General features: G+C 68.8%; 52 protein-coding genes (2 of these 52 cut by a window edge). 22 read left to right on the forward strand and 30 right to left on the reverse strand.

All coding sequences use genetic code 11. From position 1 onward, the window contains the following. From JI745_RS24775 to JI745_RS24785, 3 genes are all read right to left on the reverse strand, one after another. On the reverse strand, positions 1-114 hold the 5' portion of the coding sequence (locus JI745_RS24775) for an amino acid ABC transporter permease (RefSeq protein WP_201813154.1). It extends 639 nt beyond the left edge of the window; the window shows 114 of its 753 coding nt (coding positions 1-114); its start codon is at positions 112-114; its stop codon lies off the left edge, out of view. 24 nt (positions 115-138) lie between these two features. Next, on the reverse strand, positions 139-1008 hold the full coding sequence (locus JI745_RS24780; RefSeq protein WP_201813156.1) for a basic amino acid ABC transporter substrate-binding protein: 870 nt from the start codon (positions 1006-1008) through the stop codon (positions 139-141). A 115-nt stretch (positions 1009-1123) separates the two neighbouring features. After that, positions 1124-1912 carry a ferritin-like domain-containing protein gene (locus JI745_RS24785; RefSeq protein ID WP_201813158.1) on the reverse strand — a complete coding sequence of 263 codons (789 nt, stop codon included), beginning with the start codon at positions 1910-1912 and terminating at the stop codon, positions 1124-1126. Positions 1913-1947: 35 nt separating this feature from the next. Between JI745_RS24785 and JI745_RS24790 the strand changes: the two genes are divergently transcribed. Genes JI745_RS24790 through JI745_RS24800 form a run of 3 tightly spaced genes read left to right on the forward strand, consistent with a single transcriptional unit; the run spans position 1948 to position 3926 of the window. Beyond that, positions 1948-2472, forward strand: coding sequence for a gamma carbonic anhydrase family protein (locus tag JI745_RS24790; protein WP_201813160.1), 525 nt, complete (start codon positions 1948-1950; stop codon positions 2470-2472). Further along, positions 2472-3428, forward strand: a complete 957-nt coding sequence (locus JI745_RS24795) for an Hsp33 family molecular chaperone HslO (RefSeq protein ID WP_201813162.1) — start codon at positions 2472-2474, stop codon at positions 3426-3428. Before JI745_RS24790 ends, JI745_RS24795 begins: the two co-directional genes overlap by 1 nt. Before the next feature lie 21 nt (positions 3429-3449). Continuing rightward, on the forward strand, positions 3450-3926 hold the full coding sequence (locus JI745_RS24800) for a CopD family protein (protein ID WP_201813164.1): 477 nt from the start codon (positions 3450-3452) through the stop codon (positions 3924-3926). On the opposite strand, the gene JI745_RS24805 is transcribed toward JI745_RS24800, so the two are convergent. The 10 genes from JI745_RS24805 to mutS form a co-directional block, all read right to left on the reverse strand. Next, on the reverse strand, positions 3923-4543 hold the full coding sequence (locus JI745_RS24805) for an AAA family ATPase (protein WP_201813166.1): 621 nt from the start codon (positions 4541-4543) through the stop codon (positions 3923-3925). The genes JI745_RS24800 and JI745_RS24805 overlap by 4 nt on opposite strands. Next, entirely contained in the window at positions 4540-5169 is a 630-nt protein-coding gene (pnuC, locus tag JI745_RS24810) for a nicotinamide riboside transporter PnuC (protein ID WP_201813168.1), read from the reverse strand. Before pnuC ends, JI745_RS24805 begins: the two co-directional genes overlap by 4 nt. A gap of 5 nt (positions 5170-5174) precedes the next feature. Next, positions 5175-5450, reverse strand: a complete 276-nt coding sequence (ftsB, locus tag JI745_RS24815; RefSeq protein WP_201813170.1) for a cell division protein FtsB — start codon at positions 5448-5450, stop codon at positions 5175-5177. 9 nt (positions 5451-5459) lie between these two features. After that, on the reverse strand, positions 5460-6743 hold the full coding sequence (gene eno / locus JI745_RS24820) for a phosphopyruvate hydratase (protein WP_201813172.1): 1284 nt from the start codon (positions 6741-6743) through the stop codon (positions 5460-5462). A gap of 62 nt (positions 6744-6805) precedes the next feature. Next, on the reverse strand, positions 6806-7093 hold the full coding sequence (locus tag JI745_RS24825) for a DUF1330 domain-containing protein (protein ID WP_201813174.1): 288 nt from the start codon (positions 7091-7093) through the stop codon (positions 6806-6808). A gap of 12 nt (positions 7094-7105) precedes the next feature. Then, positions 7106-7963, reverse strand: coding sequence for a 3-deoxy-8-phosphooctulonate synthase (gene kdsA / locus JI745_RS24830; RefSeq protein ID WP_201813175.1), 858 nt, complete (start codon positions 7961-7963; stop codon positions 7106-7108). Beyond that, on the reverse strand, positions 7960-9627 hold the full coding sequence (locus JI745_RS24835) for a CTP synthase (protein WP_201813176.1): 1668 nt from the start codon (positions 9625-9627) through the stop codon (positions 7960-7962). The genes kdsA and JI745_RS24835 overlap by 4 nt, the downstream gene beginning before the upstream one ends. Positions 9628-9731: 104 nt before the next feature. Then, a complete protein-coding gene (locus JI745_RS24840; RefSeq protein ID WP_201813177.1) occupies positions 9732-10574 on the reverse strand; it encodes an alpha/beta fold hydrolase in 843 nt (280 codons plus the stop codon). A 1-nt stretch (position 10575) separates the two neighbouring features. Then, on the reverse strand, positions 10576-11406 hold the full coding sequence (locus tag JI745_RS24845) for a proteasome-type protease (RefSeq protein ID WP_201813178.1): 831 nt from the start codon (positions 11404-11406) through the stop codon (positions 10576-10578). Next, positions 11403-14009, reverse strand: coding sequence for a DNA mismatch repair protein MutS (gene mutS / locus JI745_RS24850; RefSeq protein ID WP_236675437.1), 2607 nt, complete (start codon positions 14007-14009; stop codon positions 11403-11405). Before mutS ends, JI745_RS24845 begins: the two co-directional genes overlap by 4 nt. A 78-nt stretch (positions 14010-14087) precedes the next feature. Between mutS and JI745_RS24855 the strand changes: the two genes are divergently transcribed. Beyond that, positions 14088-14855 carry a VOC family protein gene (locus JI745_RS24855; RefSeq protein ID WP_201813179.1) on the forward strand — a complete coding sequence of 256 codons (768 nt, stop codon included), beginning with the start codon at positions 14088-14090 and terminating at the stop codon, positions 14853-14855. On the opposite strand, the gene JI745_RS24860 is transcribed toward JI745_RS24855, so the two are convergent. The 8 genes from JI745_RS24860 to JI745_RS24895 all read right to left on the reverse strand — a co-directional run bounded on the left by JI745_RS24860 (position 14846) and on the right by JI745_RS24895 (position 22523). Continuing rightward, positions 14846-15589, reverse strand: a complete 744-nt coding sequence (locus JI745_RS24860; RefSeq protein ID WP_201813180.1) for an arginyltransferase — start codon at positions 15587-15589, stop codon at positions 14846-14848. The two genes, JI745_RS24855 and JI745_RS24860, sit on opposite strands and share 10 nt — an antisense overlap. Beyond that, the gene (aat, locus tag JI745_RS24865; RefSeq protein WP_201813182.1) at positions 15586-16353 is read right to left on the reverse strand and encodes a leucyl/phenylalanyl-tRNA--protein transferase; all 768 of its coding nucleotides are present in this window, start codon (positions 16351-16353) and stop codon (positions 15586-15588) included. Before aat ends, JI745_RS24860 begins: the two co-directional genes overlap by 4 nt. Before the next feature lie 12 nt (positions 16354-16365). After that, positions 16366-17361, reverse strand: coding sequence for an XdhC family protein (locus JI745_RS24870; protein WP_201813184.1), 996 nt, complete (start codon positions 17359-17361; stop codon positions 16366-16368). 96 nt (positions 17362-17457) lie between these two features. Beyond that, positions 17458-18216, reverse strand: coding sequence for an SDR family oxidoreductase (locus tag JI745_RS24875; RefSeq protein ID WP_201813185.1), 759 nt, complete (start codon positions 18214-18216; stop codon positions 17458-17460). Further along, entirely contained in the window at positions 18213-19334 is a 1122-nt protein-coding gene (locus JI745_RS24880) for an alkene reductase (protein WP_201813186.1), read from the reverse strand. The genes JI745_RS24875 and JI745_RS24880 overlap by 4 nt, the downstream gene beginning before the upstream one ends. Beyond that, positions 19331-19939, reverse strand: a complete 609-nt coding sequence (locus tag JI745_RS24885) for a TetR/AcrR family transcriptional regulator (protein WP_201813187.1) — start codon at positions 19937-19939, stop codon at positions 19331-19333. The genes JI745_RS24880 and JI745_RS24885 overlap by 4 nt, the downstream gene beginning before the upstream one ends. Before the next feature lie 123 nt (positions 19940-20062). Beyond that, positions 20063-21658: a DUF3455 domain-containing protein gene (locus JI745_RS24890; RefSeq protein WP_201813188.1), complete on the reverse strand. Its 1596-nt coding sequence runs from the start codon at positions 21656-21658 to the stop codon at positions 20063-20065. Positions 21659-21689: 31 nt separating this feature from the next. Next, complete coding sequence (locus JI745_RS24895) at positions 21690-22523, reverse strand: class I SAM-dependent methyltransferase (RefSeq protein ID WP_201813189.1); 834 nt, start codon at positions 22521-22523, stop codon at positions 21690-21692. Positions 22524-22647: 124 nt separating this feature from the next. Between JI745_RS24895 and JI745_RS24900 the strand changes: the two genes are divergently transcribed. After that, positions 22648-24672: a transcriptional regulator gene (locus JI745_RS24900; protein WP_310738766.1), complete on the forward strand. Its 2025-nt coding sequence runs from the start codon at positions 22648-22650 to the stop codon at positions 24670-24672. Positions 24673-24675: 3 nt separating this feature from the next. On the opposite strand, the gene JI745_RS24905 is transcribed toward JI745_RS24900, so the two are convergent. Together JI745_RS24905 and JI745_RS24910 are read right to left on the reverse strand one after the other, a co-directional pair. Next, positions 24676-24921 carry a DUF3297 family protein gene (locus tag JI745_RS24905; protein ID WP_201813190.1) on the reverse strand — a complete coding sequence of 82 codons (246 nt, stop codon included), beginning with the start codon at positions 24919-24921 and terminating at the stop codon, positions 24676-24678. Between the two features lie 54 nt (positions 24922-24975). Then, positions 24976-25800 carry a DUF1161 domain-containing protein gene (locus JI745_RS24910; protein WP_201813191.1) on the reverse strand — a complete coding sequence of 275 codons (825 nt, stop codon included), beginning with the start codon at positions 25798-25800 and terminating at the stop codon, positions 24976-24978. 256 nt (positions 25801-26056) lie between these two features. Here JI745_RS24910 and JI745_RS24915 point away from each other — a divergent pair, with 256 nt between their 5' ends. Genes JI745_RS24915 through JI745_RS24940 form a run of 6 tightly spaced genes read left to right on the forward strand, consistent with a single transcriptional unit; the run spans position 26057 to position 37975 of the window. Then, positions 26057-27628 carry a ShlB/FhaC/HecB family hemolysin secretion/activation protein gene (locus JI745_RS24915; protein ID WP_201813198.1) on the forward strand — a complete coding sequence of 524 codons (1572 nt, stop codon included), beginning with the start codon at positions 26057-26059 and terminating at the stop codon, positions 27626-27628. 10 nt (positions 27629-27638) lie between these two features. Beyond that, positions 27639-32909 carry an S-layer family protein gene (locus JI745_RS24920; protein WP_201813200.1) on the forward strand — a complete coding sequence of 1757 codons (5271 nt, stop codon included), beginning with the start codon at positions 27639-27641 and terminating at the stop codon, positions 32907-32909. Then, positions 32906-35956 (forward strand): caspase family protein, encoded by a 3051-nt coding sequence (locus JI745_RS24925; protein ID WP_201813201.1) that lies wholly within the window; start codon positions 32906-32908, stop codon positions 35954-35956. The genes JI745_RS24920 and JI745_RS24925 overlap by 4 nt, the downstream gene beginning before the upstream one ends. A 48-nt stretch (positions 35957-36004) precedes the next feature. Continuing rightward, positions 36005-36217: a hypothetical protein gene (locus JI745_RS24930; RefSeq protein WP_236675438.1), complete on the forward strand. Its 213-nt coding sequence runs from the start codon at positions 36005-36007 to the stop codon at positions 36215-36217. Positions 36218-36248: 31 nt separating this feature from the next. Further along, complete coding sequence (locus tag JI745_RS24935; protein WP_201813202.1) at positions 36249-37178, forward strand: PHB depolymerase family esterase; 930 nt, start codon at positions 36249-36251, stop codon at positions 37176-37178. Next, a complete protein-coding gene (locus JI745_RS24940) occupies positions 37175-37975 on the forward strand; it encodes a serine aminopeptidase domain-containing protein (protein ID WP_236675439.1) in 801 nt (266 codons plus the stop codon). Before JI745_RS24935 ends, JI745_RS24940 begins: the two co-directional genes overlap by 4 nt. Here the strand turns inward: JI745_RS24940 and JI745_RS24945 are convergent. The 7 genes from JI745_RS24945 to ccmE form a co-directional block, all read right to left on the reverse strand. Further along, positions 37950-38756: a class I SAM-dependent methyltransferase gene (locus tag JI745_RS24945; protein ID WP_201813204.1), complete on the reverse strand. Its 807-nt coding sequence runs from the start codon at positions 38754-38756 to the stop codon at positions 37950-37952. The genes JI745_RS24940 and JI745_RS24945 overlap by 26 nt on opposite strands. 66 nt (positions 38757-38822) lie before the next feature. Continuing rightward, entirely contained in the window at positions 38823-39653 is an 831-nt protein-coding gene (locus JI745_RS24950) for an AraC family transcriptional regulator (RefSeq protein ID WP_201813207.1), read from the reverse strand. Positions 39654-39675: 22 nt separating this feature from the next. Further along, complete coding sequence (ccmI, locus tag JI745_RS24955; protein ID WP_201813213.1) at positions 39676-40917, reverse strand: c-type cytochrome biogenesis protein CcmI; 1242 nt, start codon at positions 40915-40917, stop codon at positions 39676-39678. After that, positions 40917-41417 carry a cytochrome c-type biogenesis protein gene (locus JI745_RS24960; protein WP_201813215.1) on the reverse strand — a complete coding sequence of 167 codons (501 nt, stop codon included), beginning with the start codon at positions 41415-41417 and terminating at the stop codon, positions 40917-40919. Before JI745_RS24960 ends, ccmI begins: the two co-directional genes overlap by 1 nt. Next, entirely contained in the window at positions 41414-41941 is a 528-nt protein-coding gene (locus JI745_RS24965) for a DsbE family thiol:disulfide interchange protein (RefSeq protein ID WP_201813216.1), read from the reverse strand. The genes JI745_RS24960 and JI745_RS24965 overlap by 4 nt, the downstream gene beginning before the upstream one ends. Beyond that, a complete protein-coding gene (locus JI745_RS24970) occupies positions 41938-43884 on the reverse strand; it encodes a heme lyase CcmF/NrfE family subunit (protein ID WP_201813218.1) in 1947 nt (648 codons plus the stop codon). Before JI745_RS24970 ends, JI745_RS24965 begins: the two co-directional genes overlap by 4 nt. Beyond that, complete coding sequence (ccmE, locus tag JI745_RS24975; protein WP_201813219.1) at positions 43881-44351, reverse strand: cytochrome c maturation protein CcmE; 471 nt, start codon at positions 44349-44351, stop codon at positions 43881-43883. Before ccmE ends, JI745_RS24970 begins: the two co-directional genes overlap by 4 nt. 338 nt (positions 44352-44689) lie before the next feature. Between ccmE and JI745_RS24980 the strand changes: the two genes are divergently transcribed. The 11 genes in view from JI745_RS24980 to JI745_RS25025 are tightly spaced (at most 43 nt apart) and all read left to right on the forward strand, a layout consistent with a single transcriptional unit that may run on beyond the window. After that, the gene (locus JI745_RS24980) at positions 44690-45706 is read left to right on the forward strand and encodes an FAD:protein FMN transferase (RefSeq protein ID WP_201813220.1); all 1017 of its coding nucleotides are present in this window, start codon (positions 44690-44692) and stop codon (positions 45704-45706) included. Between the two features lie 43 nt (positions 45707-45749). Beyond that, entirely contained in the window at positions 45750-48767 is a 3018-nt protein-coding gene (locus JI745_RS24985) for a hypothetical protein (RefSeq protein ID WP_201813221.1), read from the forward strand. Beyond that, the gene (locus tag JI745_RS24990; RefSeq protein ID WP_201813222.1) at positions 48761-49402 is read left to right on the forward strand and encodes a hypothetical protein; all 642 of its coding nucleotides are present in this window, start codon (positions 48761-48763) and stop codon (positions 49400-49402) included. The genes JI745_RS24985 and JI745_RS24990 overlap by 7 nt, the downstream gene beginning before the upstream one ends. Continuing rightward, positions 49399-50163, forward strand: a complete 765-nt coding sequence (locus tag JI745_RS24995; RefSeq protein WP_201813223.1) for an SH3 domain-containing protein — start codon at positions 49399-49401, stop codon at positions 50161-50163. The genes JI745_RS24990 and JI745_RS24995 overlap by 4 nt, the downstream gene beginning before the upstream one ends. A gap of 23 nt (positions 50164-50186) precedes the next feature. Beyond that, a complete protein-coding gene (locus tag JI745_RS25000; RefSeq protein WP_201813225.1) occupies positions 50187-50852 on the forward strand; it encodes an outer membrane beta-barrel domain-containing protein in 666 nt (221 codons plus the stop codon). A 12-nt stretch (positions 50853-50864) separates the two neighbouring features. Continuing rightward, positions 50865-51377, forward strand: coding sequence for a TlpA disulfide reductase family protein (locus JI745_RS25005; RefSeq protein ID WP_201813227.1), 513 nt, complete (start codon positions 50865-50867; stop codon positions 51375-51377). Next, entirely contained in the window at positions 51377-51619 is a 243-nt protein-coding gene (locus JI745_RS26585) for a DUF4266 domain-containing protein (RefSeq protein ID WP_236675440.1), read from the forward strand. Before JI745_RS25005 ends, JI745_RS26585 begins: the two co-directional genes overlap by 1 nt. After that, a complete protein-coding gene (locus tag JI745_RS25010) occupies positions 51606-52781 on the forward strand; it encodes a DUF3570 domain-containing protein (RefSeq protein ID WP_310738767.1) in 1176 nt (391 codons plus the stop codon). Before JI745_RS26585 ends, JI745_RS25010 begins: the two co-directional genes overlap by 14 nt. 14 nt (positions 52782-52795) lie before the next feature. Continuing rightward, positions 52796-53407 carry an AraC family transcriptional regulator gene (locus tag JI745_RS25015; RefSeq protein WP_236675442.1) on the forward strand — a complete coding sequence of 204 codons (612 nt, stop codon included), beginning with the start codon at positions 52796-52798 and terminating at the stop codon, positions 53405-53407. A 33-nt stretch (positions 53408-53440) separates the two neighbouring features. Next, the gene (locus tag JI745_RS25020) at positions 53441-55366 is read left to right on the forward strand and encodes a lipopolysaccharide assembly protein LapB (RefSeq protein ID WP_201813230.1); all 1926 of its coding nucleotides are present in this window, start codon (positions 53441-53443) and stop codon (positions 55364-55366) included. After that, on the forward strand, positions 55353-57227 hold the 5' portion of the coding sequence (locus JI745_RS25025; protein WP_201813231.1) for a tetratricopeptide repeat protein. Its footprint extends 924 nt past the window's final position; the window shows 1875 of its 2799 coding nt (coding positions 1-1875); its start codon is at positions 55353-55355; its stop codon lies off the right edge, out of view. The genes JI745_RS25020 and JI745_RS25025 overlap by 14 nt, the downstream gene beginning before the upstream one ends.

The following is a 57227-nucleotide window of genomic DNA, read 5'->3' on the forward strand; positions in this document are numbered from 1 at the left end:
CACGCCCAGCACCAGCCCGCAGACGATGGCGACGAGGGTGAGCTGCACCGTCATCCACAGGCCGGTCACGAACAGCGGCCCGTAGTCGGTGAGGATCTCCCAGCGCAAGTCCATCGCCGAGCGGGCGCGTGGCGAGGCTTACTTCGAGGCGGCCGAAGCCGGCGCGGCGGCAGCGCCCGGCGCAGCACCGAAGTACTGCGCGTAGATCTTGTCGTAGGTGCCGTCGGCCTTGATGTCGGCCAGGCCCTTGTTGATCTTGCCCAACAGGTCGGTGTTGCCCTTCTTCACGGCGATGCCGTACTGCTCGGGCTGGAAGGACTTGTCGGACACGGTCTTGAACTTGCTGCCGGCGTTGTTGGCGACGTAGTTGATGACCACGCCGTTGTCGGCCACGACAGCATCGACGCCGCCGGCCTCGAGCTCCTTCAGTGCGAGCGGGGTCGACTCGAAGCGCTTGATGTTGGTGCTGTTCTTGCCTTGCAGCTTGGTCACGACCTCGTCGCCGGTGGTGCCGGTCTGCACGCCGACCTTGAGCTTCTTCAGGTCGTCGAACTTGGTGACCTTCGAGGTGCCCTTCACTGCGATGAGCTGGTGCGCATCGAAGTAGGGGCTGCTGAAGTCCATGGTCTGCTTGCGCTCGTCATTGATCGTGATGGCCGAGACGAGCAGGTCGCGGTCGCCGGAGCCGAGGGTGTTGAAGATGCCTTCCCACGGCGTGTTGACGAACTTCACCTCGATGCCGGCCTTCTGGGCCACGGCCTTCACCACGTCGATGTCGAAGCCGACGATTTCCTTCTGCGGGTTCTCCGACTCGAACGGGGCATAGGCGGCATCGGTGCCGACGACGTAGACCTTGGCGGGCGCCGGGGCCGGCGCGGAGGCTGCTGCGACGGGCGCCGACGCGGCGGGCGCCGGCGTCTCGGCCTTCTTGCCGCAGGCGGAGAGCAGGAAACCGGTGATCAGCAGGGCGCTGGCTTGGAGGAAGCGGCGTGTGGAAAGCGTATTCATGGACGTCCTTCGAATGGGGCCTGGAAGGCAGCCGCTCGTGGCGGCCGCAAGGGGGCCCCAGTGTAATGTCGGTCCACGCCGGGGCGGCTCGGCCGATTGCAAGTAGTGAGCCAGCTCAACTCGCGTTCAGCTGGGCCAGTTCCTCCTCGGTGAACCCGGCCGCCAAGCGGGCGCTTTCGTTGAACGGGGGCCGCAGGCGTGGTGCTTCATGGCGGCGGGTGAGCTCGCGGTAGTGGGCGACCGGGTCCAGCCCTTGGCGCTCGCACAGCCAGCGGTACCAGCGGTTGCCGATGGCCACGTGGCCCACTTCGTCGCGCAGGATGATGCCGAGGATCTCGACCGTGCGTGTGTCGCCTGCCTTGGCGAACTTGGCCTGCAGCGGTGGCGTGGCGTCGAGCCCGCGCGCTTCGAGCGTGCGTGGCACGAGGGCCATGCGCGCCGTCGCGTCGCCCGCCGTGCGCTGGGTCATCAGCCACAGCCCGTCGTGGGCGTCGAAGTCGCCGTAGTCGTGGCCGAGGCTCTGCAGGTGCTCGCGTAGCAGGCTGAAGTGCAGGGCCTCTTCGCTCGCCACCCTGAGCCAGTCGACGTAGAAGAGGGTGGGCATGCCCTCGAAGCGGAAGGCTGCGTCGAGTGCGAGGTTGATCGCGTTGAACTCGATGTGCGCGATCGCGTGCAGCAGCGCGGCGCGGCCTTCGGGCGTGTACGGCGTGCGCGATGGCACTTCCTTGGGCGGCACGAGGCGCGGCCGTGGCGGTCGGCCAGGCAGGTCGAGAGGCGGCTCGATGCGCTCCGTAGGATCGATGAGGGTGCGGTCCAGACTGGCGAAAAGCGCGCGGGCTTCGGTGGCCTTGGTGGCGGGATCTTGCAGGCACAAGACCTCGAGGGCGCGGCGTCGGGGGTTCATCTCTAAAATTATCGGCTTCACCTCGAGGATGCTCCATGGCCCTTTATCGACTCGGCGACGACTCGCCCGACATTGCCGACTCCGCCTGGGTCGCCGAGAGCGCCCAGGTGATCGGCATGGTGACTCTCGAGGACAACGCGAGCGTGTGGTTCGGCGCGGTGCTCCGTGGTGACAACGCCCGCATCACCGTCGGGCGCAACGCCAACGTGCAGGACGGCACCGTGATCCATTGCGACTCGGGCTACCCCTGCACCCTCGGAGAGAACGTGACGGTCGGCCACCAGGTGATGCTGCACGGCTGCACCATCGGCGAAGGCTCGCTGGTGGGCATCCAGTCGGTGATCCTGAACGGCGCCAAGATCGGCAAGCACTGCATCGTGGGTGCGGGCGCGCTGGTCACCGAAGGCAAGGAGTTCCCCGACGGCTCGATGATCCTCGGCTCGCCCGCCAAGGTGGTGAAGACGCTCACGCCCGAGCAGATCGAGCGGCTGAAGCTGAGCGCGCTGCACTATGTTGAAAACGCCAAGCGCTACAAGGCGGGACTGAAGAAGATCGGTTGATGAGCGAACTCCACAAGTTTCTGTTCGACGGGCTGCCCGTGCGCGGCCTGCTGGTGCGTTTGACCGGTGACTGGCGCGAGGTGCTGGAGCGCCGCGAGTCGGCGCAAGACGCCTTTCCCGCGCCCGTGCGCGAGCTGCTCGGCGAGATGGCTGCGGCCGGTGTGCTGATGCAGTCGAACATCAAGTTCGATGGCGCCGTGGTGATGCAGATCCACGGTGAGGGGCCGGTGAAGCTGACGGTGGCCGAGGTGAAGTCCGACCTGACGTTCCGGGTCACCGCCAAGGTGACGGGCGAGATGCCTGCGGTGCCTCGGCTCGACACGCTGGTCAACGTGAACGGCAAGGGCCGCTGTGCCATCACGCTCGACCCGCGCCAGAAGCTGCCCGGCCAACAGCCCTACCAGGGCGTGGTGGCGCTGCATGGCGACCAAGGCGAACCGCTGCACAAGCTGAGCGAGGTGCTGGAGCACTACATGCTGCAGTCGGAGCAGCTCGACACCAAGCTCGTGCTCGCCGCCAACGACAAGGTGGCCGCCGGCCTTTTGATCCAGCGGCTGCCGGTGGAAGGCGCCGGCAACATCGGTGCCCGCAACGAAGACGACATCGGCCGCGATGAAGACTACCGCCGCATCTCCATGTTGGCCGCCACGCTCACGAGCGAAGAGCTGCTCACGCTCGATGCCGACACCATCCTGCGCCGCCTGTTCTGGGAAGAGAAGGTCGTGCGTTACGAGCCGCTGCACCCGCAGTTCGCCTGCAGCTGTTCACGCGAGCGGGTGGGCAACATGCTCAAGTCGCTGGGGCGCGAAGAGATCGACGGCATCGTCGCCGAGCAGGGCCGCGTCGAGATCGGCTGCGATTTCTGCGGCGTGAAGTACCACTTCGACGTGGTGGACGTGGGCGAGCTGTTCACGCCGCAGGGCCGGCAACAGCCGGGCACGACGACGCTGAACTGACCCATCACAGGACATCCGCCCATGCTCTACGCCTTGCTCAAACTCTTGCACTGGGCTGCGATCACCATCTGGCTGGGCGGCATGGTGTTTGCGCATTTCTGCCTGCGGCCTGCCGCCATGACGCTGCCTCCGCCACAGCGGGTGCCGCTGATGGCCGATGCGTTGGGCCGCTTCCTGAACATCGTGGCGGGTGTCGTGCTGGTCACCCTGGGGACGGGCGCTGGCATGTGGACCTGGGCGGTGCGCAGCACCCACCAGACGGGTACTGCGTTCAACGCCCCGGCCGACTGGTACGTGATGGCCGGGCTGGGCGTCTTGATGGCCCTGGTGTACGGCCACATCCGCTTTGCGCTTTACCGACGGTTGCAGCGCGCCGTGGCCGCTCAGGACTGGCCGGCGGGTGGCGCGGCCTTGCAGGAGATCCGCTTCTGGGTCAGTGCCAACATGGTGTTCGGCGCGATCATCCTGGCGGTGGTGACGCTGGGGCAGGCGAGCTAACGATCCCCACGGGCGAGCAGGTGACGCTCGCAGTCGGCGTCGCCACAGCGCTCGCAGATCCACTGCCAGGGGCGTTGCGGTGAGTCGTCGGGCAGTCCATGGCCGACCGCGGCCAGCGCAGACCGCAGCCGCTGCGGCCCTTCGCCGCTGACGACCGCATACGGAACATTCGCCCGCAGGAGGCTGGATCGCACCAGGGCGGTCACCGGCTCGCGCACATGCGCGCCGTCCCGCATGTGCCCGTCGGCTTTCCAGGGCAGGTCGAGTGCGGTCAACAGCGTGTGGCGATACCGCCGCTGTTCGGCTTCGGCCATGACGTAGAGACTGGCGTCGCCGAAGATCAGGTCGCTGTAGACCGCGATCATCAGCGCCGAGGTGTCGGCGACCACGATGTCGTGCGTGGCCATGGCCGCTTCGATGCGGCGCGCCTGTTCCCGTGCGATGCCGGCCTGCTCGTGCACCTGAGGCGTGCGCCCCCGTGCCATGCAGAACTCGCGCAGGTATTCGTCGACGCGTGCAACGCGCAGGCCTTCTTGCGCGAGCGCTTCGGCCAGATCCGCCGCCAAGGTCGTCTTGCCCGTGCTTTCGGCGCCGACGATCGTGATGACGTCGCTCATGCCGCGACGGCCAGGCGCTTCCAGGCACGCAGGCCGGCGATCGACATCACGATGAAGATCGCATAAAGCACCACGGTGAGCCACAAGCCCTTGTAGGCGAAGAGCGCGACGCTGACGGCGTTGACAACCAGCCAGGCCGTCCAGTTCTCGACGTACTTGCGGCCCAGCAGCCATTGGCCGAGCAGGCTGGCGGCGGTGGGGAAGGCGTCCCACCAGGGCACGTCGGTGTCGGTGGTGCGGGCCAGGAAAAGGCCGGTCAGCGGCCAGGCAACGGCGAGCGCCGCGAGCAGGCCCCAGCGGGCGGTGGGCGCGAGCGAGCGCACCTGCAAGGGCTTGCCGTCATCTTGTGTGCCCCGCAGCCATTGCCACCAGCCCCAGCTCGCCACCACCACGAAGAAGATCTGCAAACCCGCTTCGCCATAGAGCTTGCTGTTCCAGAACAGCAGGAAGTACAGCAGCGAGCTCGCGATGGCCAGCGGCCATGCGATCGGGTTGACGCGCATGTTGCACACCACCATCAGGATCGCGAGCACGAAGGCCACGATCTCGAGCCAGGTGACGGGTGAGCCGAGCAGAGTGAAGGGCGCGACGAAGATCGGCTGCAAGGCCTGCAGCAGGGCATCCATGGCGACTAGCGCTTCGGTGTGACCTGGACGTAGATCTCGTCCGGCTTCACCATGCCGAGCTCGAAGCGGGCCTTCTCCTCGACCATTTCCAGGCCTTCCTTGAGGTCGCTGACTTCGGCCAGCAACTGCTCGTTGCGCTCATGCGCCGCTTCGTTCTGCGCCTTCTGGTCGAGCAGTTTGGACTCCAGCTCCATCACGCGTGGCACCCCTGAGCTGCCGAGCCAGAGCTCGGCATGCACCAGCGCGATGAGCGCCAGCAGGGCGAGGGTGACGAGGCGCACTGGGTGGATTTACCGCAGGTTGTAGAACGCGCCGCGGCCCGGGTACGACGCCACATCACCGAGGTCTTCTTCGATGCGCAGCAGCTGGTTGTACTTGGCGATGCGGTCCGAGCGGCTCATCGAGCCGGTCTTGATCTGGCCGGCGTTGGTGCCGACGGCGATGTCGGCAATGGTGCTGTCTTCCGTCTCGCCCGAGCGGTGCGAGATCACGGCCGTGTAGTTCGCGCGCTTGGCCATCTCGATGGCGGCGAAAGTTTCGGTCAGCGTGCCGATCTGGTTGATCTTGATGAGGATCGAGTTGGCGATGCGCTTCTCGATGCCTTCACGCAGGATCTTGGTGTTGGTGACGAAGAGGTCGTCGCCCACCAGTTGCACCTTGTTGGCGAGCTTCTCGGTGAGGTGTTTCCAGCCGTCCCAGTCACCTTCGTGCATGCCGTCTTCGATGCTGATGATCGGGTACTTGTCGCACCAGGTGGCGAGGATGTCGGTCCACTCGGGGGCGGTGAGCTGCAGGCCTTCACCTTCGAGGTGGTACTTGCCGTCCTTGTAGAACTCGCTGGCGGCGCAGTCGAGGCCGATGGCGATGTGTTCGCCCGGGGTGTAGCCGGCCTTGTCGATGGCTTCCAGGATCATCTGGATCGCCGCCTCGTGGCTGGCCACGCTGGGCGCGAAGCCGCCTTCGTCGCCGACGGCGGTGCTCATGCCCTTGGCGTCGATGATCTTCTTCAGCGCATGGAACACCTCGGCGCCGTAGCGCACCGCCTCGCGGAAGCTCGGCGCCCCCACGGGGATGATCATCAGCTCCTGCAGGTCGAGGTTGTTGTTGGCGTGTGCGCCGCCGTTGATGACGTTCATCATCGGCACCGGCATCTGCATCGCGCCCGAGCCGCCGAAGTAGCGGTAGAGCGGCAGGCCGGACTCTTCGGCCGCAGCGCGGGCCACGGCCATCGAGACGGCGAGCGTGGCGTTGGCGCCCAGGCGGCTCTTGTTCTCGGTGCCGTCGAGGTCGATCAGCGTGCGGTCGAGGAAAGCCTGCTCCGAGGCATCGAGCCCGAGCACGGCTTCGCTGATCTCGGTGTTGATGTGCTCCACGGCCTTGAGCACGCCCTTGCCGAGATAACGGCCCTTGTCGCCGTCACGCAGCTCGATGGCTTCGCGCGAGCCGGTGGAGGCACCCGAGGGCACGGCAGCGCGGCCCATGGTGCCGCTTTCCAGCAGCACGTCGCATTCGACGGTCGGGTTGCCGCGGCTGTCGAGAATCTCGCGGCCGACGATGTCAACGATGGCACTCATCTATCTTCCTCTTGGCAGTTTTGGTGGATTCTGTGGAATCGGCGATTGTCGTCCGAGGCCGGTTACACGCCGTCGACAACGATCATGCGCATGATCCCGGCGCCTTCGCGCAGGGTCCGGGCGTGGGTGTAGGTTTCGCTGGCGTAGAAGGCCTTGGCTTTCGCACGGTCGGCGAAGCGCAGCACGATGATGCGGCTGGGCGTCCACGGGCCTTCGAGCACTTCGAATTCACCGCCGCGCACGAGGATCTCGGCGCCGTGCTCCTGCATGGCTTTGGTCGACCACTCCCGGTACTTCGCCATCTTCTCGGCGTCGGTCACGGTCACGTCGGCAATGATGTAGGCGCTCATCGGTTGGGGTGCTCAGCAGGAGAAGTCGTTCTCGAGCAGCGGCTGCTGCTTGATCACGTGGTCGAGGGCGACCAGTTGTTCGAGCAGCGCTTTCATGTGCTGCAGCGGCACGGCGTTCGGGCCGTCGCTCATCGCATTCTTCGGGTCGGGGTGCGTTTCCATGAACACGCCGGCCACGCCGACCGCGATGGCGGCACGCGAGAGCACCGGCACGAATTCACGCTGCCCGCCCGAGCTCGTGCCCTGGCCGCCGGGGAGCTGCACCGAGTGCGTGGCGTCGAACACGACCGGCGCGCCCGTCTCGCGCATGATCGCGAGCGAGCGCATGTCGGAGACGAGGTTGTTGTAGCCGAAGCTCGCGCCCCGCTCACAGGCCATGAAGTTGTCTTCGTTCAAGCCCTTGGCCTTGGCCGCCGCACGTGCCTTGTCGATCACGTTCTTCATGTCGTGCGGCGCGAGGAACTGGCCCTTCTTGATGTTGACCGGCTTGCCCGACTGCGCCACGGCGTGGATGAAGTCGGTCTGGCGGCACAGGAAGGCGGGCGTCTGCAGCACGTCGACCACGCTCGCGACGAGCGGGATCTCGGCTTCGCTGTGCACGTCGGTCAGGATCGGCACGTTCAGCTCGCGCTTCACCTTGGCGAGGATCTCCAGGCCCTTTTCCATGCCCGGGCCGCGGAACGAGGTGCCCGACGAACGGTTCGCCTTGTCGTAGCTGCTCTTGAAGATGAAGGGGATGCCCAGCGCGCCAGTGATCTCCTTCAGCCGGCCGGCCACGTCCATCTGCAGCTGCTCCGACTCGACCACGCAGGGGCCGGAGATCAGGAAAAACGGCTTGTTCAGCCCGACATCGAATCCACAGAGCTTCATGCCGCCTCCTTCTGCTTGCTGCGCGCCGACTGGTGCGCCAGCGCTGCCTCGATGTACGACTTGAAGAGCGGATGGCCACCCCACGGGGTCGACTTGAATTCAGGGTGGAACTGCACCCCCATGAACCACGGGTGCACGCTCTGCGGCAGCTCGACGATCTCCGTCAGTTTCTCGCGCTGGGTGATGGCCGAGATGACGAGGCCGGCTTCGGTGAGCTTGTCGAGGTAGTTGACGTTGGCCTCGTAGCGGTGGCGGTGCCGCTCGGTCACCACGTCGCCGTAGATCTGGTGGGCCAGCGTGCCAGGCTTCACGTCGGAGCTCTGGGCCCCCAGGCGCATGGTGCCGCCGAGGTCGGACTGGGCCGTGCGTTTCTGGATGGAGCCGTCGGCGTCTTGCCACTCTTCGATGAGCGCGATCACCGGGTGCGGCGTGTCAGGCTCGAACTCGGTGCTGTTCGCGTTGGCCAGGCCAGCCTTGTGGCGCGCGTATTCGATGGTTGCAACCTGCATGCCCAGGCAGATGCCGAGGTAGGGGACCTTCTGCTCGCGGGCGAACTGGGCCGTGAGGATCTTGCCTTCCACGCCGCGCTTGCCAAAGCCGCCCGGCACCAGGATCGCGTCGAAGCGCGACAGCTGGCCGACGTTGGCGTCGGTCAGCGTCTCCGAGTCGACGTACTCGATGTTGACCTTCGCGTGGTTGTGGATGCCGGCGTGGCGCAGCGCCTCGTTGAGCGACTTGTAGGAGTCCGACAGGTCGGTGTACTTGCCGCACATGCCGATGGTGACGGTGCGCTGCGGCTGCTCGACTTCTCGCACCAGGTCGTCCCAGCGCTTGAGGTTTGCGGGCGGCGTGTTGATGCGCAGCTTGTCGCAGATGAGCCCGTCGAGGCCTTGTTCATGCAGCATGCGCGGCACCTTGTAGATGGTGTCGGCGTCCCACACGGAGATCACGCCCCACTCGGGCACGTTGGTGAAGAGCGAGATCTTGGAGCGCTCTTCGTCCGGGATGGCGCGGTCGGCACGGCACAGCAGCGCATCGGGCTGGATGCCGATCTCGCGCATCTTCTGCACGGTGTGCTGCGTGGGCTTGGTCTTGAGCTCGCCGGCCGCGGCGATCCAGGGCACGTAGGTCAGGTGCACGAAGGCCGCGCTGTTGGGGCCCATGCGAAGGCTCATCTGGCGCACGGCTTCGAGGAAGGGCAGCGATTCGATGTCGCCCACCGTGCCGCCGATCTCGACGATGGCGACGTCGACGGCGTGGTCGGTGCCGATGCCGGCGCCGCGCTTCACGAATTCCTGGATCTCGTTGGTGACGTGCGGGATGACCTGCACCGTCTTGCCGAGGTAGTCGCCGCGGCGTTCCTTCTCGAGCACGCTCTTGTAGATCTGGCCGGTCGTGAAGTTGTTCGACTTCTTCATCTTGGTGGTGATGAAGCGCTCATAGTGGCCGAGGTCGAGGTCGGTTTCAGCGCCGTCGTCGGTGACGAACACCTCGCCGTGCTGGAAGGGCGACATGGTGCCCGGGTCGACGTTGAGGTAAGGGTCCAGCTTGATGAGCGTGACCTTGAGGCCGCGCGATTCGAGGATCGCTGCAAGTGACGCTGCCGCGATGCCCTTGCCCAGCGAGGACACCACACCGCCGGTGACAAAGACGAACTTGGTCATTGCTGTGGCACTTGCGTGCTGCAAATGCTCTGGTGGTAAAGCGCGATTATAGGCGTGGCCCCGAAGCGCACATCCCTGCGCGGATGGGGGTCAACGCGCGGTGCTCAGGCTTCGATGGGCGAGCGCAGTTCGGCCAGCACCTTGAGCCAGCGCAGCACCTCGGCCGAGGTTTCCTCGGGCCGCTCGAATGGGAAAAGGTGCTCCCCCTCGATCCACGACACACGCCCGTTGGCCAGGCGCTCGGTGGCGTGCATGCCCACACGCCGCACGTCGGTCGATTGCGTGCCGCCGATGAAGGCCAGCGGGTGCTGCAGCGGGTGGCGGCGCAGGAAGCCGGGAATGTCGTGGGCCAGGGTGTTGTAGATGTCGGTCTCGACCTCGCGCCGGAAGGCCAGCGTCACGCCGGGTTCCATCGGTGGCTGGGCCTCTTCGATGCCGCAGGCGATGTAGTCGGCGAGCACGCGCGGGTCCCAGCGGGCAAATGAGTCCTTGCTGGCGAAATGCTCATGCGCGGCTTCGCGGCTCGGCCAGTGGTCGCGGCGGCGGCGCGAGATGGCGCCTGGCGAGAACTGCATGCCGAAGCCGGTCATCTTGGCGAACTGGATGGTGGGCGACAGCAGGCCGCCGATCACCGGCGAATCGAGCATGACCACGCCGCGGGCGAGCTCGGGGCGCTTGGCCGCAGCCAGCAGACTCAGGAAGCCGCCCAGCGAATGACCGACGAAGAAGGCCGGCTCCTTGGCGTTGGCTTCCGTGAAGTGCACCAGCTGGTCGCGCAGACGCGGCCAGTGGTTGGTCACCGGGTACCTGGGGTCGTGGCCGTACTTCTCGACGGCCATCACCGTGTAGCCCGCCTTCTTCCACGCCTCGAACAGCAGCCGGTAGGTGCCGGCCGGGAAGCTGTTGGCGTGTGAGAAGACGATGGTGCCGGCGTGCTTCTTCGCCATCTCAGATGATCTTCTCGCTGGCGTTGGTGATCTTGCGCATGGGCTCGAATCGGCCCGAGCGCACGACCAGCGGGTACGCGGTGGTGCCGCCGGACTCCCAGTGCGGGTCCTCGATCGACTCGAACACCTGGCGCAGCTTCTGGCCCCAGGTGTTGCGGATCATGTGGAAATAGGGGTTGTGCTCGTCGATGCAGACCATCTGGTCGCTCTGCAGGCGATCCGCTTCGTAGACCAGCAGGTCGAGCGGCAGGCCCACCGAGAGGTTGGACTTGAGCGTGGAGTCCATCGACACCAGCGCGCACTTGGCCGCCTCGTCCAGCGGCGTGTGCGGCGTGATCATGCGGTCGAGCACCGGCTTGCCGTATTTCGATTCACCCACCTGGAAGAAGCAGGTTTCGCGCGTGGCCTCGATGAAGTTGCCGGCGGAATAGACGAGGAAGAGCCGCATCGCCTCGCCGGCGATCTGGCCGCCGAAGATCATCGAGGCGTTGAAGTCGATGCCTGCGGCACGCAGCGACGGGCCGTCCTGGTCGTAGACGCGGCGCACGGCGCTGCCCAGCACGCGCACCGCGTCGAACATGCTCTTGGCATTCCAGATGGTGAGCGGCGGCTCGTCGGGGCCGTTGTCGAGCTTCTCGACCTGCAGGATCTCGCGCACCGATTGCGAGATCGACAGATTGCCGGCCGACAGCAGCACCATGAAGCGATCGCCCGGCTTCTCGTAGACCATCATCTTGCGGAAGGTGCTGATCGCGTCCAGGCCCGCGTTGGTGCGCGAGTCCGAGAGGAAGACGAGGCCGGCATCGAGCTTGATGCCCACGCAGTACGTCATGTCTTGCTGCTTTCTTGGAGTGTCTTCAGTCGGTAGAGCGCGTCCAGCGCTTCCTTCGGCGACAGCATATCGGGATTGATCGCGGCCAGTGCCTTGTCCACGGCGGAAGCCTCGATTTCTACCGGGGCGGCGGGTGCTGCGAAGAGGTCGATCTGCGCGTCGTGCGCCTTCTGCTGCGCTTCGAGGGCTTCCAGCGCCGCACGGGCTTGCCGCACCAGCACCGCCGGCATGCCGGCGAGGCGCGCCACCTGCACGCCGTAGCTGCGGCTCGCGGGGCCGGGCTGGATGTCGTGCAGGAAGACGATGTCGTCTCCGCTCTCGGCAGCCGACACATGCACGTTCAACGCGCGCTCGTGCTTGACGGGGAACTCGGTCAGCTCGAAGTAGTGCGTGGCGAAGAGCGTGAACGAGCGGTTGCGATCGTGCAGCTGGCTCGCGATCGCGCCGGCCAGCGCGAGGCCGTCGAAGGTCGACGTGCCGCGGCCGATCTCGTCCATCAGCACCAGCGACTGCTCGGTCGCGCTGTGCACGATGGCCGCGGCTTCCGTCATCTCCAGCATGAAGGTCGACTGTGCGTTGGCCAGGTCGTCGGCCGCGCCGATGCGGGTGTGGATGGCATCGATCGGCCCGAGCCGGCATTCGGTGGCCGGCACGAAGGAGCCAATCGCGGCCAGCAGCACGATCAGCGCCACCTGGCGCATGAAGGTGCTCTTGCCGCCCATGTTGGGGCCGGTGATGACGAGCATCTTGCGCGCCGCGTCGAGCCGACAGTCGTTGGCCATGAAGTTGCCGCCGCCGGTCTCGGCCAGGCGCGCCTCGACCACTGGGTGGCGGCCGGCGGTGATGTCGATGCAGGGCTCGCGCACGAACTGCGGACGGCACCAGTTGAGCGTGTTGGCGCGTTCGGCCAGCGCCGCCAGCGCGTCGAGGCTCGCCAGCGCACGGGCCAGGCCGCCAAGCTCGTCGAGATGCGTCTGCAACTGGTCGATCACCGCCTCGTACAGCATCTTCTCGCGCGCCAACGAGCGGTCTTGTGCCGACAGGGCCTTGTCCTCGAAGGCCTTCAGCTCGGGCGTGATGAAGCGCTCCGCGTTCTTCAGCGTCTGCCGGCGCTGGTAGTCCATCGGCACCTTGCTCGCCTGGCCCTGCGTCACCTCGATGTAGAAGCCGTGGACCTTGTTGTATTGCACGCGCAGGTTGGCGATGCCGGTGCGCGCGCGTTCGCGCGCTTCCAGGTCGAGCAGATAGGCGTCGCAGTTCTGGCTGATGCCGCGCAGCTCGTCGAGGTCCTGGTCATAGCCGGGGGCGATGACGCCTCCGTCGCGCAGCAGGACCGAAGGCTCCTCGGCGATGGCGCTGCGAAGCAGCTGCTCGATCGCGGGTGCCGGGCTGAGTAGTTCGGCCAGCATGTTGAGCAGCAGCGCCTGGCCGGTGGGCACCAGGGCGCGCAGCGCCGGCAGGCCCTGCAGCGTGGCGCGCAGGCCGGTCAGCTCGCGCGGGCGCACCTGGCGCAAGGCGATGCGGGCGGTGATGCGCTCGACGTCGCTCACATGGCGCAGGGCTTCGCGCATGGGGTCGGCTGCTCTCGCCATGAGCACCTCGATGGCATCGTGCCGCTGCATCGCGACCTGGCGCTCGCGCAACGGGTGCGTGAGCCAGTGGCGCAGTGCGCGGCTGCCCATGCCGGTGCGGCAGGTGTCGAGCAGCGAGAGCAGGGTGGGCGCATTGTCGCCGCGCAGCGTCTGCGTGAGCTCGAGGTTGCGGTGGGTGGTGGGCGGCAGGTCGAGCAGGTCGCTCGCACGCTCGACGGTGAGCGTGCGCACGTGCGCGAGCGCCTGTCCCTGCGTGTGCTCGGCGTAGCTCAGCAGCGCCGCGGCGGCGGCGTGCGCACAGGCGAGGTCCTGCGCGTTGTAGCCGGCGAGGCTGGCCACCCTCAGCTGCTCGCAGAGCTTGCGCATGCCGAGCGTGGCGTCGAACTGCCAGTCGGGCCGGTGGGTGATGGCGATGCGCGAGGCGGTCAGGGCCGCGGGCACCTGGTCGCGCGCCACGAGCACTTCGGCCGCATTCAGCCGCGACAGCCAGCCCGCGAGCTCGCGCTCGTTGCACTCGGTGATGCCGAGCTGGCCGTTGGAAACGCCCAGCCACGCGAGGCCATAGCTCACCACGCCGCGCTTGGTCTGTTGCGACAGGGCCATCAGCAACGCATCGCGCTTGTCGGCGAGCAGCTCCGTATCGGTGACGGTGCCCGGCGTCACCACGCGCACCACCTTGCGCTCGACAGGCCCCTTGGCGGTGGCCACGTCGCCCACCTGTTCGGCGATGGCCACCGCTTCGCCGAGCTTGATGAGCTTCGCAAGGTAGCTCTCGACCGAATGCACCGGCACGCCGGCCATCACCACCGGCTCGCCGCCGCTCTGGCCGCGTTGGGTCAGCGTGATGTCGAGCAGCTTGTTGGCCCGACGGGCGTCGTCGTAGAAGAGCTCGTAGAAATCGCCCATCCGGTAGAACACCAGCGTGTCGGGGTGCTCGGCCTTGATGCGCAGGTACTGCTGCATCATCGGCGTGTGGTGGGCGAGGTCCGGGGCCAGGGTGGCGGTGTTCATGCGGAAGGTCGGCGAGGTCAGCCGCGTATTGTCCACACCGCGCTCGCCTCGGCCGATCCGCCCCTATGCTTGGTGGCCATGCTGCGCCTTCGCCAAATCTGCCTCCTCGCCCCCGAACTCGAGCCCGCCGTGGAGCAGGTGAGGCGCATCTTCGGTGTCGACGTGTGCCACCGCGACGAAGCGGTGGCGAAATACGGCCTCGTCAACGCGCTCTTCGTCTTCGGCCACCAGTTCCTCGAGATCGTCGCGCCGACGCGCGACGGCGCGGCCGCCGGCCGCTTTCTCGAGCGCACTGGCGCCCAAGGGGGCGGCTACATGGCCATCTTCGACACACACGACCCCGAGCGCCGGCAGGCGCTGGTCGAGTCGCTCAACGTGCGCATCGCCCACGTGATGGATGCGCCGGGTTTCCACGGCATCCAGCTGCACCCGCGCGATGCCCGCGCCACGATGCTCGAGTTCGACCGCAGCGACGGCAACGAGCGCCTCGACGGTGCCTACTGGCCCGCCGGCCCGCATTGGCTGGCCCACCAGCGGCTCGACCGGGTGTCCGGCATCCCGTGGATCGAGGTGGAGACACCCGACGTGAACGGCCTCGCCGTGCACTGGGCGCGCATCGTCGACGTGCCCATCGCCGTGGACGACGACGATGCGACCGTGCTGCATTTCGACCTGGGCGGCGTTCGATTCCTGCCGGGCACGCCGGAGCGGCTGGCGGCGCTGCATGTGGAAGTGGCCGACCCAGCGGCCGTGCTCGCCGCAGCACGCGCCGAAGGCGTCGCGGTAGAAGGGGATCGGTTCGTCTTCTGCGGCGTGCGGATGCTGCCGCGCCGCGCTCAGCCCTGAGCGGGCACCCAGCGCTCGTTCACCAGCACCTCGTGCGGCCTGAACTGGGCCTTGTACGACATCTTGTCGCTGTCGTGGATCCAGTAGCCGAGGTACACATGCTTGAGCTTGAGCAGGCGGGTCTGCTCGATCTGCCACATCACGTTGTAGGTGCCGTAGCTGGTGCGCGGCTCGGGTTCGTAGAAGGTGTAGACCGCCGACAGCCCGTCGTTGAGGATGTCGAGGATGGAGACCATCTTCAGCGCGCCCAGCGCGCCATCGGGCCCCGGCGGCTCGCGGAACTCGACCAGCCGCGAGTTGACCCGGCTTTGCAGCAGGAACTGGGTGTACTGGTCGACGGAATCGTTGTCCATGCCGCCGCCGCTGTGGCGGCCGGCCTGGTAGCGCAGGTAGAGCTGGTAGTGCTCGGGCACGAAGCACAGGCGCAGCACGCGGGCCTGCAGGTTGCCGTGCTGCTTCCAGGCGCGGCGCTGGCTGCGGGTGGCTTCGAACTGCTTGACCGGTATGCGCAGCGGAACGCAGGCGCGGCAGCCGTCACAGAACGGCCGGTAGGTGAACATGCCGCTGCGGCGGAAGCCGTTGGCGACGAGGCCCGAGTAGGCGTCGGCGTGGATGAGGTGGCTGGGGGTGGCGACCTGCGAGCGCGCCATGCGGCCCGCGATGTAGCTGCACGGGTAGGGCGCGGTGGCGTAGAACTGGATCGACGAGAGCGGGAGCTCTTTCGGGTGGGTCACGGGCCGTTTTCCTCAGAGGCCTCGCCGTGAAGATTCAGCTCGGCCCACGTCGCAGGATGATAGGTCCAGTCCTTTATAGCCGGTTCCCTTACCCGTGGGGTGATCGCGGCCTCGAATTCGGCGCGCGAAATCTCACGTGCGCCCAGTGAGGCCAGGTGCCGGGTGCGTTGCTGGCAGTCGATGAGGTCGATGCCGTGGGCGCGGCAGAAGGCCACCATCGCCGCGGTGGCGATCTTCGACGCATCGGTGCGGTGCGAGAACATCGACTCGCCGTAGAACATCGTCCCGAGGTTGATGCCGTAAAGCCCACCCACAAGCTGCCCGTCGACCCAGGTCTCGAAGCTGTGCACCGCGCCCTCGGCATGCCAGTCGCAGTAGGCGTCGATCATCTCCGGCAGGATCCAGGTGCCGGCCTGGCCGTCGCGCGGCGTCGAGGCGCAGGCGGTGATGACGCGGCGGAAGGCGCTGTCGATGCGCACCTCGCAACGCGGATGGTCGAGGATGAAATGGCGCAGCGTCTTGCGCAGCGAGCGCGAGACCTTGAACTCGTCGGTGAAGAGCACCATGCGCGGGTCCGGTGACCACCACAGGATCGGCTGGCCCTCGCTGTACCAGGGGAACACGCCCTTGCTGTAGGCCTCGGTGAGCCGTGCGGTGGTGAGCTCGCCCCCGGCGGCCAGCAGACCCGGTGCGTCAGACCCGGGGGGCAGGGCCAGACGCGTGTCGGGCAGCGGGTCGAGCGGGTGGCGCAGCCACGGGATCATGCAGGGCGGCGCTCAGCTCGGGGTTTGGCAGCTGGGAGCGTCTTGCAGCACGGGCTTCTTCTGCGAGAGCGCGACGCCGTGCCGCACGGCGACGATCTCGGCCAGGATGGACACGGCAATCTCCGCCGGCGTGCGGCCGCCGAGGTCGAGCCCGATGGGGCCGTGCAGGCGGCCAATCTCCTCGGCCGACAGGTCGAAGAGGGCGAGCCGCTCCTTGCGCTTGGCGGTGTTGCCGCGCGAGCCGAGTGCGCCGACGTAGAAGGCAGGTGACTTCAAGGCTTCGAGCAAGGCCATGTCGTCGAGCTTGGGGTCGTGGGTGACGGCGACCACGGCGCTGTGCGGGTCGAGTTGAAGCTCCTGCACCAGGTCGTCGGGCATGGTGGTGCTGAAGCGGGTGCCGGGCACGTCCCAGGTGAGGTGGTATTCCTTGCGCGGGTCGCAGCAGATGATCTCGAAGTCGAGCGCGAGCGCCATCTGCGCCAGCACGCGCGAGAGTTGCCCCGCGCCGATGATGAGCATGCGCCAGCGTGGGCCGAAAAGGGCGCGCATCACCTGGCCGTCGAAGCTGAAGGCCTCGCCGCGGGTGGCGGCCTCGACCGTCACCGTGCCGGAGGCGAGGTCGAGCCGGCGGGCCACGAGTTCGTGGCGTGCGGTGCGGGCCAGCACCTCGTCGATCCAGGCCACGTCGGCCAGCGGCTCCTGCACCAGGCGGAGGTTGCCGCCGCAGGGCAGGCCGAAGCGGGCAGCCTCCTCCTTGGTGACGCCGTAGGTCGCGAGCGAGGGTGTGTCCATGGCCTCGCCGGCGCGCACACGCTCGATGAGGTCGTCTTCCACGCAGCCGCCCGAGACCGAGCCGACCACGAGGCCATCACCGCGCATCGCCAGCAGGGCGCCGGGCGGGCGGGGCGCCGAGCCCCAGGTTTCGATCACGGTGACCAGGCGCACCGCGTGGCCGGCGGCATGCCACTGGCGGGCTTGGGTAAGGACTTGCAGGTCGAGGCTGTCCATGGGGCGCGAATACGAAGGTTGCGGGCCATCGTAGCGCGCCCCTGTCGCCGATGCAGGGGAGAGCTTTCCCGGGCGGCTCGTCCCGGGGTCGGGCACTCAGCGTGCCGTCATGCCCCCGTCGACCAGCAGCGGGTGGCCGACCACGAAGGATGCGTCCTCCGAACTCAGGAACACCGCCGCGCGGGCGATCTCTTCCGCCTGACCGAGCCGGCCGATCGGATGCGCCTGCTCGATGTGGGGCGCGCGCTTGGGCTCGCGGGCGATGGCGCGCTCGGTCATCTCGGTGTCGATGATGCCGGGGCACACCGCGTTGACGCGGATGCCCTTGCGCGCGTACTCCACACCAGCGGCGCGGGTGAGGCCGAGCACGGCGTGCTTGGTTGCGCCATAGACCGGCTGGCGCGCCGCGCCGATCACGCCGCCCACCGACGAGGTGTTGACGATGGCGCCGCCCGAGCCTTGCTCGAGCATCTGCGTGATCTCGTGCTTCATGCACAGCCACACGCCCTTGATGTTGACGGCCACCAGCTTGTCGAACTCTTCTTCGGTGGCCTTGTGCAGCGGCAGGTGCTCGATGTCGATGCCGGCGTTGTTGAAGGCGATGTCGAGCCGCCCGAAGCGGGTGACGACCTGCTTCACCATGGCTTCGACCTGCGCCGACTTGCTCACGTCGACCGTGATCGCAATGGCCTCCCCGCCGGCCACTTCGATCTCGGCCGCGACGGCTTGCGCCGCTTCGCTGTTGAGATCGGCGACGGCCACCTTCGCGCCTTCACGCTGGTAGGCCAGCGCCGTGGCACGGCCGATGCCGCCCCCGCCGCCCGTGACGAGTGCGACCTTGCCCTGCAGCCTCATGCGTTCACCTCGTCGAGCGACGGGTAGTGGGTGTAGCCGAAGGCACCTTCGCCACCGTAGAGCGGCGCGGCCTTGTCCGGCGCGTTGAGCGGCGCGTTCTCGCGGAAGCGGCGCACGAGGTCGGGGTTGACGATGATCTTGCGGCCGAACGACACCATGTCGGCACGCCCGCTCTTGATCGCCTCGACCGCCATCTCCTTGGTGTAGCCGTTGTTGACCATCCACACGCCGGAGTACAGCTTGCGCAGCGCTTCGTAGTCGAAGGGCCGGTTGTCGCGCGGGCCACCGGTGTGGCCTTCGACGATGTGCAGGTAGACCGGGTGCAGCTTCTCGAGCTCGCGCACCACGTGTTCGAAGAGCGGCTGGGGTTCGGGCTCCACCGAGTCATTCACCGGCGACACCGGCGAGAGCCGCAGGCCCACGCGCTTGGCGCCGATCTCGCCGATGACGGCGGCCGTGATCTCGAGCAGGAAGCGCGCGCGGTTCTCGATCGAGCCGCCGTACTGGTCGGTGCGCTGGTTGGAGCCGCTGCGCAGGAAGGCGTCGATCAGGTAGCCGTGGGCGGCGTGCAGCTCGATGCCGTCGAAGCCGGCTTTGATGGCGTTGGCGGCGGCGGTGCGGAAGTCGTTCACCACGCCCGCGATTTCTTCGGTGGCCAATGCGCGCGGTTCGGAGGTTTCGACGAAACCCTGGCCGACGACGAACGTGCGGGCACCGGTGGCCTTGAGCGCCGAAGGCGCGACCGGCGCCTGCTGCCCCGGCTGGAAACGCGAGTGCGACACACGCCCGGTGTGCCAGAGCTGCACGAAGATCCTGCCGCCCTTGGCGTGCACCGCATCGGTCACCTTCTTCCAGCCGGCGATCTGCTCGGGTGTGTGCAGGCCGGGCGTGGCGTCATAGCCCTGGGCCTGGGCCGACACCTGCGTGGCTTCGGCGATCACGAGGCCGACGCTGGCGCGCTGCGTGTAGTACTCGACGGCCAGGGGGCCCGGCACGTTGCCTTCTGCGGCGCGGTTGCGGGTGAGCGGGGCCATGGCCATGCGGTTGGCAAGCGTGATGTCGCCGAGCTGGATCGGCTGGAACAGCACGTCGTGGGAGGTGTCGGTGGTGGTGGTCATGTGGGTTGGGCGGGGTAGAAACGATCGAGCAAGAGGGTGATGGTGTCGCGCAGCGGTTGCACCGAGCGCTCGACCTTCATGCGCAGCAGGGCGCCTTGCCAGGTGGCCCAGGTGAGCGCGGAGAGCTCGGTGGCGTCGACGTCGTCACGCACCACGCCGTCGGCCTGCGCGGTGCGGATGAGGCCGGCCAGGCGCTCGCGCCAGCCGAGCTGTGCGGCCAGCAGCGTCTCGCGGCAGCTCTCGCTGACGAGCGCGATCTCGGAGGCGAAGTTGCCGATCAGGCAACCCGAGGGGCGGTCGGCGTGGCGCTCGTGGTAGGCCGTCATCTGCGCGAAGACGTGGCGGATGGCCGCCATCGGCTCGGTGGGGGCGGTGGCCATCATGCGTTCCCACGAGAGGCACATGAAGCCGGCGTAGCGCTCGGCCACTGCGGCGGCAAAGGCTTCCTTGCTGCTGAAGTGGTTGTAGAACGAGCCCTTGGGGACGCTCGCCGCGTCGGTGATCTGCTGGATGCCGGTGGCGTTGTAGCCCCGCTGGAGGAAGAGGTCGCGCCCGGCGCTGAGCAGGCGGTTGGGGATGTCGGTCGGGTCGGCGGTCCGTGGCATCCCTAAATAATATGACCGGTCGTCTTGAAACGTCAAGGCGGTGAGCTCAGCCCCACAACGAAAAAGGCCGCCGCCGGCTCAAGCGAGCGGCGGGCGGCCTCGGGTTCCAACCTTGGCGGGGTGTCACGACGATGCGTACAGCAGGTAGTCGGCGGTGTACGGCACCTTGTCGGTCTTGCCGACCATGCCCTTGTCGCAGCGTTGCGTGGGGGCCAAGCCGCCGGTCGTGTTGACGCGCTGGATGCTCGTCACCGACGCATAGCGCCCGGTGCCGCCCACCGAGCGGGCCGACAGCAGCAGCCAGGGGATCGCCCCCTCCTGCGGCGCCTCGGCGCGGGCCTCGACCTTGCCGACGATCTTGCTGCCGTCGGCCGCTTCCCAGTGCGGGCCGGCGTAGTGCGTGCCGCTCGGCTTGCCCTGGCCATCGAACAACTCGGCCTGCGGGGCGACGAACACCCACTGCGCACCGGTCGGCGCCGCCTTGTCGGCGCGGCACTCGTAGACCTGCACGCCGCGCGCTGCGACACGCTCGACCAGCTTCGCATCACCCGCCGGGGCCAGCGCGAACTGCGCCACCGCCTGCGAGCCGATCTGCTTGCCCATCACCAGGCCCACTTCGGTGGCGGTGCGGAAGTGGATGCCGGCGTAGATGCGCGACACCGAGATCTCGCGGGCGAGCTCGTCCACCGTCTTCCACTTGCGCGTGGCCCCGCCCGCGGTCGGGCTGCTCGTGCTCAGCACCGGCAGGTTGGGGCCTTCGGCCTGCAGCACGCCGGTGATGACGCCCGCGAGGATCGAGTGCGTGCTCGGGTACTCGGGGTGCAGCGGGGCGTCGATCAGCGAGGCCCAACCAGCTTCCAGCGTGGTGCCGTCGTTCTGGTCCATGTCGCCGTTGCGGATGGCGGTGACGGGGCGCCAGAAGTTGTAGTGGTACTTGGCTTCCAGGCCGGCGATCAGGCCGTCGTCCATCGCCTGCGAGGCGACGGCGAAGAGGCGTGCGTTCTGCGCGACGCTGCGGTTCGGCTGGTTGGCCACCGAGCGCAGCACGGCGTGGTAGACCGGGGGCAGCGAATATTCCCAGAAGCGTGCGATCTCGGTCTGCTCGGCGCTGCGCTTGGTGCTGGCCTTGCTGCCGAGGGTGCGCACTTCCTCGTAGTCGCGAGCCCACTGGGCGCTGGTGAGCGCAGGCGGCGGCCCGGGGCGGAACTGGGCGGGGCTCGACAGGTTCCATGGCTTGCGCTGCACCCATTGCGGCGCGGCGACGGCCGCGGTCGGCACATAGGCGCCGGCTGCTGCGTGCGGGCGATAGCGCTCGGGCGTGGCGGCGCCATCGTCCAGGCGGCGTGCCAGCACGGCGGCCGCCGCCTTCTCGCCGGCGGCGATGCCTGCCGTCTTGGCCGGGCCGTCGGGCAGCTTGGCCAGTGCCGCCTGGTAGGCGGTGTTGACCGCGGCCTCTTGCGAAGGCAGCAGCTTGACGAGCGTCACGCGGTTGGCGGCGGCGACGGCGGCGTCGACATTGGCGGTGGTGCCGGCGGCGAGCACGGCGTCGTAGACGGCGGTCTGCACGAAGGCGATCACGCGGTTGGCGGGAGGCGTGCCCAGCTTGGCGGCGACGAGGGTGTCACCGGCCACGACGTTCCAGTCGGTGATGACGTCGGCGTGGGCCGTGGCGCCAAGGGCGATCAGGCAGGCGCCGGCGATGAGGTGGCGATGGTTCATGTTGTTCTCTCTGTGTGGAGTGGCGGAGGGTTCAGAAACGGGTGATGACGACCTGCAGGTACTCGCTCGGCACGACCAGCGTGCCGTCGTCGGCGCGGTTGAAGCGGGCGATCAGCGCGAGCAGGTCGTCGGCGAGCACCGCCTGCCTGGTGACGTCGAGCGCGGCAAAGGCCTTGTGCACCGGGCCGTACCAGGTCTTGAAGACGTGCAGGAAGTGCTCGGGCGAGCGGTAGCGGAACATGAAGTGGCGCGACTCCGCGCGCACCAGCCCCTGCGTGTCGAAGAGCGAGGCCAGGTGCGGGCGCGAGCCCCACAGGGCGGGCGACTTCACGCCAGCGGGCGGCGCGACGTGCCGGCCCAGCACCTTGAAGACTTCGCCGATGAAGCTCTCGGGCGTCCAGTTGGCCATGCCGATCTTGCCGCCCGGGCGGCACACGCGCAGCATTTCGCTCGCGGTGCGCTCGTGGTTGGGCGCAAACATGTTGCCGAAGGTGGAGGTGACGACATCGAAGCTCGCGTCGTCGAAGGGCAGGGCCTCGACGTCGGCTTCGCGGAAGTCGATCTCGCTGAAACCCTCGGCGATGGCGCGCGCACGGCCCCGCTCGAGCAGCGACGGCACGTAGTCGGTCGAGGTCACCTCGGCCCAGCGGCGCGCGGCGGCCAGGGTGGCGTTGCCGTTGCCGGCGGCCACGTCGAGCACACGCTGGCCCGAGCGCAGGTCGAGCGCCTCGCACAGCGACTCGCCCACAATCTGCAGGGTCGTGCCGATGACGGCATAGTCGCCCGAGCTCCAGGCGGCCTTCTGGCGGGTCTTGATGGCGGCGAAGTCCGGGGCTTCAGCCGCGGCGGTGGAAAATGCATTCATGACAGGGGCTCCAATGGTTTCTGTTGACAGGCTCGGCCGCCGGGTTGTGTGTCGGCTGTGACCGTGCACAGGACTGTCCCGGCGGGGCGTTGAAACCAGCGTGGAAATGAGCGTGGGAACTGGCGTGGGAACTGCAGACGAGGCGATCGCGGCGACCAGGGGCTGGCGGCTCCAGCTGCTGGGCCCGCTCGTGCTCAGCCAGCAGGGCAGCGCGGTGGCGCTGCCCTCGTCACGCAAGGTGCGGGCGCTGCTGGCCTACCTGGCGGTGGCGGGCCACGGGGTGTCGCGCCACCACCTGTGCGAGCTGCTGTGGGACCTGCCCAACGATCCGCGTGGCGAGTTGCGCTGGTGCCTGAGCAAGCTGCGCGGCGTGCTCGACGAAGAGGGCCAGGCGCGGGTGCTGACCGAGGGCGAGACGCTGCGCCTCGACCTCGCCGGCGTCGACGTCGATGCGACCCGGCTGCTGCACGCGCTGCAGGGCGGCGTCGCCCTGCTGGGCGCCGACGAGCTGCGCGCGTGGGCCGGTGCGTTCCACGGCGACTTCCTCGAAGGCCTCGACATTCCGCGAAGCGCGGCCTACACCGGCTGGCTCACCGCGCAACGACGGCGCTTCCGCGCGGCGCATGCGGCGGTGCTGGAGCGGCTGGCCTTGTCTCTCCCGCCGACGGCTGACGACACCGTGCCGACCTTCGAGGCCTGGCTGCGGCTCGCACCCTTCGACGCACGCGCCCACCAAGGCTTGTTGAACGCACTGGCGGCGAGTGGCCGGCTGCGCGAAGGCGACGAGCACCTCGCCGCAGTCGCCCGCCAATACGAAGCCGAAGCGCAGGACTGGGGCGCGATCGGCCATGCCTGGCGCGCCGCGAAGCAACGGCATTCGCACGCAACGGGGTCGGGCGTGATCGTGCTCGACGTCGCGAAGCCCGAAGCCGAGGCGCCGGCCCGCGGTCGACGCGCGTCGCTCGCCGTCATGCCCTTCAGCGACCGCTCGCGTGGCGTCAGCGCCCGCGGCGGGCTGGGCGACGGCCTGGCGCACGACGTCATCACCCGCCTGTCGAAGCTGCGCAGCATGTTCGTCATCGCGCAGGGCACGGTGTTCGCGCTCGACGAGCGGCACATCGGCGCCGAGGACGCGGCGCGCCGGCTGAACGTCGACTACGTGGCCGGGGGCTCGCTGCGGGTGGAGCCGGGCGGACGCCTGAGCGTCTCGGTGCAGCTCAGCGAGACGCGTACCGCGCGCGTGCTCTGGGCCGAAGTGTTCGAGGGCCGCATGGGCGACACCTTCGGCGTGCTCGACGAGATCGGCGATCGCATCGTGGCAGCGCTCTCCAACCAGATCGAGGTGTCGGAGCGCAACCGCGCCATCCTCAAGTCACCCAGTTCGCTCGACGCCTGGGAGGCGCACCACCGCGGCCTGTGGCACATGATGCGGTTCAACCGCGAGGACAACGAGCAGGCCCGCCACTTCTTCCAGACCGCGGTTCGCCTGGACCCGAGCTTTGCGCGGCCGTATGCGGGCCTCTCGTTCACCCATTTCCAGGACGCCTTCCTCGGCTGGACCGACCGCGCCCAGGCCGAGGAGCTGGCCTACCGCGCCGCCTCGGACGGCCTCATGGCCGACGAGCTCGACCCCTCGGCGCGCTGGGCGCTGGGCCGTGCCCACTGGCTGCGCGGGCGCATCGACGAATCGATCGCCGAGCTCGACACCAGCGTCGACCTGAGCCCGAACTTCGCGCATGGCCACTACACGCGGGCCTTCGTGCACTCTCAGTCGGGCGATGCGGAGCTCGCCATCCAGGCCACCGACCACGCGCGCGACCTGAGCCCCTTCGACCCGATGCTGTTTGCGATGCTGGCCACCAGGGCGCTCGGGCTCATGCGCCTGGGGCGTTACGAGGAAGCTGCCGACTGGGCCATGAAGGCGGCGGCCCGCCCCAACGCGCACGTGCACATCATGGGCATCGCGGCGCATTGCCTCGCCTTGGCCGACCGCAAGGCCCAGGCGCTCGAGATGGCCGCCTCCATCCAGCGTGTGCAGCCGGGCTACGGCCTTGAGGATTTCCTGGCGGGCTTCCACTACGGGGCCGATGCAGAGTCCGTCATGCGCCAGGCCCATGGCCGCATCGCGACCTGGTCTGCCTCCCGCTGACGGTCAGCGGTAGTACGCCTCGACCGTGCCCTTGAGCTTGATCATCAGGGGCTGGCCCTTGCGGTCGAGCGTCTTGCCGGCGGGCACCTTCACCCAGCCTTCGCTGATGCAGTATTCCTCGACGTCGTGGCGCTCCTTGCCATTGAGGCGGATGCCGATCGGGTACTCGAACACAGCGGCCACGTGATGCGGGCTTCTCGGGTCGCACGACAGGTGGTCGGGCAGGGCGGGCTTGGTTTCTTCGGTCATGGCGATGCGGGCGAAATCGAAAAGCGGCGATTGTCAGCGACTCTCGCCAGTCGCTCAGAGCCGCGGGCCCCTCGGCAGGCCGGCCTCGTCGTAGGCCATGCGGTGGGAGACCCAGGACCACAGCCAGGCCACCAACGGCAGGGCCAGCAGCAGCCAGAGCCAGCGGCCGTAGGTGCTGAGGAAGCCAGACTTGTCGTTACCGCTGTCGTGGCCCGATGTCGGGGTGGCCGGTGCGGCGGTGGTCGCGACAGCGGATCTCTCGGCCGGCTTGTCGATGACCACCGGCCTGGCGAGCGCCACCGCGGGTGCCGGGGCTGAGGCCACCGTCGTGACGACCGGCGCGGGGCGCGGCGCCGGCGCGGGCGCAGGTGGCGGCGGCACGGGTGCAGGTTTCGGTGCAGCGGCAAGCGGGGCGGGCGCAGGAGCGGGCGTCACGGGTTTGGCGGCCACGGCCGGCTCGGGCTTAGGCTTGGGCACCTCTTTCTGCGCGACCGCGGGTGCCGGCGCCGAGGCGGTGGGCCGGGTCGCTGGCACCGGCGTGGGGGTCGGCGTGGCTGTCGGCGCGGGTGCAGGCGCAGGTGCCGGCGCCGTGGCCGCCGGTGCAGAACCCGCGGACCCATCGGCCGCGATCGGCGCACCACCGAAACGGCGGTAGATCACCTTGCGCGCACCGCCCTCGCAGGTGCCGATCACCTTGCCGCCCGCTGGCACCGGTGTCCTGGCCGGCACGTCGTCCATTGCGTAGCCCTTGATCTCGGGCGGGATGCGCGAGGCCAGGGTCTGCTTCAGCAGCTCGCAGGAATTGGACTGGGCCTGGGCGCCTGGTGCGAGCAGCATCGGAATGGTGCTCAGCAGCAGCGCGTTGCGGTACGAGGGCATGGAATGCAGAAAGGGCGGGACGGGTGATGCGGCGGGAACGCTACACCATCCGCGCCCGCGCCGCACCGAGGCAAGACCCAGGAGCATGACCGAAGTCACCAGTCCTCCGAATGCGGGATGCCGTCGTCGGGCCCGGCGCGCAACATCGGGCCGCACTTTGCGGGGGAGCGCCTTGGGTCATCAACGATGGGTCTCGCTGCCATTGCTGGCAATGCTGTGGGCTGCGGCCGGCGGTGCATGGGCGCAGGCAGGCGCCGTGCAACCGGGTCGCGTGGAGCGCGACACACGCCAGCCGCCAGAGCCGGTGCGGCGCGACAGCGTGCGCATCGACGCCCCGCGCTTTGCCGAGCAGGTGCCCGCCGGCGCGCAGGACGTGCGCTTCCTCCTCGGCGAAGTGCTGCTCGAAGGCAACACCGCCTTGTCGACACAAGCGCTCTCGGACGCCTGGACGCCGCTCGTGGGCAAGCCCGTCACCCTGGCCGACGCCTTCGGCATCGCCGCCGCGATCTCGGCGCGCTATCGCGCGGCGGGCTACATCCTGTCGCAGGCGATCATCCCGCCGCAGGACATCCGCACCGTCGGGGTCGCGGTGCTGCGCATCCAGGTGGTCGAGGGCTTCATCGGGCAGGTCAGCGTGACCGGCCTGCCGCCCGAGAAACTGCTGCCGTACCTGGAGCGCGTGAAAGTCGATCGGCCGCTGCAGCTGGCCACGCTGGAGCGCAGCCTGCTGCTGATCGGCGAGCTGCCGGGCGTGTCGTCGCAGGCCCACCTCAAGGCCAGCGCCACACCCAATGCGTCGGACCTGGAGCTCGTGGCCAGCCAGAAGCGCAGCGAGTTCTCCTTCTCGGCCCACAATCGCAGCACGCCCTCGCAGGGCCGACTGCGGCTGGAGGCTTCGGGCGAAGTGCGCGGCGTTCTCGGCCACTTCGACCGCCACAGCCTGCGCTGGGTCGGCTCAGGTGACGACCGGCTCAACATGCTGGCCTACGCAGCCGACATGCCCCTGGGCCGCAACGGCCTGAAGTTCAACCTGGGCCTCTCGGCCTCGCGCTCCCAGCCCGACACCGACCTTGCCCTGAGCAACATCGACACCCGCAGCGACAACCTTTCGCTCGGCCTGAGCCAGGCCGTGCTGCGCAGCCGCCAGACCAACCTCTCGGTGCGCGGCACGCTCGTTGGCTACGACAACAGCTCCGAAGTGGCAGGCACGATCGCCAGCGAAGACCACATCCGCGCCCTGCGCCTCGGGCTGACCGGCGACGTGGCCGATGGCTGGGGCGGCATCTCGCTGCTCGACGTGGAATGGTCCAAGGGGCTGTCGAGCCTGGGGGCCGACAAGGAAAGCGAGTTGCCCAGCGCCTCGGCCAACCCCCAGTTCACCAAGTGGACCGTCTACGCGGCGCGGCTGCAGGCCATCAGCCGCACCTGGTCGGCACTGCTCGCGGCCACTGCGCAGGGCGCCAGCGACAAGCTGCCCACGGCCGAGCAGCTGGGCCTGGGCGGCGAGACCTTCCTGCGGGCCTTCGACCCGTCTGAAGTGATCGGCGAGAAAGGCTCGGCCGCCAAGCTCGAACTGCGCTACGACCTCGGTGGCACGCGCGTGGCCTCGACGCTGTACGCATATGCCGAGAGCGGCAAGGTACAACGCCGCCAGGCCGATGGTTCCTATCTGTCGACGTCGCTGTCGTCGACAGGCGTCGGAGTGCGCCTGAGCGGCCCGGCGCGCACCCGCGGCTACCTGGAAGTGGGCAAGCCCGGCCGCAAGGACGTCGCCAGCGAAGGCAACCGCAAGGCCCGCGTCTTCGCCGGCCTGGGCATCGATTTCTGAGGGACACGACATGAAGGCACCACGAGCTCACCATGCATTCCGCCTGCGCACCCTGTCGCGCGAGATGTCCTGGATCTTTGGCGCGAGCACGCTGCTCGCGATGCCACTCGCCCAGGCGGCGCCACAAGGCGGCAACGTGACGGCAGGGCAGGCGTCGATCCAGCAGAACGGCGCGCTCACCACCATCACGCAGGGCTCGCAGCGTGCGGCCATCGATTGGCGCAGCTTCAACGTCGGCGCCAACGAGACCGTCAACTTCGTGCAGCCCAGTGCCAGCGCCGCCATCCTCAACCGCGTGGTGGGCAACGACCCGTCGGCGATCTTCGGGCGCATCACCGCCAACGGGCAGGTGCTGCTCATCAACCCCAACGGCATCCTCTTCGGCCGCTCGGCGCAGGTCGACGTGGGCGCACTCACCGCCACCACCTCCAACCTGAGCAACGCCGACTTCATGGCCGGCCGCCTGAATTTCACCGAGCCCGGCAAGCCGGGTGCGACGGTCGAGAACCAGGGCCGCATCACCGTCACCGAAGGCGGCTTTGCCGCGCTGGTGGGGCGCCAGGTCGCCAACAGCGGCGTGATCACGGCGCGGCTCGGCAAGGTGGCCCTGGCCGGTGGCGATGCGTTCGTGCTCGACCTCTATGGCGACAAGCTCGTGAACCTGGTCGTCGACCCGGCCGCCATGAATGCGCTGACCGACGCGAGCGGCCAGCCCTTGGCCGCCCGTGTCGACCACAGCGGCCAGATCGTGGCCGACGGCGGGCGGGTGCAGCTGAGCGTGGCGACCGTCAGGCAGTTGGTCGACAACCTCATCAACCTGAGCGGCACCGTGCGCGCCATCTCGTTCACCAGCGCGCCGGGCGTGATCTCGCTGCATGGCGATGCCCACACGCGGGTGAACGTGAGCGGTGCGCTCGACACCTCGGGCGAGAGCCAGGGCGGCCGCATCGAGGTCACCGGCCGCGAGGTGAACCTGCAGTCCGGTTCGTCGCTCGCCGCGACCGGCGGGCAAGGCAGCATCGCGGTCGGCGGCGACTGGCAAGGCCGCGGCCCGCTCGCACATGCAGATCACGTGAACGTGGCGCAGGGCGCGCGGCTCGATGCCAGTGGCGGCACGCGCGGCGACGGCGGCACCGTCGTGCTGTGGTCCGACAAGAACACGCAGTTCGCCGGCCGCATCGACGCCAACGGTGGCAGCGCCGCCGGCAACGCCGGGCAGGTGGAGGTGTCGTCGAAGGGCACGCTCGGCTTCCAGGGCGACGTGGATGTGTTCGCGTCGAATGGGCGGCAGGGCTCGCTGCTGCTCGACCCGCTGAACCTCACCATCGCGGCGACGAGCTCCGGCGACTCGCAGGTCTCGGCCGACCAGCTGCGCTACTTCCTCACCCGCGGCACCAGCGTCACGCTCTCGGCCGACCAGAACGTGACGGTCGATGCCGAGATCAACGGCCTCGTGGCCGGCGGTGGTGGCACCCCGGGCGGCGGGCTCACGTTGACCGCGGGCAACAACCTCGCGGTGAACCAGAACATCGTGCTCAACAACGGGGCGTTGAATCTCACCGCCACGAACGGCACCCTGAGCCAGGCGAACGGCACCGTGCTCTACACCGGCACCGGCGCCGCCAACCTGCGCGGTGGTGCGGGGGTGAACCTCGGGCAAGTGCTGAGCGGCGGGGCGGTGGACATCCGCAGTGGCAATGGGGCGGTGACGGTGCGCAATGCCATCGTGGCCGCAACGCCCGACGGAAGCGTTGCGCCAGCGGCCTCGCTCAACATCGACGCCGCAGGCGCGGTCCAGTTGAACGGTGCGCTGGTGCAGGGCAATGCCACGGTGGCCAGCCGCACCGCCGGCGTGAGCCTGTCGAGCGCAGTGCTGCAGACGCGTGCAGGCAACCTGCGTGTCGATGCCGGCACGACCGTGTCGACCAGTGCAGCAAACGTGGGCCTTCTGTCAGCGGGCACCTTGTCGGTGAACGCAGGCGGGGCTGTCGATCTCGGCGTGGCCAAGAGCGATGCGCAGACCTGGATCACCTCCACGGGAGGGGGCACCACGATTCGCCAATCGGTCGGCGGCGTCTCCACGTCCGCATCGGGAGGGTTGTTGATCAACGCCGGCGGTGCGGTGGCACTTGCCGGGGCGAACGTCGGTGGCAGCGGCATTTCGGTCAACGCGACGGGTGACATCGTCTCCCAGGGCGCGACTTCGGCAGAGGGTGGCTTGGTCAGCACGGGTGCCATCAGTTTGCAGTCGAACGGCGGACGCGTCGGCACATCCACCGCACCGATCCGTGTCCAGGGCGACGGCGTTGCGCTCGACGGCGATGCCGGCGTGACCGCGGCAGCGGTGCTGTCGGGGACTGGCTTGGTCTCGATCCGGTCCGATGCCGGTGCCGTGAACGTCACCAGCGGCATCACGGGTGGGCCGGGCACCATCGATGCCAGCACGGCGCTGCGCCCGGTGGGCGTCGTCGTTCACGGGCAAACCGGCGTCGACCTAGCCGGCCCCATCGTGGCGGGCAACAACGGCGTGGGCATCGAGAGCGGCTCGGGCGCGGTAACACTGCGCGGATCGGTGTTCAGTCATGGGGCAGTCGAGGTGTCGGCACAGGGCGCGGTCAACGTGCTCGATGGCGCCGGCATCGCCACCACGCAGGACGGCGGTGCCGGGCGGGTGAACCTGTCGTCGTCGAGCGGTACTGTCACGCTGGGCAACGGCGGCATCCGCGTGACGGGTGCCGGTGCCAGCGCGGTCTTGTCTGGAGAGGGTGGTGTGGTCGTCAACGGTGACGTGCAGACCACCGGCGGCATCACCTTGCACTCGGGTGCGGGCTCGGTGCGTGTGCTCGCCAGCGCGACCAGCGACGACCCGGCGCTCAACGCGACGCTCGATGCGGGCGCCGACCCGAACCAGTCGCAGATCGAACTGCACGGCGCCACCGGCGTCGAGGCGGGTGCAATGATTGCCTATCGCGGCATCCGCATCTCGTCGAGCCAGGGCGACGTGGTGCTCAGACGCGGCCTCGGCGGCAACGCCCAGGGGACCTATGGTGGCAATTCGGTGGTGCTCAACACCGGGTACGTCGACTACGCCCGCGGTTACCTCTCGCAGTACCGGCCTAGCGTGGGAACGCTCTCCATCGAGGCGCCGCAGGGCTCGGTCGAACTCAATGGCCTCAACCTCGATGGCAACGCCAGCGCAACCTACTCGGAAGCGGGCCTGTCCGTCACGGCCGGGCGCCGCATCGTCAGCAACAACGAGATCGCGGTGAACAAGGGGCGCATCGAGCTCGTCAGCCTGGGCACGCAGGCCACCGACGGCGTCTACCTCGGCAGCAGCGTCTACTCCCGCGGCTACGACAGCGTCGGCGCCAATGGCGTGCGCGGCGGTGGCGACGACGTCAAGATCGGCTACGGCATCCGCATCGCCGGCCGCGTGCTCGGCCTCTTCGACAACACCGCGGAGATGGCGCGACTGCCGACCCGCACCTTCCTTGTCACCTGGACCGAGAACGGCAGCGCTCGCGAAGCCCGGGTGGATGCAGAAGGCTTCATCGTCGACCCCACCGGCGTGCGCATCCAGACCAACGGCAGCTACCAGGCCGTGGGCTATCGCGCCGATGCTTCCCCGGGCGGGTCACCGGCACGCGATGACATCCGTGTCTACAACGTCGACGAGCAGGCGCGCCTCACCGACGGTTCGCAGATCCTCACGGTGCAGGGCATCCCCCAGCCCGCGGTCAACGGCGTGCCGGCGCCGACGCAGCAGGAGATCGCCAAGATCGAGATCGCCAACAACGTGGCCAACTACCAGGACTACGTCACAGGCTCGCCCTCGTCCGACAACCGCGGCCGCCTGGTGCCGGCCAACACGGTGCTGGCCGGGCAGAACCGCGACGTGCTGATCGAGAGCCAGACGATCGCCGGCGTGGCCAACAGCACGCCCCACACGCCGATCCGCATTGCCAGCTTCGCGCCCCAGCTCACGACCTTGCGGCAGACGCCGTCGCTGTCGGCCGCGTCGAGCGACCCCGACATCACCTCGGCCACCGCCGGCATCGGCCTCAAGCTGCTCGGCTTCGAGGAAAGTGGCGACACGTCCAGCATCATCTGGGCCGATCGCATTCAGCTGACGGGCGGGCTCAACGGCGCGTTCTTCGGCCTGCCCGGAGGGCACAGCAACGTCGCTCCGCCGGTGCTCGGCAACTTCAGCGTCGAAGCGCCAGGCTTCGCCTCCCGCACCTACACGATCGGTGGCGTGCAGCAGTCCGAGCAGTTCGACGTGAGCGGCCTGATCTACCGCTTCACGATCGTGGGGGCGACCTCGCAATCGGCGCAACTCACGGCCATCGATTCAAGCAACGCCAACATCGGCGCGCTGCCGGCACCGCCGGCCGGTGCCATGGGGGTGAGCGCCTGGACGATCACCGGCCGCCGCAATGTGGGCGAGACGGCGGGCCTGCGGCTGGTCGAGCCCACGCTGTCGGTGTACGGCACGGCCAGCGGAGTCGACCTGCGCGGCAGCCTCTACCCTGCAGTCGCCGCCACCGCCGCCAACTCCAACTTGCAGGCGGGAGGGCAGATGACGCCGGAATACCGCCTGCGCATCCCCGACTATGCGCAGGACACGGGCGGCGGCATCACCATCGTCTCGCCGACGGGCAGCTTCTACACCCAGTCCTATCAGCTGCGGAACGTGCTGGTGGACTCCACCACCACCAGCACCACGCTTCCGGCCACGGCGCCGGGCACGCGGGTCTTCGTGTACGACGGCGTCATCAACGCGGCCAACGGCTCGCATGTGGTGGACTTCAACAGCGGCACGTCGATCCCGCCGCTCACCGGCCTGACCGGCTTCAACAACAGCACCGTCGGCTTTGCCGGTGTGGGCGTGGGCTTCAACCAGTCCGGCGGTACGGCCGGCAGCACCGGCGTGGGCAGCAGCAGCGGGCAGGGCGTGACCGGCGTGGCAATTCCGGGCGGGCAGGGCGGCACCGGTGTCGCACCGCCCGTTGACGATCGCAGCACGCAGGACGCCACCGGCGCCGCTTCCGCCAATCCCGCCCTGGCGGGCCTGCCGGGCAGCAGCGAGCTGGCGTTCGGCGTGCGGGCCGCCTCCGAAGCCGACCTGGGCCGCGGTGTGGCGGTGCCAGGCTCGGCCATCAACGTTTTCAAGCGCCGCTACCGTGTGGCCACCTCATCGAACCCGAACGTCTGCGCGCCCGATGCCGTGCAGCAGACGCCGGCCGAAGGCGGCGCGGCACGGGAGTGCGCAGCCAAGTGAGACTGGCGCGCGCGCTGGTGGCGCTGGCCGCGGCAGCGGCCGGCGCGCTGGCCTCGGCCGCCGCGCCCAGCACCGCGCCCCAGCTGCGCGTGGTGCAGGAGATGCACAACGCGCCGCTCGGCCAGATCCGCAGCGACGCGGCCCACACGCGGCTCTACACCCTGGCGCAAGACAAGACGCTTCGCATCTGGCGCCTGGCCGACCTGCAGCTGCTGCGCACCGTCTACCTGCCGGCCGAAGCGGGGCTCGAAGGTACGCCCTACGGGCTTGCGGTGAGCCGCGATGGGAAGCACGCGTATGTGGCCGGCGTCACCGGCTGGCAGTGGTCGCGGGCGGCACACGTCTATGTGGTCGATGCAGAGCGTGGCCAGATCGCCGCGAAGCTTGGCCGGTTCGACAACGACGTGGTGATCGCGCTCGATCTCTCGCCCGACGGCAAGCGCCTGGCCGTCGGCCTGGCTCGCGGCGGCCTGCAGGTGCTCGATGCGCAGAGCGGCGCCGTGCTGGCCGCCGATCCGGCTTATGCGGCACCGGTGTCCTTCCTCCACCACGGTCCCGACGGACGGCTGGCGTCGACCTCCGAAGATGGCTGCGTGCGGGTTTACGGCCGCGACATGGCGCTGGCGTTTCGCGGCCAGTACCCGCCGGTGCCCGCCGGGCAGCCGCAGTGCACCGGGTCGCAGCTCGGCGGCATCCGCTTCTCGCCCGACGGCAGGTGGCTCGCGTTCGGTGTGCGCTACCAGGCCGATGGCGGCCGGCAGCAGCCTGAGGTGACGGTGATGGACGCGGCATCGCTCGCCGTTCGGCGCACGCTGCGGCCGGACGCGGCCGACCAGCAGTCCCTGTGCTGCGTGGCCTGGTCGCCCGACAGCGCCACGCTCTACGTGAGCGGCAATGTCGACGGCAGCGGTCCCACGCCGATCTACCGCGTGCAGGACTTGCGCTCGGGCGCCCTGGAGCGCTGGAACGTGGGCCGCCAGCAGATCACCAACATGCTCCCGCTGCCCCAGGGGCAGATCGTGCTGGCCACCACGGTGCCGTCGATCACGCGTGTCGGCGCCGACGGCCAGGTGGTGATCGACCGCGAGGGCGTGCCGCAGCAGCGCCTGCCGCACAACATCGACTTCCACGCCACGGGTGCCGACCCGAGCGCGTTGCGCGTGTCGGCCGACGGCCAGTCGCTGGCCCTTGCGCGCGGCGACGCGTCGCGCCTGCGGGTCAACCTCTCGGCGCAGAACCAGCTCTCGGTGCTCACCACCGAAGGTCTCGACGATGCCGCGCTGCAGCCCGCGCGTCGCACCGGTGCAGTCAAGGTCGACACGGCGACCGGCATCTACGGCTACCGCCAGCCCACGCAGGTCAACGGCAGGCCCGTGGCGCTCGAACGCGAAGAGAGCGTGTGGAGCTGGGCCTTGCACGCCACGCAGCCGATTGCCGCACTCGGCACGCAGTGGCGGCTGCGGCTAGTCGACGCGCAAGGCAAGCCCATGAAGAACTGGGAAACCCCGCCGTACCTCGGCTCGCCGGCCTTCCACACCCTCATCACCGCTGACGGCAGGAAGGTCGTCGTCGCCCTCGGCGACGGCACGCTGCGCTGGTTTGCCGTCGACAGCGGCCGCGAGCTGCTGGGCCTCTTCGTGCACAACAACGGCAGCGACTGGGTGGCCTGGCGCGCCGACGGCTACTACGCCTCGTCGCCGCAGGGCGACCAGTACGTGGGCTGGCTCGTCAACCGTGGCGACGACCGCAGCCCCGACTTCCATCGTGCGGTGCAGTTCGAGCGCCGGCTCTACCGGCCCGACCTCGTGCGGGCGGCGTTGCGGCCCGCCACGCTGTCGGCCCTGGCCAGCGCCGAGGCCCTGGCCGAGACGCTTCGGCAGATGGCGGCGCCCCGGGTCAGCATCGAGGCCATCACGCCGGGCACCGAGCCGGGCACGGTCGCGGTGCGGCTGAGCGCCGAGTCCACCGGCCAGCCGATCCAGGAACTGGGGCTGTATGTCGACGGCGTGCCCGTGTTGCGGCCGGCCGAGCGCCGGGTGGCGCCGGGTGACGCGCAGCGCCTCGTGCGAACGGTGACGGCCCGGCTGAACGGCGCCGGCTCGGTCATCCGTGCCGAGGCCGAGACCGAGCGCTCGCTGGGCATCGACGAATCGGCCCCGCTGGCCGCCCCGCCGGCCAGCCGCGCGCGACCGGGGCGGCTGTGGCTGGTGCTGACCGGCGTCTCGCGCTTCGACAGCGTGCTGGCCTGCGAAGCCCGCGGCGACTGCAAGGTGCGCGTCACGCAACTGCCCAATACCACCCGCGATGCGCGCGAGCTCGCCGCGGTGCTCACCCGCCACACCGGCAAGCTCTTCAGCAGCGTGAGCACCGTGCTGCTGGCCGAAGACGCGCCCGAGCAGCCCACCAAGGCCAACCTCGTCTCGCGCCTCAAGGAGCTGGAGCAGGTGAGCCCCGACGACACCGTGCTCGTCTTCGTGGCCTCGCACGGTTTCACGCCCGACCCCGCGTCGGGTGAGTACTACTTCCTCACCAAGGACTCGACGCAGCAGGACCTGCTGGCCGTGACGACCGCCAGGCCGGGCCAGCCGCTGGACGTGCGCGCCGCCGCCAGCCTGATGAGCGGCACCGAGCTGCATGCGCTGCTCAGGCGCGTGCCCGGCAAGCGCATCCTCGTGCTCGACACCTGCCACTCGGGCAGCGCGGACGGGCGCAGCGACCCCTATGCCCTGGCCAAGCGCAGCGCCTCGGCGCAGATCGCGGTGCTCTCGGCGTCGCAGGGCGACCAGCTGTCGTATGAGATCCCGCCCGACCCATCCGGCAACACGCCTCAGCACGGCGCCTTCACTTATGCGCTCATCGAGGCCTTGTCAGGGCGTGCAGCGGCTCCAGGCGCGCCGGTGACGCTGCAAAGCGCCTTCCGCTACGTCGGGCCTCGGGTGAATGATCTGTTGAAGCGGGTGCCGAAAGGTGCTTCGCAGCGAGCCCTCCAGACGCCGACCCTGAGCGCGAATCCGGCGTTGGCCGCTACGGCACTCGCCGCGCCGTGAGATGCAGTATGGTGGCCCCCCTGACATTGCCAACAAGGGAGTCCCGCCTTGCGTCATCCGACCCTCGTCTTCCTCACCCTGATGGCCCTGCTCATGCAGGCCTGTTCGTCGCAGCAGCTCTACGGCGCCGGCCAGGAAATGCAGCGCAACGATTGCCGCAGGATCGTCGACATGCAGGAGCAGCGGCGCTGCATGGCCAACGCGAACATGTCGCACGACGAATACAAGCGCCAGTCCGAGGCGGCCAAGGGTGCCAGGTAGGGCCACGCGGTTGCGGGCGCTGATCGCGCCCGTGGCCTGGCGCAGGGTGCTGCCGCTGCTGTCGGTGGCGATGGTGCTTTGCGGGCCGGTGCCGTCGCATGCGGCAGGTGCTGGCATCACCGGGCCGGGCGACTATTCCTTTTCGTTCGAGCACGGCGGCAAGACACGGCAATACCGCGTGCACGTGCCGCCCGGTTTCTCGCCCGACAAGCCGATGCCGGTCGTCTTCTCGCTGCACGGCGGCGGGGGCAACACGGATTTCCAGGCCGACGACCGCTACTACGGCCAGATCTCGAAGGCAGACGCGGCAGGCTACGTGGCCGTCTTCCCCAACGGCTACAGCCGCTTCCGCGGTGGCCGGCTCGCCACCTGGAATGCCGGCAATTGCTGCGGCCTGGCCCGTGATGAAAACGCCGACGACGTGGGCTTCATCCGCGAGATCGTCAAGCGCCTGAGCGCCCAGCCGGGCATCGACGCGAAACGCTTCTACGCGAGCGGCATGTCCAACGGCGCGATGATGAGCTACCGGCTCGCCTGCGAGATGCCCGAGACCTTCCGCGCCATCGCCGCCGTCGCCGGCACCGACAACACGCGCGCGTGCACGCCAGCGTCGCCGGTGTCGGTGCTGCACATCCATGCGCGCGACGACGAGTTGGAGCTCTTCGATGGCGGCGCGGGCCGCAAGTCGCGTGCGGTGACGGCCTTCGTCGCGGTGCCCGATTCCATCTCGAAATGGGTGCAGCTCAACGGCTGCCAGGCCACGCCGAAGCGGGTGCTCGACAAGCCCGGCGCCTATTGCGAGGCCTACACCGGCTGCCAAGGAGGCACGGAGGTGAAGCTGTGCGTCACCGAGACCGGTGGCCACGCGTGGCCGGGCGGCGAGAAGCCGCGCGGCCGGGGCAAGGGGTCGGCGGCCCTGTCGGCCACCGACGAGATCTGGGACTTCTTCAAAACACGATGAACCTGCGCAAGAGAGTCTTGATGCTGGCCGCGGTGGTGCTCGGCCTGACGCTCGCTGGCTGTGCGAACAACCGGCCGACCGTGGTGCCGATGCGCACCCTGGCCGAGCCGGCGAGTTGCGGCCCGGTGGAGACCCTGGTCGTGATGCTGCCGGGCTCGTATTCCCTGCCCGAGGAATTCCAGCGCGAGGGCTTCGTGCGCACCCTGCGCGAGCAGCGCGTCGCGGCCGACGTGGTGCTGGTCGACGCGCACGTCGGCTACTACCAGGAGCGGACCATCATCGACCGCCTGCACGCCGACGTGATCCAGCCGGCCCGGGCGCGAGGCGTGAAGCATGTGTGGGTGGTGGGCATCTCGATCGGGGCGGTGGGCGCGATGCTCTATGCCGACGAGCACCCGCAGGGGCTCGAGGGCGTGGTGCTGCTGGCGCCCTTTCTCGGCACACGCCTCACCGCACTCGAGATTGAAAACGCCGGCGGGCTCGCGCGCTGGCCCGCCCCGGAACGCCGCGTCGATGAAGAGATCGACATGCGGCTGTGGCGATGGCTGCAGAAGCAGACGCTGTCGCCGCGCGTGCCGCCGCTGCACATCGTGCAGGGCTATGGCGTCGACGACCGGTTCGCGTACAACAACCGGCTCCTGAGCCGGTCGCTGCCGCCGGCGCAGGTGTACACCGCACCCGGCGGCCACGACTGGCCGGCGTGGAACGACTTGTGGCGCCGCATCGCCCGCGAGTTGCCGCTGCCTCGCCAGGCCGCCTGTGGCCCGCAGCTCACGCCACCTGCACCACGGCCTTGAAGAAGGTGTAGCAGAACACCCCGTCCGGCTCGGCGGTGCGCTGCAGGGCGCGCAGGCCATCGTCGAAAGCGGCCGGTGTCGAGAGTCCGGCGGCGAGCGCCTCGTCTTTCACCCCTTCGATCATGGCGGTGAAGGTCTTGCGGGTGAACCCGTCGACCCATGCCGGCCGGCTCGCATCGGCATAGACGAAGCGCGGCGACACCACGGCCTGCGCGGCCCCGGCGGCCCGCAGCAGCGGCTGGAGCCGGCGGCCGATGCAGGCATCGCCCCCGGCACGCGCCTGCAGCTGCACCTGACAGTCGATCGTGTGCCGCGCCGCGGCGCTCTCGGGGTGGAACATGACCGAGCCGTGGTCGCCTTCGATCACCGTCAGCGTGCCGCCGGGGCGCACCAGGCGCAGCAAGGTGCGCAGCACGTCGACCGGGTCCGGCAGGTGCTCGAGCACGAAGCAGACGAAGACATGGTCGAACGATGCCGCGTCAAAGGGCAGCGCGCGGAGGTCGGCCTGCTGGAAGCTCAGGTTGCGCAGGCCGGCGGCCGCAGTGCGCTCGCGTGCGTGGGCGAGCGACTCCGCCGAGATGTCGATGCAGGTGACGTGCGCGCCGGGGCTTTGCGCGGCGATTGTCAAGGTCTGTGCGCCGGTGCCACAACCGGCTTCGAGCACGCGGCTCCCGGTCGGGTAGCGGGTGTCGTGGTGCAACAGCTCCGACAGCGTGCGGGCCTGGTCGTGCAGGCGTTCTTGCTCACGGTGGCCGTATCCGTGGACGTAGGCATGGCTCATGGGACACGCAGCGGGGAAGTGACGATGGGGCCAGTCTGGCCGGCACCGCCTGCGCGGTCTTGAACGCTATTGCAGCGCGGCCCGTTGCCAGGCGCCGGGCGTGAAGCCCAGCTGCTGCGTGAACGCACGGCTCATGTGGCTCTGGTCGGCGAAGCCGCACGCGAGCGCCACGTCGGCGAGGGCGTCGCCGCGGGCGATGAGCGCGCGGGCGTGCTCGACACGCCGCTGGCGCAGCCAGGCATGGGGCGGCATGCCGTGCTCGTGCGCGAAATGACGCAGCACCTGGTAGCGGCTCAGGCCGGCAAGCGTGGCCAGGTCGTCGAGCGACGGCGCATCGGCCAGGTCGTCGGCGAGCCGGTCGCGCACGCGGTCGAGTGCAGGCGAGGCCTGGCGCTGCGGCCGCGGGGCGCGGTTGGCGTGCTGGGCGAGCAGCCGGCCGCAGACCTGGGCCCAGGCTTCGTCGCAGGCCAGCGCATCCGGCGTCGCGGTGTGAGTCAGCAGCTGTGCGAAGAGGTGCTGCAAGGCCTGCCGCAGCAGCGGATCGTCGAACACGGGGTGTGTGAGCGCCAGGCCTTGCGGCAGCGTGTCACCCGCAGCGAGCGTGGAGGCCTGCAGCGCGGAGGTTTCCATGTAGACCATGCGCCAGCGCCGCGCTGGCGCACCGAGCGGCCGGCCATCGTGCACCTCGCCGGGGTTGGTGCTGATCAGGTTGCCCGCGTGCGCGGTCACCGTGCCGCGGCCGCTGGCGGAGCAGTGGGCACCCTGGTCGATCAGCCCCACGCCGAAGGTGTCGTGCCAGTGGCGCGGGAAGTGCCGCGAGCTTTCGATCTGCGTGAGGTGGACGCCGGGCCAGGGTGTCGTCTTCACCTCGCAGCGGTGCAACTCGGAGGCGGCCATGCGACGTGGTGGGCTCGGCCGGTCAGGGCCGCACCTGGTCGATCACCACCTCGACGCCGCTGGCGCCCGGCTTGACCGTGGCGCTGGCGCCGATGAGGTCGCCCGACTGCGGCGTGGCGTTGCCGCTGCGCGAGACACGCGCCTCGATGCGCACTTCGCTTGCGCCCGAGATCTTGGCCTCGGGGCTCATGGCGAGGCTGTCGTCGAGCTTGAAGCTGAAGGGCAGGGCCGACACCTGCGTGCGCTGCACGGCCAGCGGCATGCGCGGGCCTTGCGGGTTGCGCGCGAAGATGAAGACGGTGTCGCCCGGCTGCACCTTGCTGGCGAGCGCCGGCGCAAGGCTCACGCGGCCGCTGACGCCGGCACCCGCCACAGCGGCGAGAGGCGGCTTGTTCGTGGCAGCCGTCGCGGCAGCCGTGGCCGCCGCCGGTGCCTTGGAGCCGCCCACACCCGCCATCTGCTCGCGCGTCTTGGCGATGGCCTCGGTGAGCCACCTCGCGTCATCGGAGTCGGGCGGGATGATGCGCAGCAGCTGCTCCCAGTACTTGAGCGCCGTCGCGAGGTCGTTGCGGTTGTAGGCCGCGGTCGCCGCGAGCGACATCGCCATCGGGTTCTCCGGCTCCAGCTTGAGCGCCTGGTTGAGCACTTCCATCGGCTTGCCGTCGAAGTTGCCCATCGCACGGGTGGCCAGCACATCGGCGTATTCGGCGAGCAGGGTGGCGTTTTCCTGCAGGGCCGGGCCGATGCGGTTGAAGGCCGCTTCGGCGTCGGGCAGGCGGCCCATCGCGCGGTAGCTGCGTGCCAGCACGACGAAGCCGCGCGGGTCGGGGTTCTTCTCCATGCGGGCGGCCAGGTCGGCCACCATCTTCTCGACGTCTTTCTGCTCGGGGGCGCGCACGACGAGCGGGTCGAGCGCCTGCGGCGAGCCGCGCCAGGCGTACATGCCAGCCGCGGCCAGCGGCAGGGCCAGGGCGATCACGATGGCCGTGGCGCGCATGCTGGTGGTGGCGGCGGCCGGCGTCTCCTGTGCCGATACGTCGTCGAGCAGGCGGCGCTGCAGCTCGGCGCGCGCCTGCGCGTGGTCCTCAGGCGTCAGCGTGCCGGCGGCGAGGTCGCGGTCGATCTCGGCCAGCTGGTCGCGGTAGACGCCGGCGTTGACGTCGCTCGTCGCCACAGAGGCCTTGGGCTTGCGTTTCCACGGGCGCAGCAGCACCACCAGAGTGGCCACGACCAGCAGGGCCGCGGCCAGTGCGAATCCGCCCATCAGGAGTCTCCCTTGAGCGAGGGCGGTGCCTCGCGTTTGTCATTCAGCAGGGCTTCGGCCCGGCGTTGTTCTTCGGCGCTGAGGGCCGCGTCGGCGGGTTGGCGGCGGCGCAGGAAGGTGATCAGTGCGACCAGGCCGCCGAGCATCAGCACGAACGGCCCGGCCCACAGCAGCCAGGTCGTCGGCTTGACCGGCGGTCGGTAGAGCACGAAATCGCCATAGCGGTGGACCATGAATTCGCGGATCTCGTCATCGGTCTTGCCCTGCTTGATCAGCGTGCGGATCTCGCGCTTGAGGTCGAGCGCCAGGTCGGCGCGCGAGCCGGCGAGCGACTCGTTCTGGCAGACCAGGCAGCGCAGCTCCTCGCTGATGTGCAGCAGGCGGGCTTCGACCTTGGGGTCGTCGGCCAGCGGCGCGGCGTCTTTCGCGTGCAGCGCGGCCGTGGCAAGCGTCAGGGGCAGCGCCAGCAGCAGCGCCCGGAGGAAGTGCCTCGCGCTCATTTCTGCAGCTCTCGCACCAGCGGGACGATCTTCTGCTCGAGCACCTCGGCCGTCACCGGCCCGATCTGCTTGAAGCGGATCACGCCCGCCTTGTCGATGACATAGGTCTCGGGCACGCCGTAGACGCCGTAGTCGATGCCCACGCGGCCATCGGCATCGACGATGGAAAAGTCGTACGGGTCGCCATGGCGCTGGAGCCACGCGAGTGCCTCGGGGCGCTGGTCCTTGTAGTCGAGGCCGATGAGCGGGGCGATCTTGCGCTTGGAGAAGTCGACCAGCAGCGGGTGCTCGACACGGCACGACACGCACCACGAGGCCCAGACGTTGAGCAGCCAGACCTTGCCCGCCATGTCCTTCGGGCTGAAGCTGCCTTCCTTGTGAAGCTGCGGCAAGGTGAAGGCCGGCGCCGGCTTGCCGACCAGGGGCGATGGCACTTCGCGCGGGTTGAGCTTGAGGCCGATCGCCAGGAACACCGCCAGCACCATGAAGAGCGCCAGCGGGATCAGCACATAGCGCTTCTTCATGCCGCGGCCCCCTGCAGGGCCGTCTGGGTGCTGCGCTGCTTCAGCCGGTAGCGCCGGTCGGCCGCGGCGATGCCGCCGCCGAGCGCCATCAGCAGGCAGCCGCCCCAGATCCAGGTGACGAAGGGCTTGTAATAGACACGCACGCTCCAGGCGCTGCCTTGCGGGTCGAGCGCCTCGCCGAGCGAGACGTAGAGGTCGCGGGTGAAGCCGGAGTCGATGGCGGTCTCGGTCATCGGCATCTGCGACGAGAAGTAGTTGCGCTTCTCCGGGTGCAGGTGGCGCAGCACCACGCCGTCCTTCAGGAGCGCCACGTCGCCGCGCATGGCGGTGTAGTTGGGGCCTTCGACCTGGCGCACGCTCTCGAGCCGGAAGGTGTAGCCGCCCATGGCGACGGTGTCGCCCATGGCCATGCGCACGTCCTTCTCGACTTCATAGCCCTTGACCATGGTCACGCCGATCACGAAGACGGCCATGCCGAGGTGGGCCAGGTGCATGCCCCAGAAAGACCTTGGCGGCCAGCCCGAGCGCAGCCGTTCGCGGATCTGGAAGGCGGTGCTGGCAATGATCCACACCGCAAGCAGCAGGCCCAGCGCGACCAGCGGGCTCCACTCGCCGACCAGGAACGGCAGGCCGATGCCGGCCGCCACGGCGATCACGGCGGCCAGCCGCAGGCGCTGCGCCATGTCGCGCGCGTCGGCGTGCTTCCAGCGTGCGAGCGGGCCGAGTGCGATCAGGAAGAGCAGCGGCAGCATGATCGGCACGAAGACGGCATTGAAGTACGGCGGGCCGACGGACAGCTTGCCCATGCCCAGCGCGTCGATCAGCAGCGGGTAGAGCGTGCCCAGCATCACCGAGCCGCAGGCCACGACCAGCAGCACGTTGTTGACGAGCAGCAGCGTCTCGCGCGAGAAGAGCGCGAAGGTGCCGCCCGTGCTGACCTTGGCCGCGCGCCAGGCGAAGAGCGTGAGCGAGCCGCCGATCACCAGCACCAGGAAGCCGAGGATGAAGACACCGCGTTCGGGGTCGGTGGCGAAGGCATGGACCGAGGTCAACACGCCCGAGCGCACGAGGAAGGTGCCCAGCAGCGACAGCGAGAAGGCGGCGATGGCCAGCAGCACCGTCCAGTTCTTGAAGCTGCCGCGCTTTTCGGTCACGGCCAGCGAGTGGATCAGCGCGGTGCCCACGAGCCAGGGCATGAACGACGCGTTTTCCACCGGGTCCCAGAACCACCAGCCGCCCCAGCCCAGCTCGTAGTAGGCCCAGTAGGAGCCGAGCGCGATGCCGAGGGTCATGAAGACCCAGGCCACGTTCGTCCAGGGGCGCGACCAGCGGGCCCACGCGGCGTCGAGCCGGCCGGCCAGCAGCGCGGCGATGGCGAAGGCGAAGGCCACCGAGAAGCCCACGTAGCCCATGTAGAGCATCGGCGGGTGCACGATGAGGCCGGGGTCCTGCAGCAAGGGGTTGAGGTCGGCACCGTCGCGTGCGGCCGGCAGCAGGCGGTCGAACGGGTTGGAGGTGAGCAGCATGAAGAGCAGGAAGCCCACCGACACCAGGCCCAGCACCCCCAGCACACGCGCCACCATGGCCTGCGGCAGCTGGCGCGACAAGAGGCTCACGGCGGCCGACCAGCCAGTGAGCATCAGCACCCACAGCAGCAGCGAGCCTTCGTGGCCGCCCCACACGGCGGAGGCGCGGTAGGCGGTGGGCAGCTTGGAGTTGGAATGCTGCGCGACGTATTGCACCGAGAAGTCGTTGGCGACGAAGGCATACATCAGGCAGCCGAAGGCGAAGGCCACCAGCAGGAACTGCGTCTGCGCCGCGGGGCGGGCGAGGGCGATCCAGCCGGCATGGCCGCGGTGGGCGCCGATGAGCGGCAGCACGCCTTGGACCAGCGCCACGAAGAGCGCGAGGATGAGGGCCAGGTGTCCGAGTTCGGGGGTCATGGGCGGGCGCCTTCCTTGGGCATGGCGTCTTTGGGCATGGACTTGGCGGCCTTGTGCGCCTGGTCGACCGCATGCTGCGCCTCGGGCGGCATGTAGTTCTCGTCGTGCTTGGCGAGCACCTCGGTGGCCTGGAACTCGCCATTGCTGCCGAGCTTGCCCTGCACCACCGCGCCTTTCCCTTCCTTGAAGAGATCGGGAAGGATGCCGGTGTAGGTGACGCGCACGTCCTTGGCCGTGTCGGTCACGATGAAGTGGACCGTCATCTGGTCGCGCTTCACGCTGCCCTCGCGCACCATGCCGCCGACGCGGAAGGCACGGTTCTTCGGAGCTTCGCCCGCCGCCACCTGGGTGGGCGTGAAAAAGAAGGCGACGTTGCTCTGGAGGGCGTTGAGCACGAGTGCCGTGGCGATGCCCAGGCCGGCGAGTGCACCCACGATGATCGCGATGCGCTTGTGTCGAGGTTTCATGTGAGCAGAGGCTCGCGTTGAGGTTGAGGCCGGGCCGTCGGAGACAGGGGCCAACGGCGGATTATCCGCGCAGGCTAAGTGCGATTCCGGTATGGGCAAGTTCCGTTCTGTAGCAAGCGCGCATACACCAAAGGCCACTCCGTATCTTCTGCGACCGTATGTAAGCCTGCTCACGTTTGCCAACTATTGACGTTATTTTTTCGCTTCTGTGGGTCGATGATCCGGCCGACGACAAAGAGGGCCTCCGTTGCGCACGTCGCAAAGAGAGGCCTGACACAACAACCTCGGAGTGCATCTTGACCTTCATCTGCCACCGTTCGGAGCACGCGGAGTAAGCCATGCTGTTCGGCTTGTCCAAGCTCCGTCGCAATGACGACACCCAGGCCACGGCCCCAAGCCGTGCATGGGGCCGCTCGCAGCGCCAAGGTGAGTGGATGAGCCGCGAGGAAGCCATCATGGGCACCGCGGTGCGCGTGGAGCTCTGGGCGCCGCAGCGCGAGCAGGGCGAGGCTGCGATCGACGCGGTGATGGCCGAGATGCACCGCATCGACCGCACCATGAGCCCGCACAAGGCCGACTCCGAGCTGTCGATCATCAACCGCGAAGCGGCCCGCCACGCCGTGCCGCTGAGCGCCGAGATGGCGCGCCTGGTCTCGCGGGCCATCGATTTCTCCAGGCTGTCCGACGGTGCCTTCGACATCACCTACGCCGGTGTCGGCCAGCTCTACGACTACCGCGCCGGCATCAAGCCGAGCGACGAGGCGGTGGCCGCAGCCAAGCCGACCGTCGGCTGGCGCCACCTCATCCTCGACCGCGAGCAGCGCACCCTGCGCTTCGCCCGCGAGGGCGTGCGCATCGACCTCGGTGGCTTTGCCAAGGGCCATGCGGTCGACAACAGCGTGGCCATCCTTCGCCGCATGGGCATCGCCAACGCGTCGGTGGCCGCTGGTGGCGACAGCTATGTGATGGGCGACCGTGGCGGCCGCCCCTGGAGCATCGGCATCCGCGATCCGCAGCGCGACAGCGGCGTGGTGGCGGTGCTGCCGCTCGAAGACACGTCCATCTCGACTTCGGGTGACTACGAGCGCTTCTTCATCGAAGACGGCGTGCGCCATCACCACCTGCTCGACCCCCGCACCGGCCGTTCGCCGCGCGCGCTGCGCAGCGTGACGATCCTGGCCGCCGACGGGCTGACGAGCGAGGCGCTGTCGAAGTGCCTGTTCGTGATGGGTTTGGATGCCGGCATGCGACTCGTCGAGTCGCAGCCGGGTGTGGACGCGGTGGTGGTCGACGCGCAAGGGGCGTTGCACTACTCGTCCGGGTTGCTGGATGGCGCGGCAGCGCCAGCGCAGTGACCGGCAAGTGTTGACGATGAATCGGACTCAATAGGAGGTGAACATGAAAGAAGTCCTGACGAGAAAGCATGCGCTGGCGTGCATCGCAGTCTGCGCAAGCGTCGTGCTCGCGGGTTGCGGCAGCGGCAGCAGCAGCACGGACTCCGGCGACACGGTCACGGTCAACGGCGATGTGCCGGTGGCCTATGTGAAGCGCTCGACGACCCTCAGCATGAACCCGACCGACGGCGCGCCTTTCGCTGCCGGTGGCGACCTCATGATCCGCGAGAAGTCGTCGGCCAGCGCCCAGGAACACAACATCACCGGCCACATCACCCAGGGCAACGGTGACGCCTCCGACCCCGAGGTCTCGTACGACGGCCGCAAGATCGTCTTCGCGCTGCGCTGCCCGACCTCCAACACCTCCCAGATCAACGGCGTGGCCGCCTGTACCGGCCGCTGGAACATCTGGGAATACGACATGACCAACAGCGGCCTGACCAACGGCACGCTGCGTCGCATCACCAGCTCGACCACCGACGACGACGCCGACCCGTACTACCTGCCGGGCGGCGCGGGCTACGTCTTCTCGTCCAACCGCCAGACCAAGGCGCGCCCCAACCAGGCGCTGGGCCAGGCCTACAAGGCGCTCGACGAATACGAGCGCGAGGCGGTGATGAACCTGCACACGATGGATGCCAACGGCGGCAACATCACGCAGATCTCGTTCAACCAGTCGCATGACCGCAACCCGGTGGTGCGCCCCAACGGCGACATCATGTTCTCGCGCTGGGAGCACGTGGGCGACCGCAACCGCTTCGCGGTGTTCCGCTCCAAGCCCGACGGCACCGACATGTTCGTGCTCTACGGCGCGCAGAGCCCGGGCAACAGCTTCCTGCACCCGCGTGACATGGACCCGAACGGTGCCTACCGCGGCCACATCTCCAGCTCGCTGATGCCGCTGTCGCGCACCCAGGAAGGTGGCGCGCTGATGGTGATCGATGCGTTCAACTACTCGGAGAACAACACCCGCGCCTTCGTGACCGCACCGGCCACCGGTGGCCAGCGCCAGGTCACCGCGCAGACGCTGAACGACGGCATGGGCCTGTCGGAGTTCGGCCGCGTGACCACGCCGTACCCGCTCTGGGACGGCACCAACCGCATCCTCGTCGCCTACCGTCCCTGTGAAGTGACGCGCAACGGCGTGGTGGTGCCCTGCGCCACCCTGACCTCCGCCGAGCGCGCCCGCCTGAGCGCCCGCAACCGCCTGGCCGCTGACATCGCGCTCGACACCGTGCGCGACAACGCCCCGGCCGCCTACGGCATCTACATGTACAACCCGGCCAACCAGACCTGGCTGCCGGTCGCGGCACCGCCGTCGGGCTTCATGTACACCGACCCGATCGCCATCCAGGCGCGCGCCGAGCCCAACGCCACCCCGCCGGTGGCCGTGGACGCGACCCTGGCGGCCGCCAACATGGCGCTGATCGAGGTGCGCAGCGTCTACGACACCGACGGCCTCGGCCGCATGGGCGAGATGATGCTGACCGCCGCCGACCGCCCGGCCGGCTGCGCACGCGGCATCGCCATGACCACCCCGCCGCACGAAGACAGCGAGACCCGCAGCTCGGTGGCCGACATCGTGGCCCTGAAGGACCCGGCCAACCCGGCCTACCACTGCACCCCGGTGCGCTTCGTCCGCGCCATGCGCGCCGTGGCACCCCCGCAAGGCATGACCGGCCTGCGCAGCTCGATCGGCGAAACCGAATTCGAGCAGCAGCAGATCCTCGGCTATGCGCCCGTGGAACCCGATGGCTCGTTCAAGCTGCACGTGCCGGCCGACACGCCGCTCGCGCTGTCGATCATCGACAGCAAGGGCCGTGCGATCCAGACGCACACCAACTGGATCCAGGTCCGCCCGGGCGAGCGCCGCACCTGCGACGGCTGCCACAGCCCGCGCCGTGGCGCCTCGCTGAACTCCGGCGTCGTGGTCAACACCATGCCGGCTGCGCTGGTCGCCGCCCTGGCTTCCGATCACCAGACCGGTGAGACGATGGCCTCGACCCGCACCCGCCAGACCCCGGCGGCGCTGACCCTGCAGGCCAACCTGGAGTTCACCGACGTCTGGGCCGACACCACCCAGAGCGGCATCGTCGCCCGTGCGCCGATCCAGATCCGCTACACCGGCAACGCCAACCCGGCGGACGACCTGCAGACCCCGGCACCGGCCACGACCGGCACCCACCGCGGCATCATCAACTACCCCGAGCACATCGCCCCCATCTGGACGCGTGCCCGTGGCCCGGCCGGAGCCCACACCTGCACCAACTGCCACGCCGATGCGGCCGTGCTCGACCTGCGCGGCACCACCTCCGGCACCGGCCGCATGACCTCGTATGAAGAGCTGGTCATGGGCGACCCGATCATCGACCAGGCCACCGGCCTGCCGCAGATCGTGGTGCGCGATGGCGAGCCGATGATCGAGCGCGGCGCTGCGCTGGTGGAAACGAGCTCGAGCGCGGCCAACTCGGCTGGCGGCACCCGCAAGAGCCGCCTGGGCGAGATCCTCTTCGGCGAGACCCTGCTGGCAGGCGCCGGTGCGCGCACGGCCCACCCGAACCCGCCCAACACCGCCCCGGACCATGCGACCCTGCTCAACAAGGCCGAGCTGCGCCTCGTGACCGAGTGGATGGACCTCGGCGGCCAGTACTACAACGACCCGTTCAACCCGAACGGCAGCGTGCGCGCCATCAACGGCCTCTCGGAAGCGAGCTTCGCCGCCAATGTGCAGCCGATCCTGCGCCGCAGCTGCGCCGCCTCGTGCCACCAGGCCGGCAACATCGACCCGGCCGTGCCGGGTGGCCTGACCTTCCGTGGCAACCGCTTCATCCTGACCGGTAGCACCGAGGGCGACTTCGGTGTGACACTCTCGATGATTTCCAACACCTGCAATGCGGCGTCGAACTACCTGCTGAGCCGGCCGTCCAGCAACCCGCACCCCGCGGGCGGCACCGGGCCGGTCCTGCCGGTCGGCAGTGCCGACTACCAGACGATCGCGAACTGGATCTCGAGCGGATGCTGACCAAGGAAGAGCGTGGACTTCGCCAGCGTGTCCCGAGCCTGCGCGCAGCGCAGGCCGGCCTGGGCCACCTCCCGCGCCTTGCGCGCGCGGGGGCGACCGCGGCCCTGATCGCCTTGATGGCGGGTTGCGGCGGCGGGACGCCGCTGGGCAACCCGCCCGACATCCGCAACGATGGCGGTGGCACGGGAGGGCGGTCGCTCTCCTTTGCCTACTACCAGCGCTGCATCAACCCGATATTCCTTGCGTCCTTGCCGATCATTGGCTCCAATCCGCCGGTCACCAACACTTGTGCGGGAGCGGGTTGCCATGACGATGCCAACGGCGCGGGCGGCGCATTCCGCGTGCGCCCCTCAGCAGCGCCCGTGAGCCTGCTCAGCACCGCCGACGTGATCCGCGCCAGCGACATGTACAAGAACTACTACTCCGCCCAAGGCGAAGTGACCTTCAATTCCGTGCTGCTGAGCCGGCTCATTACCAAGCCGCTCGTGCGTGGCGTGCTGCATGGCGGTGGCCAGATCTTCCCGAACGACCTCGACCCCAACGTGCAGAAGATCCTCTACTGGATGACCAACCCCATTCCCGTGGGGCAGGACGAACTCACCACCGACTTGCCTGCCGGTCCTGCGTGTCCATGAACGTGCCACGTGTCGTTCGAAGCGTGGCCTGCGCTTTGGCGCTGGGCGCCGTGGCAGGGCTGGCGAGCCCGGTCTTCGCCGCCGACGCGCCCCGTGAACGCCTCACCGTCGCCGACCCCTACCTCGAGGTCCACACCGGCCCGGGGCGTGGCTACCCGGTCTTCCACGTGGTCGAGCGCGCCGACTGGGTCGAGATCGAGCTGCGCCGCACCGACTGGTACAAGATCCGCACCTCCGACGGCAAGGTCGGCTGGGTCGTGCGCCAGCAGCTTGAGCGCACGATTGCCGAAGCCGGTGGGCAGAAGACCTTCCGCGACGTCGCACTCGACGACTACCTGAAGCGCAAGCTCGAAATGGGCGCCGGCTACGGCCGCTTCAAGAAGGAGCCCATGCTCAAGCTGTGGATGGGCTATCGCCTGTCCGACACGCTGTCGCTCGAAGGCACGGTCGCGCAGGTGCAGGGCGTGTTCTCCGGCACCGACCTCTGGCATTTCAACCTCATCTCCGAGCCCTGGTCGGACAAGCGCTGGTCGCCGTTCTTCGGCGTCGGCATCGGCAAGTTCAAGAACATCCCGAACCAGAGCCTGGTCGGCGCGCAGCTCACCAACGTCAACCTCGCCAACGGCACCATCGGCCTGCGCTACTACCTGACCGACCGCTTCGTGCTGCGCACCGACTACACCTTCTACACGGCCTTCCTGAGCGACGCCCGCTATGGCGAGTACCGCGCGGTGACGGCCGGGCTGTCGTTCTTCTTCTGATCGGTCTCATCGTGCACGCCCTCATGCCCATGACCCCCAAGCTGATCGTCTCCTCGCTGCTGGCCGCCGCCACGCTGTGCGCCTCGCCGGGTGCCCTGGCCGCCGACGAGAAAGACAAGGACAACAAGCCGGCCAACGAGCAGGTCATCGTGCCGCAGGTCGACCGGCGCAACGTCAAGGTGCCCAAGTTCCCGTCGAAGGACTTCGAGCTGGGCCTCTTCACCGGCACCTACGCCACCGAGAGCTTCGGCTCCAGCTCGGTGAGCGGCGTGCGGCTCGGCTACCACATCACCGAAGACTTCTTCGTCGAGGGCGCCTACGCCCGCACCAAGGTCAGCGACGAGAACTACCGCCAGATCCTCCCCGGCGGCATCTTCCCGAGCGGCACGGAGACCCTGACCTACTACAACGTGTCGGTGGGCTGGAACGCGCTGCCGGGCGAGATCTTCATCTGGCGCAACACCGCCAAGGCCTCGGCGCTGTACCTCATCGCCGGCATCGGCAACACCAAGTTCCTCGAGCAGCGCAAGCAGACGATCAACTACGGCGTCGGCTCGCGGGTGCTCTTCGCCGACTGGTTCGCGCTGCAGATCGACATCCGCGACCACATGTTCACCTATGACCTGCTGGGCCGCCGCAAGAGCACCCACAACATCGAGTTCACGCTCGGCACGACCTTCTTCTTCTGACAGGTGCATTTCATGACCTCGAAACTCCTCCGCATCGTGCCCCTGGCGCTGGGCTCCTTCCTGCTGGCGGCTGCCGGCCTGGCGAACGCCGCCGCGACCGTCGGCACGAACGCCCCCGACTTCACCCTCAAGACGCTGAACGGCCCCAACATGCGCCTGCAGGAGCAGCGCGGCAAGGTCGTGCTCGTGAACTTCTGGGCGACCTGGTGCGGGCCCTGCCGCAAGGAGATCCCGCACCTGAACCGCATCTCCGACAAGTACAAGTCCGCCGGGCTCGTGCTGATGGGCGTGAACATCGACGAAGACGTGCGCAACGCGGCCGACGTCGCCAGCAAGCTCAAGGTGAGCTTCCCGGTGCTGCTCGACACCGACAAGGCCGTGAGCAAGCTCTACGACCTGAACAGCATGCCCTCCACGATGGTGATCGACCGCAGTGGCAAGGTGCGTTTCCTGCACCGCGGCTACCAGGACGGCTACGAAGACACCTACGACCAGCAGATCCGCGAGCTGCTGAAGGAAAGATGATGCGCCGCTCCATTACCGTCTGCGTGCACATGCTGGCCGCGGCGGCCGTTGCCGGCCTGCTGAGCGGGTGCGGCAGCATCGAGCCCTGGGTCAAGCCCTATGAGCGCGAGCGCCTGGCGTCGCCGCTGCTGCAGTTCTCGCGCGATGGCCTGTCGGCCAAGCATTTCGAGCATGTGCGCGAAGTGCGCGAGGGCGGGCGCGGCGCGACCGGTGTGCAGGGAGGCGGCTGTGGCTGCAACTGACGGCCGTCGTGTGCTGTCCATCGCCCGTGCCCTGGGTGCCGGCCTGCGCCGCGTGATGGCGGTGCTGCGCCGCCAGCCGCGCTCGGCGGTGCAGGCCGCGGGCCTGCTCGGCGGTGCGCTCGCCAGCGGCGTGGCCGGTGCAGCGCCCACCCTGCCGGAAGACCGTGCCGACGCGATGCTCCACGTCTACGAAGGCGGCGGCCTCAAGGCCTACGGCCCGGCCTTCCTCGTGCGCAAGAAGCTGGGCGAGAACCTGTCGCTCTCGGCCAACTACTACGTCGACATCGTCAGCAACGCGTCGATCGACGTCGTCACCACCGCGAGCCCCTACAAGGAAACGCGCAACGAATACATCTTCGCGGCCGACTACGTGGTGCGCGATGCCACTCTCTCGGTCAGCACCTCGCACAGCAAGGAGCCCGACTACATCGCCGACGCGACCAGCGTCGACGTGGCGCAGGAAGTCTTCGGTGGCATGACCACGCTGTCGCTCGGCTTCACCCGGGCCGAAGACAAGGTCGGCCGCAAGAACGATGGCTTCTTCGACCACGCGGTGCATTGGCGCTACCGCCTGGGCCTGACGCAGATCCTGAGCCCCACCTGGCTCGCCAGCGTCAACTGGGAGGCGGTCGCCGACGACGGTTTCCTCGGCAGCCCCTACCGCGTGGCGCGTGCCTTCGGCGCGGCAGTGCCCGAACGCAACCCGCGCACACGCTCCAGCCGGGCCATCAAGTTCCGCGTGCTGGGCGAAGTGAAACCCGGCCATGCGGTGCGCGCCGAGTACCGCTACTTCTGGGACAACTGGCAGATCAAGGCCCACACCACGGAGCTCGGCTACAGCCGCCACATCGACGAGCTGTGGCTGGTCGACTGGTACGGCCGCTACTACACACAGGGCAAGGCGCTCTTCTACAGCGACAACGCGACCTCGGCCACGACCTACCTGTCGCGCAACCGCCAGCTCGCCACCTTCAAGAGCATGAGCCTGGGCGCCAAGATGGCCTACACGCTCAAGCGCGTGCCCGGCAGCTACGACCTCAAGCTCAACGTCGCCGTCGAGCGCATCAGCTTCAAGTTCTCCGACTTCACTGACATCCGCACCGGCCAGGCCTACAAGCACGATGCCAACGTGGTGCAGGTGTTCCTGACGGCCAATTTCTGATTCGAGAGCCTGCCATGAACTTCATCTCCCGCTGCAAACGCCTGGTCGCGATGCTGCTGCTGGCTGGCTCGGTCTCGTGGGCCCAGACGCCTGCTCCTGCGGCAGCCCCCGCCGCCGCCGCGCCTGCGCCGGCGGCTGCCGCTGCCTCGGCTGCGGCCGCGCCCGCATCGGCTGCCTCCGCTGCCGGCCTCGACACCCGCGTGCAGGAAGCCAAGACCGACGTCATCAAGCTCAACCGCGACCTGCTGGTGCTCGAGGAGGAACTGCTCTTCCCGGCCAACACGCAGGTGGCGGTGTTCGTGTCGATGGACGTGGGCAAGCTCTTTGAGCTGGAGTCGGTGCAGATCAAGCTCGACGACAAGGTCGTCGCCAACTACCTCTACACCCCGGCCGAGGTGAAGGCGCTTCACCGCGGGGGCGTGCAGCGCCTGTACCTCGGCAACCTGAAGGCCGGCACGCACGAGATCGTGGCGCTCTTCACCGGCGGCGGCCCGCACTTCCGCGACTACAAGCGCGGCGCCACCGTCAAGTTCGACAAGGGCACCGAGCCCAAGTACATCGAGCTGCAGATCAAGGACTCGCAGGGCAAGCTGCAGCCGGAGTTCCAGGTCAAGGTCTGGCAATAAGGCGCACGCTTCTTTGATCCCGTTCCCGACCTCATGGCCTCTCGACTGACATCGGCGGTGAAGCTCCGGCACCTGGGCGTGGCGCTCGCCGTGGCCGTGGCCGCCTCGGCGCCGCTTGCCGCGGGCAAGAAGGTGGCGCACCTGGTGCAAGACCCGCATTACGGCGACACGCTCTTCCACTTCTACCAGGAGCGCTACTTCACCGCGATCACCGGCCTCATGGTGTCGCAGCATTTCAACCGGGTGCCGAAGCATGCCGACGAGGCCGAGCTGCTGCGCGGCGGGATGCTGCTCTCCTACGGCATGCACCGCGAGGCGGGCGAGATCTTCACGCGCCTGATCGAGAAGGGCGCCGAGCCTGCGGTGCGCGACCGGGCCTGGTACTTCCTCGCCAAGATCCGCTACCAGCGCGGCTTCTACGCCGATGCGGCCGATGCGCTCTCGCGCATCGAGAAGAACCTGCCGCCCGAGCTCGAAGAAGACCGTGTGCTGGTCAAGGCCAACGTGCTCATCGCGTTGGGCAACTACGCCGGCGCCGCCACGGCACTCAACGCCGTGCCCGGCATCGAGAAAGAGATCTCCGAAGGCACCACCAGCGCGCACCTCTACGCCCGCTACAACCTCGGCGTGGCACTCGTGCGCAATGGCGACACGGCCAAGGGCGCCGCCTTGCTCGACCAGATCGGCAAGGCGCCCACGCCCAAGCAGGCCACCGAGGAATTCCGCAGCCTGCGCGACAAGGCCAACGTGGCGCTCGGCCTCGCTTCGCTGCAGGCCGACAAGCCCGACGCGGCCGGCCCGTTTCTGGAGCGTGTGCGCCTGAACGGCCCGCAGTCCAACAAGGCCTTGCTCGGCTTCGGCTGGGCCTACGCCTCGGTCAAGAACCACAAGCAGGCGCTCGTGCCCTGGACGGAGCTCGCCGACCGCGACGCGAGCGATTCGGCCGTGCTCGAAGCGAGCATCGCGCTGCCCTATGCCTATGGCCAGCTTGGCGCCTTCGGCCAGGCGCTCGATCGCTACAACGCCGCCATCGAGCTCTTCGAGCGCGAGAACAAGGGGCTCGACGAATCCATCGCCGCCATCCGTTCCGGCAAGCTGATCGAAGGCCTGCTCGAGCAGAACCCTGGCGACGAGATGGGCTGGTTCTGGACCATCCGTTCGCTGCCGCAGATGCCGCATGCCGGCCACCTGACGCAGGTGCTGTCGCAGCATGACTTCCAGGAAGCCTTCAAGAACTACCGCGACCTGCTGTTCCTCACGCGCAACCTGCAACGTTGGAAAGACAACCTCGGCGTGTTCAACGACATGCTCGACAACCGCCGCAAGGCCTACGCCGAGCGCCTGCCCATCGTGCTCGCCAAGGCCAGCCAGAGCGGCCTGCAGGACATGCAGCTGCGCGCTGCAGGACTGGCCGCCGAGATCGCCGAAGCTGAAGGCAAGGGCGATGGCGAGGCCTTCGCCAATGCCAAGGAGCGCGAGCTGATCGAGCTGATCGAGGGCGCGAAGGCTGCGCTCAAGAACGCGGGCAACGACCCCGAGAGCGTGGCGGCCCGCGAGCGCCTGCGGCTGGCGGCCGGTGCGATGGTGTGGCGCCTGGCGCAGGCCTACCCGCAACGCGCCTACGAAGCGCGCCGCGACCTGGAGACGCTCGATGCCGGCGTGGCCGAAGCGAAAGCGCGCGAGGCCCGCCTGCAACAGGCCCAGCGTGACGAGCCCGCGAAGTTCAACCGCTTCGGCGAGCGCATCACCGAGCTCGGCAAGCGCGTGGACGTGCTGATCCCGCAGGTCGTGGCCTTGAGCCAGGAGCAGCAGGCCGCGCTGCAGGAGCTGGCCGTGGCCGAGCTCGTGCGCCAGAAGGAGCGGCTGGCGGCCTACAGCGTGCAGGCCCGCTTCGCCGTGGCACAGCTGTACGACCGGGCCACCAAGGCCACGAAGGAAGGCGGCGATGCAGCCAAATAAGCTTGCCGCCATCACGCTTGCGTGCCTGCTCGCCGGTTGCGCCGGCAAGCGCACGGCCCAGGCGCCCGAGCCCCCCACGCTCAAGAGCCTGGCCGGCCGCCAGATCGACGTGCAGGCCGACCCGGTGGCCGCCGTGCCCGAAGAGAAGGCGATCACCGCCTACCGCAAGTTCCTTGAAGTGGCGCCCAACGCGCCGCAGCGCAACGAGGCGATGCGCCGTCTCGGTGACCTGGAAATGGACGCGGCCGACAACAAGCTCGCCAGCGGCGAAGGCTCCGGCAACCCCGACTACAAGGCCGCGATCGCGCGCTACCAGGAGTACCTGAAGGCCTTCCCGAACGACCCGGCCAACGACCGCGTCTACTACCAGATCGCCCGTGCCTACGAGCAGGGTGGTGAGCTCGAGAACGCGCTCAAGACGCTCGACACGCTGGTCGCCCAGTACCCCAAGACGCAGTTCCTCGAAGAAGCGCAGTTCCGCCGCGGCGAGATGCTCTTCAGCCTGCGCGAGTACAACAAGGCCGAGAAGGCCTACGCCACCGTGCTGGCCGGCAACCGGCAGGGCAACTTCCACGAGCGTGCGCTGTACATGCACGGCTGGTCGCTCTTCAAGCAGAGCCAGGTGGAAGAAGCGCTCAAGTCCTTCTTCGGCGTGCTCGACCTCAAGGTCGCCAACCGCGCCGGCGGCGCCGAGCTCGACAGCCTGGAAGGCCTGACACGCGCCGACCGCGAACTGGTGGAAGACACCTTCCGGGTGGCCTGCCTCTCGCTGGCGAGCCTCAATGGTGCGGAGTCCATCCCGGCCTACGTGACCACCGACGACCGCAAGTCGTACGAGTTCCGCGTGTACCAACAGCTGGGCGAGCTCTACATCAAGCAGGAGCGCACGAAAGATGCGGCCGATGCCTTCGGCGCGTTTGCCAAGCGCCAGCCGCTGCACGCGCAGGCGCCACAGCTGCAGGCGCGCGTGATCGACATCTACCAGAGCGCCGGCTTTGCCACGCTCGCGATCGACGCGAAGAAGGACTACGTGTCGCGCTACGGCGGCGAAGGCGAATTCCGCAAGGCCAACCCCGAGGGCTGGGCCGCGGCGCAGCCGCTGGTCAAGACGCACATGGCCGAGCTGGCACGCCATCACCACGCGCTGGCGCAGAAGAGCAAGGCCTCGGCCGACTACCAGGAGGCGGTGCGCTGGTACCGCGCCTACCTGGGCGCCTTCCCGAGCGACCCGGATGCGGCGCAAAACAACTTCCTGCTGGCCGAGCTGTTGCGCGAAGACAGCCGCTTCCCCGAAGCAGCCACCGAATACGAGAAGACGGCCTACCAGTACCCCGCGCACGAGCGCAGCGCCGATGCAGGCTACTCCGCGCTGCTGAGCTACGCCGCGCAGGAGAAGCGCGTGCAGGGCAACGAAGCGCAAGCCCTGCAACGCACGGCGGTCGACAGTGCGCTGCGTTTCGCCAAGTCCTTCCCCGCCGACAGCCGCACGCCCACCGTGCTGACCAACACCGCCGAGAAGCTCTTCGCGCTGCGAGACGAGCGTGCCGAGCCGGTGGCCGAACAGGTGCTTGCGCTGCAGCCGCCGGCGCCCGCCGCTCAGCGCCGCGTGGCGTGGACGGTCGTGGCGCACTCGGCCTTCGAGTCGAACCGCTTCGATCGCTCGGAAAAGGCCTACCTCGAGGTGCTGGCCCTGACGCCAGAGAAGGAAGCCGGCCGCAACGAGCTCGTCGAGCGCGTGGCGGCCTCCGTCTACAAGCAGGGCGAGCAGGCCAAGGCCGCCGGCAAGCTGCGCGATGCCGTGGGCCACTTCAACCGCGTCGCCGTTGTCGCGCCGCAAGCGGCGGTGCGCGCCAATGCGCAG

The organism is Piscinibacter sp. HJYY11 (assembly GCF_016735515.1).
Taxonomy (GTDB): Bacteria; Pseudomonadota; Gammaproteobacteria; order Burkholderiales; family Burkholderiaceae_C; genus Rhizobacter.

Coding starts and splice junctions, on each gene's coding strand:
- JI745_RS24840 (WP_201813177.1), bottom strand. CDS start 10,574: ATGGCGAAGAAGCACGCCGGCACCATCGTCTTCTCACACGCCAACAGC.
- JI745_RS24780 (WP_201813156.1), bottom strand. CDS start 1,008: ATGAATACGCTTTCCACACGCCGCTTCCTCCAAGCCAGCGCCCTGCTG.
- JI745_RS24910 (WP_201813191.1), bottom strand. CDS start 25,800: ATGCCCTCGTACCGCAACGCGCTGCTGCTGAGCACCATTCCGATGCTG.
- JI745_RS24785 (WP_201813158.1), bottom strand. CDS start 1,912: ATGAACCCCCGACGCCGCGCCCTCGAGGTCTTGTGCCTGCAAGATCCC.
- pnuC (WP_201813168.1), bottom strand. CDS start 5,169: ATGGATGCCCTGCTGCAGGCCTTGCAGCCGATCTTCGTCGCGCCCTTC.
- JI745_RS25020 (WP_201813230.1), top strand. CDS start 53,441: ATGGCCTCTCGACTGACATCGGCGGTGAAGCTCCGGCACCTGGGCGTG.
- JI745_RS24970 (WP_201813218.1), bottom strand. CDS start 43,884: ATGACCCCCGAACTCGGACACCTGGCCCTCATCCTCGCGCTCTTCGTG.
- mutS (WP_236675437.1), bottom strand. CDS start 14,009: ATGAACACCGCCACCCTGGCCCCGGACCTCGCCCACCACACGCCGATG.
- JI745_RS25005 (WP_201813227.1), top strand. CDS start 50,865: ATGACCTCGAAACTCCTCCGCATCGTGCCCCTGGCGCTGGGCTCCTTC.
- JI745_RS24805 (WP_201813166.1), bottom strand. CDS start 4,543: ATGAGCGACGTCATCACGATCGTCGGCGCCGAAAGCACGGGCAAGACG.
- JI745_RS24940 (WP_236675439.1), top strand. CDS start 37,175: ATGAACCTGCGCAAGAGAGTCTTGATGCTGGCCGCGGTGGTGCTCGGC.
- JI745_RS24800 (WP_201813164.1), top strand. CDS start 3,450: ATGCTCTACGCCTTGCTCAAACTCTTGCACTGGGCTGCGATCACCATC.
- JI745_RS24990 (WP_201813222.1), top strand. CDS start 48,761: ATGCTGACCAAGGAAGAGCGTGGACTTCGCCAGCGTGTCCCGAGCCTG.
- JI745_RS24870 (WP_201813184.1), bottom strand. CDS start 17,361: ATGGACAGCCTCGACCTGCAAGTCCTTACCCAAGCCCGCCAGTGGCAT.
- eno (WP_201813172.1), bottom strand. CDS start 6,743: ATGAGTGCCATCGTTGACATCGTCGGCCGCGAGATTCTCGACAGCCGC.
- JI745_RS24885 (WP_201813187.1), bottom strand. CDS start 19,939: ATGCCACGGACCGCCGACCCGACCGACATCCCCAACCGCCTGCTCAGC.
- JI745_RS24835 (WP_201813176.1), bottom strand. CDS start 9,627: ATGACCAAGTTCGTCTTTGTCACCGGCGGTGTGGTGTCCTCGCTGGGC.
- JI745_RS24880 (WP_201813186.1), bottom strand. CDS start 19,334: ATGACCACCACCACCGACACCTCCCACGACGTGCTGTTCCAGCCGATC.
- ccmE (WP_201813219.1), bottom strand. CDS start 44,351: ATGAAACCTCGACACAAGCGCATCGCGATCATCGTGGGTGCACTCGCC.
- JI745_RS24855 (WP_201813179.1), top strand. CDS start 14,088: ATGCTGCGCCTTCGCCAAATCTGCCTCCTCGCCCCCGAACTCGAGCCC.
- JI745_RS24845 (WP_201813178.1), bottom strand. CDS start 11,406: ATGACGTACTGCGTGGGCATCAAGCTCGATGCCGGCCTCGTCTTCCTC.
- JI745_RS26585 (WP_236675440.1), top strand. CDS start 51,377: ATGCGCCGCTCCATTACCGTCTGCGTGCACATGCTGGCCGCGGCGGCC.
- JI745_RS24790 (WP_201813160.1), top strand. CDS start 1,948: ATGGCCCTTTATCGACTCGGCGACGACTCGCCCGACATTGCCGACTCC.
- JI745_RS24920 (WP_201813200.1), top strand. CDS start 27,639: ATGAAGGCACCACGAGCTCACCATGCATTCCGCCTGCGCACCCTGTCG.
- JI745_RS24890 (WP_201813188.1), bottom strand. CDS start 21,658: ATGAACCATCGCCACCTCATCGCCGGCGCCTGCCTGATCGCCCTTGGC.
- JI745_RS24965 (WP_201813216.1), bottom strand. CDS start 41,941: ATGAAGAAGCGCTATGTGCTGATCCCGCTGGCGCTCTTCATGGTGCTG.
- JI745_RS24825 (WP_201813174.1), bottom strand. CDS start 7,093: ATGAGCGCCTACATCATTGCCGACGTGACCGTGACCGACGCCGAGAAG.
- JI745_RS24960 (WP_201813215.1), bottom strand. CDS start 41,417: ATGAGCGCGAGGCACTTCCTCCGGGCGCTGCTGCTGGCGCTGCCCCTG.
- ccmI (WP_201813213.1), bottom strand. CDS start 40,917: ATGGGCGGATTCGCACTGGCCGCGGCCCTGCTGGTCGTGGCCACTCTG.
- JI745_RS24795 (WP_201813162.1), top strand. CDS start 2,472: ATGAGCGAACTCCACAAGTTTCTGTTCGACGGGCTGCCCGTGCGCGGC.
- JI745_RS24875 (WP_201813185.1), bottom strand. CDS start 18,216: ATGAGGCTGCAGGGCAAGGTCGCACTCGTCACGGGCGGCGGGGGCGGC.
- JI745_RS25015 (WP_236675442.1), top strand. CDS start 52,796: ATGAACTTCATCTCCCGCTGCAAACGCCTGGTCGCGATGCTGCTGCTG.
- JI745_RS24945 (WP_201813204.1), bottom strand. CDS start 38,756: ATGAGCCATGCCTACGTCCACGGATACGGCCACCGTGAGCAAGAACGC.
- JI745_RS24905 (WP_201813190.1), bottom strand. CDS start 24,921: ATGACCGAAGAAACCAAGCCCGCCCTGCCCGACCACCTGTCGTGCGAC.
- JI745_RS24950 (WP_201813207.1), bottom strand. CDS start 39,653: ATGGCCGCCTCCGAGTTGCACCGCTGCGAGGTGAAGACGACACCCTGG.
- JI745_RS24985 (WP_201813221.1), top strand. CDS start 45,750: ATGAAAGAAGTCCTGACGAGAAAGCATGCGCTGGCGTGCATCGCAGTC.
- kdsA (WP_201813175.1), bottom strand. CDS start 7,963: ATGAAGCTCTGTGGATTCGATGTCGGGCTGAACAAGCCGTTTTTCCTG.
- JI745_RS24895 (WP_201813189.1), bottom strand. CDS start 22,523: ATGAATGCATTTTCCACCGCCGCGGCTGAAGCCCCGGACTTCGCCGCC.
- JI745_RS24980 (WP_201813220.1), top strand. CDS start 44,690: ATGCTGTTCGGCTTGTCCAAGCTCCGTCGCAATGACGACACCCAGGCC.
- aat (WP_201813182.1), bottom strand. CDS start 16,353: ATGATCCCGTGGCTGCGCCACCCGCTCGACCCGCTGCCCGACACGCGT.
- JI745_RS25000 (WP_201813225.1), top strand. CDS start 50,187: ATGCCCATGACCCCCAAGCTGATCGTCTCCTCGCTGCTGGCCGCCGCC.
- JI745_RS24995 (WP_201813223.1), top strand. CDS start 49,399: ATGAACGTGCCACGTGTCGTTCGAAGCGTGGCCTGCGCTTTGGCGCTG.